General features: G+C 64.3%; 57 protein-coding genes (2 of these 57 running past the window's edge). 25 read left to right on the top strand and 32 right to left on the bottom strand.

The annotated features are described in order from the left end of the window. On the top strand, window positions 1-1,207 hold the 3' portion of the coding sequence (gene purL, locus ABIB66_RS11775) for a phosphoribosylformylglycinamidine synthase subunit PurL (protein WP_354208495.1). Its footprint begins 1,004 nt before the window's first position; 1,207 of the gene's 2,211 nt are visible here — the last part of the coding sequence; its start codon lies off the left edge, out of view; it ends in the stop codon at window positions 1,205-1,207. Between the two features lie 121 nt (window positions 1,208-1,328). On the opposite strand, the gene ABIB66_RS11780 is transcribed toward purL, so the two are convergent. Further along, complete coding sequence (locus ABIB66_RS11780; protein ID WP_354254872.1) at window positions 1,329-2,507, bottom strand: acyltransferase family protein; 1,179 nt, start codon at window positions 2,505-2,507, stop codon at window positions 1,329-1,331. 188 nt (window positions 2,508-2,695) lie between these two features. On the opposite strand from ABIB66_RS11780, the gene ABIB66_RS11785 reads away from it, so the two are divergent. Then, window positions 2,696-2,869: a DUF1328 domain-containing protein gene (locus tag ABIB66_RS11785; protein ID WP_007602280.1), complete on the top strand. Its 174-nt coding sequence runs from the start codon at window positions 2,696-2,698 to the stop codon at window positions 2,867-2,869. Window positions 2,870-3,030: 161 nt separating this feature from the next. Here ABIB66_RS11785 and ABIB66_RS11790 read toward each other — a convergent pair whose 3' ends face one another. Then, entirely contained in the window at window positions 3,031-3,390 is a 360-nt protein-coding gene (locus tag ABIB66_RS11790; RefSeq protein WP_275170074.1) for a DUF427 domain-containing protein, read from the bottom strand. A gap of 210 nt (window positions 3,391-3,600) precedes the next feature. Between ABIB66_RS11790 and ABIB66_RS11795 the strand changes: the two genes are divergently transcribed. Further along, entirely contained in the window at window positions 3,601-3,837 is a 237-nt protein-coding gene (locus ABIB66_RS11795) for a BolA family protein (RefSeq protein ID WP_018316584.1), read from the top strand. Window positions 3,838-3,861: 24 nt separating this feature from the next. After that, complete coding sequence (locus ABIB66_RS11800; protein WP_354208672.1) at window positions 3,862-5,055, top strand: low temperature requirement protein A; 1,194 nt, start codon at window positions 3,862-3,864, stop codon at window positions 5,053-5,055. Window positions 5,056-5,080: 25 nt separating this feature from the next. Here the strand turns inward: ABIB66_RS11800 and egtD are convergent, their stop codons facing one another. Together egtD and egtB are read right to left on the bottom strand one after the other, a co-directional pair. Further along, window positions 5,081-6,052, bottom strand: coding sequence for an L-histidine N(alpha)-methyltransferase (gene egtD / locus ABIB66_RS11805; RefSeq protein WP_354208496.1), 972 nt, complete (start codon window positions 6,050-6,052; stop codon window positions 5,081-5,083). A gap of 52 nt (window positions 6,053-6,104) precedes the next feature. After that, window positions 6,105-7,397: an ergothioneine biosynthesis protein EgtB gene (egtB, locus tag ABIB66_RS11810; RefSeq protein ID WP_354254858.1), complete on the bottom strand. Its 1,293-nt coding sequence runs from the start codon at window positions 7,395-7,397 to the stop codon at window positions 6,105-6,107. A 241-nt stretch (window positions 7,398-7,638) separates the two neighbouring features. Between egtB and grxD the strand changes: the two genes are divergently transcribed. Genes grxD through ABIB66_RS11830 form a run of 4 tightly spaced genes read left to right on the top strand, consistent with a single transcriptional unit; the run spans window position 7,639 to window position 11,117 of the window. Further along, window positions 7,639-7,965, top strand: coding sequence for a Grx4 family monothiol glutaredoxin (gene grxD / locus ABIB66_RS11815; RefSeq protein ID WP_063995769.1), 327 nt, complete (start codon window positions 7,639-7,641; stop codon window positions 7,963-7,965). 3 nt (window positions 7,966-7,968) lie between these two features. After that, window positions 7,969-8,520, top strand: coding sequence for an O-acetyl-ADP-ribose deacetylase (locus ABIB66_RS11820; protein WP_354254859.1), 552 nt, complete (start codon window positions 7,969-7,971; stop codon window positions 8,518-8,520). Window positions 8,521-8,566: 46 nt separating this feature from the next. Further along, the gene (locus ABIB66_RS11825; RefSeq protein WP_354208499.1) at window positions 8,567-9,853 is read left to right on the top strand and encodes a serine hydrolase domain-containing protein; all 1,287 of its coding nucleotides are present in this window, start codon (window positions 8,567-8,569) and stop codon (window positions 9,851-9,853) included. A gap of 1 nt (window position 9,854) precedes the next feature. Then, window positions 9,855-11,117 (top strand): serine hydrolase domain-containing protein, encoded by a 1,263-nt coding sequence (locus tag ABIB66_RS11830; protein ID WP_354208500.1) that lies wholly within the window; start codon window positions 9,855-9,857, stop codon window positions 11,115-11,117. 114 nt (window positions 11,118-11,231) lie between these two features. Here the strand turns inward: ABIB66_RS11830 and ABIB66_RS11835 are convergent, their stop codons facing one another. From ABIB66_RS11835 to murI, 6 genes are all read right to left on the bottom strand, one after another. Further along, complete coding sequence (locus tag ABIB66_RS11835) at window positions 11,232-12,299, bottom strand: threonine aldolase family protein (protein WP_354208501.1); 1,068 nt, start codon at window positions 12,297-12,299, stop codon at window positions 11,232-11,234. Between the two features lie 88 nt (window positions 12,300-12,387). Beyond that, window positions 12,388-13,005, bottom strand: coding sequence for a 30S ribosomal protein S4 (gene rpsD / locus ABIB66_RS11840; protein ID WP_007612106.1), 618 nt, complete (start codon window positions 13,003-13,005; stop codon window positions 12,388-12,390). 196 nt (window positions 13,006-13,201) lie between these two features. Further along, the gene (locus ABIB66_RS11845) at window positions 13,202-13,969 is read right to left on the bottom strand and encodes an acyltransferase (RefSeq protein WP_354058271.1); all 768 of its coding nucleotides are present in this window, start codon (window positions 13,967-13,969) and stop codon (window positions 13,202-13,204) included. Window positions 13,970-14,074: 105 nt separating this feature from the next. Next, window positions 14,075-14,458, bottom strand: a complete 384-nt coding sequence (locus tag ABIB66_RS11850; RefSeq protein ID WP_354208502.1) for a cupin domain-containing protein — start codon at window positions 14,456-14,458, stop codon at window positions 14,075-14,077. A gap of 74 nt (window positions 14,459-14,532) precedes the next feature. Then, complete coding sequence (locus ABIB66_RS11855; protein WP_354208503.1) at window positions 14,533-15,306, bottom strand: HpcH/HpaI aldolase family protein; 774 nt, start codon at window positions 15,304-15,306, stop codon at window positions 14,533-14,535. Window positions 15,307-15,367: 61 nt separating this feature from the next. Beyond that, the gene (gene murI / locus ABIB66_RS11860; RefSeq protein ID WP_354208504.1) at window positions 15,368-16,165 is read right to left on the bottom strand and encodes a glutamate racemase; all 798 of its coding nucleotides are present in this window, start codon (window positions 16,163-16,165) and stop codon (window positions 15,368-15,370) included. 174 nt (window positions 16,166-16,339) lie between these two features. On the opposite strand from murI, the gene ABIB66_RS11865 reads away from it, so the two are divergent. Both ABIB66_RS11865 and ABIB66_RS11870 read left to right on the top strand, forming a co-directional pair. Further along, window positions 16,340-16,888 carry a cytochrome b gene (locus ABIB66_RS11865; RefSeq protein ID WP_354208505.1) on the top strand — a complete coding sequence of 183 codons (549 nt, stop codon included), beginning with the start codon at window positions 16,340-16,342 and terminating at the stop codon, window positions 16,886-16,888. Window positions 16,889-16,954: 66 nt separating this feature from the next. Continuing rightward, window positions 16,955-17,596, top strand: coding sequence for a glutathione S-transferase family protein (locus tag ABIB66_RS11870; protein WP_354208506.1), 642 nt, complete (start codon window positions 16,955-16,957; stop codon window positions 17,594-17,596). An 18-nt stretch (window positions 17,597-17,614) separates the two neighbouring features. Here ABIB66_RS11870 and ABIB66_RS11875 read toward each other — a convergent pair whose 3' ends face one another. Both ABIB66_RS11875 and ABIB66_RS11880 read right to left on the bottom strand, forming a co-directional pair. After that, window positions 17,615-18,421, bottom strand: a complete 807-nt coding sequence (locus ABIB66_RS11875) for a Crp/Fnr family transcriptional regulator (RefSeq protein ID WP_275170088.1) — start codon at window positions 18,419-18,421, stop codon at window positions 17,615-17,617. A gap of 276 nt (window positions 18,422-18,697) precedes the next feature. Then, on the bottom strand, window positions 18,698-19,795 hold the full coding sequence (locus tag ABIB66_RS11880) for a SecDF P1 head subdomain-containing protein (protein WP_354208507.1): 1,098 nt from the start codon (window positions 19,793-19,795) through the stop codon (window positions 18,698-18,700). A gap of 267 nt (window positions 19,796-20,062) precedes the next feature. Between ABIB66_RS11880 and ABIB66_RS11885 the strand changes: the two genes are divergently transcribed. The 4 genes from ABIB66_RS11885 (at window position 20,063) to ABIB66_RS11900 (ending at window position 27,279) form a co-directional block, all read left to right on the top strand. Beyond that, window positions 20,063-21,970, top strand: coding sequence for an acyl-CoA synthetase (locus tag ABIB66_RS11885; RefSeq protein WP_354208508.1), 1,908 nt, complete (start codon window positions 20,063-20,065; stop codon window positions 21,968-21,970). A gap of 165 nt (window positions 21,971-22,135) precedes the next feature. After that, the gene (locus ABIB66_RS11890; protein WP_354254860.1) at window positions 22,136-23,983 is read left to right on the top strand and encodes a caspase family protein; all 1,848 of its coding nucleotides are present in this window, start codon (window positions 22,136-22,138) and stop codon (window positions 23,981-23,983) included. A 39-nt stretch (window positions 23,984-24,022) separates the two neighbouring features. Beyond that, window positions 24,023-25,831 carry a caspase family protein gene (locus ABIB66_RS11895; protein ID WP_354208510.1) on the top strand — a complete coding sequence of 603 codons (1,809 nt, stop codon included), beginning with the start codon at window positions 24,023-24,025 and terminating at the stop codon, window positions 25,829-25,831. A 122-nt stretch (window positions 25,832-25,953) separates the two neighbouring features. After that, window positions 25,954-27,279, top strand: a complete 1,326-nt coding sequence (locus tag ABIB66_RS11900; RefSeq protein WP_354254861.1) for an LVIVD repeat-containing protein — start codon at window positions 25,954-25,956, stop codon at window positions 27,277-27,279. Window positions 27,280-27,414: 135 nt separating this feature from the next. Here ABIB66_RS11900 and ABIB66_RS11905 read toward each other — a convergent pair whose 3' ends face one another. Beyond that, a complete protein-coding gene (locus ABIB66_RS11905; protein ID WP_354208512.1) occupies window positions 27,415-28,587 on the bottom strand; it encodes a M20 aminoacylase family protein in 1,173 nt (390 codons plus the stop codon). 107 nt (window positions 28,588-28,694) lie between these two features. Continuing rightward, window positions 28,695-30,002 (bottom strand): adenylosuccinate lyase, encoded by a 1,308-nt coding sequence (gene purB, locus ABIB66_RS11910; protein ID WP_354208513.1) that lies wholly within the window; start codon window positions 30,000-30,002, stop codon window positions 28,695-28,697. A gap of 565 nt (window positions 30,003-30,567) precedes the next feature. On the opposite strand from purB, the gene ABIB66_RS11915 reads away from it, so the two are divergent. Then, a complete protein-coding gene (locus ABIB66_RS11915; RefSeq protein WP_354208514.1) occupies window positions 30,568-31,152 on the top strand; it encodes a TetR/AcrR family transcriptional regulator in 585 nt (194 codons plus the stop codon). Window positions 31,153-31,210: 58 nt separating this feature from the next. Here ABIB66_RS11915 and ABIB66_RS11920 read toward each other — a convergent pair whose 3' ends face one another. The 3 genes from ABIB66_RS11920 to ABIB66_RS11930 form a co-directional block, all read right to left on the bottom strand. After that, window positions 31,211-31,513, bottom strand: a complete 303-nt coding sequence (locus tag ABIB66_RS11920) for a hypothetical protein (protein WP_275170097.1) — start codon at window positions 31,511-31,513, stop codon at window positions 31,211-31,213. Window positions 31,514-31,655: 142 nt separating this feature from the next. Beyond that, complete coding sequence (locus ABIB66_RS11925) at window positions 31,656-32,306, bottom strand: response regulator (protein ID WP_085351047.1); 651 nt, start codon at window positions 32,304-32,306, stop codon at window positions 31,656-31,658. A gap of 7 nt (window positions 32,307-32,313) precedes the next feature. Further along, the gene (locus ABIB66_RS11930; RefSeq protein ID WP_354208515.1) at window positions 32,314-33,684 is read right to left on the bottom strand and encodes a sensor histidine kinase; all 1,371 of its coding nucleotides are present in this window, start codon (window positions 33,682-33,684) and stop codon (window positions 32,314-32,316) included. Between the two features lie 198 nt (window positions 33,685-33,882). Here ABIB66_RS11930 and ABIB66_RS11935 point away from each other — a divergent pair, with 198 nt between their 5' ends. The 5 genes from ABIB66_RS11935 (at window position 33,883) to ABIB66_RS11955 (ending at window position 38,252) form a co-directional block, all read left to right on the top strand. Next, window positions 33,883-34,683, top strand: coding sequence for a MotA/TolQ/ExbB proton channel family protein (locus ABIB66_RS11935; protein WP_354208516.1), 801 nt, complete (start codon window positions 33,883-33,885; stop codon window positions 34,681-34,683). After that, on the top strand, window positions 34,680-35,366 hold the full coding sequence (locus ABIB66_RS11940; RefSeq protein WP_354208517.1) for a DUF2135 domain-containing protein: 687 nt from the start codon (window positions 34,680-34,682) through the stop codon (window positions 35,364-35,366). The genes ABIB66_RS11935 and ABIB66_RS11940 overlap by 4 nt, the downstream gene beginning before the upstream one ends. Further along, window positions 35,359-35,964: a hypothetical protein gene (locus tag ABIB66_RS11945; protein ID WP_354208518.1), complete on the top strand. Its 606-nt coding sequence runs from the start codon at window positions 35,359-35,361 to the stop codon at window positions 35,962-35,964. Before ABIB66_RS11940 ends, ABIB66_RS11945 begins: the two co-directional genes overlap by 8 nt. A gap of 116 nt (window positions 35,965-36,080) precedes the next feature. After that, a complete protein-coding gene (locus ABIB66_RS11950) occupies window positions 36,081-36,821 on the top strand; it encodes a metallophosphoesterase family protein (protein WP_275170102.1) in 741 nt (246 codons plus the stop codon). A 6-nt stretch (window positions 36,822-36,827) separates the two neighbouring features. Beyond that, on the top strand, window positions 36,828-38,252 hold the full coding sequence (locus tag ABIB66_RS11955) for a protein kinase domain-containing protein (protein WP_354208519.1): 1,425 nt from the start codon (window positions 36,828-36,830) through the stop codon (window positions 38,250-38,252). 25 nt (window positions 38,253-38,277) lie between these two features. On the opposite strand, the gene ABIB66_RS11960 is transcribed toward ABIB66_RS11955, so the two are convergent. The 4 genes from ABIB66_RS11960 to rpe form a co-directional block, all read right to left on the bottom strand. After that, window positions 38,278-38,469 carry a hypothetical protein gene (locus ABIB66_RS11960; RefSeq protein ID WP_007602380.1) on the bottom strand — a complete coding sequence of 64 codons (192 nt, stop codon included), beginning with the start codon at window positions 38,467-38,469 and terminating at the stop codon, window positions 38,278-38,280. 22 nt (window positions 38,470-38,491) lie between these two features. Continuing rightward, on the bottom strand, window positions 38,492-38,668 hold the full coding sequence (locus ABIB66_RS11965) for a hypothetical protein (protein ID WP_354208520.1): 177 nt from the start codon (window positions 38,666-38,668) through the stop codon (window positions 38,492-38,494). Between the two features lie 4 nt (window positions 38,669-38,672). Next, window positions 38,673-38,813, bottom strand: a complete 141-nt coding sequence (locus ABIB66_RS11970; protein ID WP_007602382.1) for a hypothetical protein — start codon at window positions 38,811-38,813, stop codon at window positions 38,673-38,675. A 148-nt stretch (window positions 38,814-38,961) separates the two neighbouring features. Continuing rightward, window positions 38,962-39,663: a ribulose-phosphate 3-epimerase gene (rpe, locus tag ABIB66_RS11975; protein WP_354128092.1), complete on the bottom strand. Its 702-nt coding sequence runs from the start codon at window positions 39,661-39,663 to the stop codon at window positions 38,962-38,964. Between the two features lie 251 nt (window positions 39,664-39,914). On the opposite strand from rpe, the gene ABIB66_RS11980 reads away from it, so the two are divergent. Beyond that, a complete protein-coding gene (locus tag ABIB66_RS11980; protein ID WP_354208521.1) occupies window positions 39,915-40,709 on the top strand; it encodes an EF-hand domain-containing protein in 795 nt (264 codons plus the stop codon). Between the two features lie 12 nt (window positions 40,710-40,721). Here the strand turns inward: ABIB66_RS11980 and ABIB66_RS11985 are convergent, their stop codons facing one another. From ABIB66_RS11985 to ABIB66_RS11995, 3 genes are read right to left on the bottom strand one after another with little or no spacing between them, the layout of a single operon-like run. Beyond that, window positions 40,722-40,934: a KTSC domain-containing protein gene (locus tag ABIB66_RS11985; RefSeq protein WP_354208522.1), complete on the bottom strand. Its 213-nt coding sequence runs from the start codon at window positions 40,932-40,934 to the stop codon at window positions 40,722-40,724. A 50-nt stretch (window positions 40,935-40,984) separates the two neighbouring features. Then, window positions 40,985-41,980, bottom strand: a complete 996-nt coding sequence (locus ABIB66_RS11990) for a P1 family peptidase (protein WP_354208523.1) — start codon at window positions 41,978-41,980, stop codon at window positions 40,985-40,987. Between the two features lie 58 nt (window positions 41,981-42,038). Continuing rightward, window positions 42,039-44,849, bottom strand: a complete 2,811-nt coding sequence (locus ABIB66_RS11995; RefSeq protein WP_354208524.1) for a PAS domain S-box protein — start codon at window positions 44,847-44,849, stop codon at window positions 42,039-42,041. Between the two features lie 240 nt (window positions 44,850-45,089). Between ABIB66_RS11995 and ABIB66_RS12000 the strand changes: the two genes are divergently transcribed. After that, the gene (locus ABIB66_RS12000; RefSeq protein ID WP_354208525.1) at window positions 45,090-45,476 is read left to right on the top strand and encodes a response regulator; all 387 of its coding nucleotides are present in this window, start codon (window positions 45,090-45,092) and stop codon (window positions 45,474-45,476) included. 84 nt (window positions 45,477-45,560) lie between these two features. Here ABIB66_RS12000 and ABIB66_RS12005 read toward each other — a convergent pair whose 3' ends face one another. The 5 genes from ABIB66_RS12005 to ABIB66_RS12025 form a co-directional block, all read right to left on the bottom strand. Then, window positions 45,561-46,679 (bottom strand): branched-chain amino acid ABC transporter substrate-binding protein, encoded by a 1,119-nt coding sequence (locus ABIB66_RS12005; RefSeq protein WP_275170111.1) that lies wholly within the window; start codon window positions 46,677-46,679, stop codon window positions 45,561-45,563. A 159-nt stretch (window positions 46,680-46,838) separates the two neighbouring features. Continuing rightward, window positions 46,839-47,579 (bottom strand): ABC transporter ATP-binding protein, encoded by a 741-nt coding sequence (locus ABIB66_RS12010; RefSeq protein WP_354208526.1) that lies wholly within the window; start codon window positions 47,577-47,579, stop codon window positions 46,839-46,841. Further along, window positions 47,576-48,409 carry an ABC transporter ATP-binding protein gene (locus ABIB66_RS12015; protein ID WP_275170113.1) on the bottom strand — a complete coding sequence of 278 codons (834 nt, stop codon included), beginning with the start codon at window positions 48,407-48,409 and terminating at the stop codon, window positions 47,576-47,578. The genes ABIB66_RS12010 and ABIB66_RS12015 overlap by 4 nt, the downstream gene beginning before the upstream one ends. Continuing rightward, the gene (gene livM, locus ABIB66_RS12020) at window positions 48,406-49,725 is read right to left on the bottom strand and encodes a high-affinity branched-chain amino acid ABC transporter permease LivM (RefSeq protein ID WP_354208527.1); all 1,320 of its coding nucleotides are present in this window, start codon (window positions 49,723-49,725) and stop codon (window positions 48,406-48,408) included. The genes ABIB66_RS12015 and livM overlap by 4 nt, the downstream gene beginning before the upstream one ends. 9 nt (window positions 49,726-49,734) lie before the next feature. Next, window positions 49,735-50,652: an ABC transporter permease subunit gene (locus ABIB66_RS12025; protein ID WP_354208528.1), complete on the bottom strand. Its 918-nt coding sequence runs from the start codon at window positions 50,650-50,652 to the stop codon at window positions 49,735-49,737. Between the two features lie 346 nt (window positions 50,653-50,998). On the opposite strand from ABIB66_RS12025, the gene ABIB66_RS12030 reads away from it, so the two are divergent. Beyond that, complete coding sequence (locus ABIB66_RS12030; protein ID WP_007602413.1) at window positions 50,999-51,535, top strand: hypothetical protein; 537 nt, start codon at window positions 50,999-51,001, stop codon at window positions 51,533-51,535. Here the strand turns inward: ABIB66_RS12030 and ABIB66_RS12035 are convergent. From ABIB66_RS12035 to ABIB66_RS12045, 3 genes are all read right to left on the bottom strand, one after another. Then, on the bottom strand, window positions 51,497-51,889 hold the full coding sequence (locus ABIB66_RS12035) for a carboxymuconolactone decarboxylase family protein (RefSeq protein ID WP_027567707.1): 393 nt from the start codon (window positions 51,887-51,889) through the stop codon (window positions 51,497-51,499). The genes ABIB66_RS12030 and ABIB66_RS12035 overlap by 39 nt on opposite strands. A 130-nt stretch (window positions 51,890-52,019) precedes the next feature. Continuing rightward, window positions 52,020-52,802, bottom strand: coding sequence for a 3-oxoadipate enol-lactonase (gene pcaD, locus ABIB66_RS12040; RefSeq protein ID WP_354208529.1), 783 nt, complete (start codon window positions 52,800-52,802; stop codon window positions 52,020-52,022). Between the two features lie 36 nt (window positions 52,803-52,838). After that, window positions 52,839-54,194, bottom strand: coding sequence for a 3-carboxy-cis,cis-muconate cycloisomerase (locus ABIB66_RS12045; RefSeq protein ID WP_354208530.1), 1,356 nt, complete (start codon window positions 54,192-54,194; stop codon window positions 52,839-52,841). Window positions 54,195-54,377: 183 nt separating this feature from the next. On the opposite strand from ABIB66_RS12045, the gene ABIB66_RS12050 reads away from it, so the two are divergent. Then, complete coding sequence (locus ABIB66_RS12050; protein ID WP_018455582.1) at window positions 54,378-54,824, top strand: SRPBCC family protein; 447 nt, start codon at window positions 54,378-54,380, stop codon at window positions 54,822-54,824. Between the two features lie 164 nt (window positions 54,825-54,988). After that, window positions 54,989-55,353, top strand: partial view of a (2Fe-2S)-binding protein gene (locus ABIB66_RS12055; protein ID WP_007602418.1) — the 5' portion only. The gene runs 121 nt beyond the window's last position; only the first 365 of its 486 coding nucleotides appear in the window; it begins with the start codon at window positions 54,989-54,991; its stop codon lies beyond the right edge, outside the window.

Here is a 55,353-nt window from a genome sequence, read left to right on the forward strand (position 1 = left end):
GGGCCTCGATTTCGCCGTGGTCGGCTACACCACGCCGAGCAAGCGCTTTGTGGTCAAGCATGGCGGTGACGTCATGGCCGATTTGCCGATCAAGGAGCTCGGCGATGAGGCGCCGCTCTATGACCGCCCGCATGTCCCCTCCGCCGCCTTGACGGTCGTGCATGCGCGCGAGGTGCCGGCTCCGATGGGTCTCGGTGCCGCGCTCGAAAAGCTGATCGGCACGCCCGATATGTGCAGCAAGCGCTGGGTCTGGGAGCAGTACGACCACGTCATTCTCGGCAACACCATGCAGCGCCCCGGCGGCGATGCCGCCGTGGTGCGCGTGCAGGACGGTCCGAAGGGCCTGGCGCTGACCGTCGACGTGACGCCGCGCTATTGCGAGGCCGATCCGTATCAGGGTGGCATGCAGGCGGTGGCGGAAGCCTGGCGCAACATCACCGCGGTCGGCGGCAAGCCGCTCGCGATCACCGACAATCTCAATTTCGGCAATCCAGAGCGGCCCGAGATCATGGGCCAGTTCGTCGGCTGCCTGAAGGGCATCTCGGAAGCCTGCCGCACGCTCGACTTCCCGGTCGTGTCCGGCAACGTCTCGCTCTACAACGAGACCAATGGCCGCGCGATCCTGCCGACGCCCTCGATCGGCGGCGTCGGCCTGCTCGACGATTTCACCAAGTCGGCCTCGCTCGCCTTCAAGGCGGAGCGCGAGGCGATCCTCCTGATCGGCGAGACTCACGGCTGGCTCGGCCAGTCGGTTTACTTGCGCGACATCTGCGGTCGCGAGGAGGGTGCGCCCCCGCCGGTCGACCTCGCGGCGGAGAAGCGCAACGGCGATTGCGTCCGCGGCATGATCCATGCGGGCACCGCGACCGCCGTGCACGATCTCTCCGACGGCGGCCTGCTGATCGCGCTTGCCGAGATGGCGATGGCGAGCGGCATCGGCGCAAAACTGCTCGCCGCGCCGACCGCGCTGGTGCCTCAGGCCTATTGGTTCGGCGAGGACCAGGCACGCTATCTCGTCACTGTGCCTGAGACCGAGGCCGGCCGCGTGCTCGCCAAGATGCGCGGCTGCGAGGTGCCCTGCGTGCGGATCGGCACCACCGGCGGCGACGCCGTCGCGATCGCGGGCGAGGCGCCTGTAACGATCGACGCGCTGCGGACCTCCTTCGAGCGCTGGCTGCCGGAGTATATGGGCGGCAAGGCGGCGTAAGGCGCTTCCCCGAACTCCGTCATTGCGAGCGCAGCGAAGCAATCCAGAGCCTCACCGCCGAGGCACTCTGGATTGCTCGTCGCAAGAGCTCCTCGCAATGACGAATGGAAAGAGCTCGGCCTCACAGCACGTGCGAGGCCCCCGGAATCTTCCGCAAGCCCGCCGTCAGTCCCCAGCTCAAGATCACCGTGAGCACGAAGCCGATCGTGGCCTTCACGATCGCCGGCCACCCGTAGTCGTACAGCGCGTACTGGATCCACAACGCGATCGGGTAGTGCACCAGGAAGATGCCGTAGGCATCCGCCTGCATGCGGTCGAGCAGGTTCGGGCCCGGCGACTTCTGGTGCAGGAAGAAGGCGAGGATCGCGAGCAGGATTCCGGCCGAAAACAGCACGAACAACGTGCCGTAGATCGCCTGGTACCAGTGCGGCTGCGGGTCTGGATTGCCCAGAACTTCGCGCTTGATGTAGATCATGCCCCACATCAGGCAGTAGGGGATCAGCGTGGCGAGCACCCACAGCCAGCGCTGTTTCGGCAACTGGCCGCCGGCGCTGAGGATACCGCGATCGAAATTCGCAGCTCCAACACTGACGCCGATGAAGAAATAGGCGAAGTAGAGCAGGACGCGGCTCGCCTGCACCGAAAACGGCCCGAACTCGAACCATTTGCTGCCGCCGAAATAGAGCAGCGCCGGCACGTAGGCGATTGTCGCGACGATCACGAGCAGCAGCCAGAATACGGCCGGCTGGTCGAATCCGCGCAGCGACACGCGGTTGCCGGGATCGACCAGATGCGCGGAGACCCGGTAGAGCAGGCTCGCGGTCAGATCGAACGCCAGCAGCACCCACACGAACCAGATCGGGCCGCTGGGCCACGGGCCGACCGTGATCGTCTTCCACCAGAACGCCGTGAAGCCCAGGCCCGGATCGTGCCGCAGCGCGATTGCGTAATAGGCGAGCGGGATGACCGTGAACGCCGCGATCGCGAACGGCAGCCCGAGCCGTAACAGGCGGTCACGGAGAAAGACCGACGGCGCCTTGCGCGCGATGCCCGGCCAGGTGAACAGTCCTGACAGGAAGAAGAACATGGCCATGAAGAAGCTGTCGGTGGCCAGCACGACGATGTCGAAACCGGCCCAGAAGGCCGGATCGGTGTGACCGAAATAGGTGTAGGGAATGACGGCGTGGTGCAGCAGCACCACCAGCGTGAGGAAGGTGCGGGCACGATCGAGCGACAGGTTGCGCGCCTTGGCCCTCGGCGCCGCGTGCACCTCTGCCCCGATCGTCGCTGAATGTGACATCGTCATCGTGGCCGCCCCGGTCGCGCTTCTATCCCCGCCGGACTTTGCCGCCGGGAACCGGATTCAGCAAGGGTCGTTTGACACGTCTGCAGGTCCCGACACCCTAGGAACCAGTTCCCTGCGACGAAGTTAGCGTTCGCCAAAAGGGCTTGAGGCCGTGGCAAGGCGGTACAATTTCGGAGCTGGCGATGACGATCCTGAAATGGGCGCTGATCTTCTTACTGGTCTCGATCGTGGCCGGCGTGCTCGGCTTCACCGGCATCTCGGCCGCTTCCGCCGACATCGCCCGCTTCCTGTTCTATGTGTTCGTCGCGATTTTCCTGGTGCTGCTGATCCTGGGGCTCACGATCTTCAGGGCGTAGCGGGGCTCGCGTCAGCCATCGCTGCCGTCATGGCCGGGCTCGTCCCGGCCATCCAGGCCATCCGCGCATGACCAAGAACGTGGATGCCCGGGCCTTCGCCTCGCCGAAGCGGCTTTGGCCGCGCAGGCGGGACAAGCCCGGGCATGACGAACTCTCAGCGGCTACCCCACTTCCTCGATCTTCACCTTGTCCGGGTAGAAGGCGAGGTGACCGGAAATCTCCGTCATCGCGGGGAAGGGCGCCTCATAGGTCCAGATCGCGTTGTCCAGCGTCTGGCCGTCGGCCTTGACGCTGTAATAGCTCGCATCCCCCTTGTAGGGGCAATGGGTGACGCGGTCGGTGCGCTCCAGCAGCGCCATGTTAGCGTCCTGTCGCGGCACATATTGCACCGCCGGATATTTCGCCTCTTTCAGCGTCAGCGCCTTGGTGGTCTCGGCGATCACGATATCGCCGGCCGTGACGCGGACGCGTCGGGGATTTGGGGTGATGGTGATGGGGTGGTCGGGCCCTGGAAGCTTCATGATTTCATGCCTTTTCGATCAGTCTGCCGCGCGCGGCACTTTGTCGTGGCTTTATCGCAATGGGATCACGGATATAGTGCCTCAAGGCGTGACGTAGAAGGCCGTTCACGCTAAGTTTGGCCCCGCCGGCAAGATCGGCTTTGCGGATCCGGACCCCGGCAGCGATTCGACGACAAGGCTGATTGCAGCCGAGACAGGAGCACGACCCGAATGCCAATGGACGCCCACGATATCGAGGCGATGATCAAGGCGGCGATCCCCGATGCCGAGGTGACCATCCGTGACCTCGCCGGGGACGGCGATCACTATGCCGCGACCGTGATCTCGGAATCCTTCCGCGGCAAGTCCCGCGTCCAGCAGCACCAGATCGTCTATCAGTCCCTGCGCGGCCAGATGGGCGGCGTGCTGCATGCCCTGGCGCTGCAAACAGGCGTCCCGGGCGCTTGATCTGATCGTGACGGGGGGATGACGATGGCTGCGGACAATCCGCGCGGCGCGATGTTCCGCGTCATCCTGCCGAACCAGCACAGCCGCGTCACCAATGCAGAGCTGTTCTTCGACCTGGTTTTCGTTTTCGCGATCACGCAGGTCTCGCACACGCTGCTGCACCATTTTACGCCGCTCGGTGCGGTGCACGTCGCGGTGCTGTTTCTCGCGGTATGGTGGGTGTGGGTCTACACCGCCTGGGTCACCAACTGGCTCGATCCCGAGCTGACGCCGGTCCGGATCCTGCTCTTCCTGATGATGCTGGGCGGCCTCGTGCTGTCGACGACGATCCCGACCGCGTTCGAGGGCCGGGGCCTGTGGTTTGCGATCGCCTACGCAACGATGCAGGTCGGGCGCACGGCCTTCTGGATGTTTGCAACGCCGCGGCATCGAATGGCGGTCCGGCACAATGCGATCCGCATCCTGACGTGGCTCTCGGTCTCCGCGATCTTCTGGATCCTCGGCGGCCTCGCCCATGACGAGGCGCGGCTATGGTTCTGGATCGGGGCGTTGTCGATCGAATACGTCTCGCCGGCGGTGCGCTTCTGGGTCCCGAAGCTGGGCTTCTCGTCGGTCGAGGCTTGGGCGGTCGAAGGCGGCCACATGGCCGAGCGCTGCTCGCTCTTCGTCATCATCGCGCTTGGCGAGGCCGTCGTCGTCAACGGCGCGACCTTTGCCGAGCTGGACTGGACCGCGGACAACATTTCGGCCTTCGTCTCCGCGCTGGTCGGCGCCATCGCGATGTGGTGGGTCTATTTCCACAAGGGCGCCGAGGCCGGCGCCGAGCGCATCTCGAAATCCGCCGAATCCGGTCGGTTGGCGCGGCTCGCCTATACCTATCTGCACATGCCGATCGTCGCCGGCATCATCCTGACCGCGGTCTCCGACGAGCTGGTGCTGAAGCATCCGGTCGGCCATTCCGATATCAGGACCATCGTCAGCACGATCGGCGGTCCCTTGCTGTTCCTGGTCGGCACCATCCTGTTCAAGCACGCGATCCGTGGCTTCCTCCAGCTCTCGCACGGGATTGGCATCATCCTGCTTCTGGTGCTGTCGTGGTTCGCCGCGGAGCTCTCGCCGCTATGGCTGTCGGTCGCCGCGACAGTGATCATGATCGTTGTCGCGGTATGGGAGTCGGTCTCGCTGGGATCGACGCCGGAAGAGGCCGAAGAGCATTGAGCCGGCGCCAATTGGCCCGGAGCCGTTACTCCGCCGCCTCCAGCGCGTGCACCGAGAACATCTTCGCCGCATCCGTCCAGCTCTCGCGCACTTTCCAGCCGGCGCCTTGCGCCAGCGCGGCAAAACGCTCGAGGCTGTATTTGTAGCTGTTCTCGGTGTGGATGCTCTCGCCCGCGCGGAACGAGAAGCTGGTGCCGAGCAGGCGCACGGTCTGGCTCTTTTTGCTGATCAGGTGCATCTCGATGCGGTGCCGCTCGCGATTGTAGATCGCGCGGTGGGTGAAGGCGGAGAGGTCGAAATTGCCGCCGAGCTCGCGATTGATCCGCACCAGCACATTGAGGTTGAAACGTGCGGTGACGCCGGCGGCATCATTATAGGCGTCGTGGAGCAGGCGCTCCTCCTTCTCGAGGTCGGCGCCGATGATCATCTGCGCACCCCGGCCCAGAATAGCGCGCGCGCTCTTCAGGAAGGCCTGCGCTTCATGCGGCTCGAAATTGCCGATGGTGGAGCCCGGGAAGAATCCGACCTTGGGCATGGTCGCCACTGCCTTGGGAAGCTCAAAGGGCGTGGTGAAGTCGGCCGCCACCGGGTAGATGCCGAGTGATGGAAAATCCCGCTTCAGGCCGTTCGCCTGCGCCTTCAGGAAATCGCCGGAGATGTCGACAGGCACATAGGCCGCGAACTTGCAGTGGTTGAGCAGCAGCCGGACCTTTGTGGTCGCGCCCGCGCCGAACTCCACGAGAGCCGCGTGCTCCGGAATGATTTTCGCGATCTCGCTGCCGCGCTCCTTCAGGATCGCAAGCTCCGTGCGCGTCGGGTAATATTCCGGCAGCCGTGTGATCGCTTCGAACAATTCCGATCCGGCCGCATCGTAGAAATATTTCGGCGACAGTTTTTTCGGCTGCTGCGAGAGGTCCCCGATGGCCTCGCGGGCAAAGGCGGTGGTCTGCTCGTCGGGAAGATGGGCTTCGGCCAAGGCGCTGGCGTGCACATTCATGATACTCTCCTGAACGCGCTGTCCGGCGCGCATTTGTCGTCGGATGAGAATTTTACTCGTAGTCGGCGAGCCGCAGTCCCGTGAATTGCCAGCGGTGGTGCGGATAAAAGAAGTTGCGATAGGTGATACGGCTGTGCCCTTCCGGGGTTGCAAGCGAAGAGCCGCGCAGCACCAGCTGGTTGACCATGAACTTGCCATTGTATTCGCCGAGGGCGCCTTCGATGGCGCGATAGCCGGGGTAGGGCGAATACGAGCTGCGGGTCCACTGCCAGGCGATGCCGAAGGCATCGTTGAGCTGGCCGGCGCGAGCCGCGACCTCCCACTCCATCTCGGTCGGCAGATGTTTTCCCGCCCAGCGCGCGAAGGCGTCGGCCTCGTAATAGCTGACGTGGCAGACCGGCGCGTCGGGATCGACCGGCTTGAGGCCGGCCAGCGTCATCACATGCCATTGGCCGTCGATCTCGCGCCAATGGCCGGGGGCGTCCCAGCCCTCGTTGTTCACGGCCGCAAAACCGTCCATCAGCCACAGCGTTGCGGTCCGGTAGCCGCCGTCGCGCATGAAGGCGAGCCATTCGCCATTGGTGACGAGATTGCGTGCGAGCTTGACCGGGCCGACGAGGGCACGATGGGCCGGCTTCTCGTTGTCGAAATGAAAACTGTCGTCGACATGACCGACGGTGTGGATGCCTTCGTTCAGCCTCAGCCAATCGTCGCCGGCCGGCGCCGCGGTCGGGAAGCGCCAGTCCGGATCATAGGCCGGCGGGATCGGATTCTGCGCGAAGGCGTGCAGGATGTCGGTGACCATCAACTCCTGATGCTGCTGCTCGTGGTTGAGGCCGACCTCGACCAGTGGCGCGATCTCGCGAAGCTTGTCCTCGCCCGCGTCGCCGAAGAATTTCACGACGGCAGCGTCGACATGTTTTCGATAGGCGCCGACCTGATCGGCGCTCGGACGGGTGATATCGCCGCGGTGATTGCGGGAATGGCGCGGGCCGGCGCTGACGTAATAGGAATTGAACAGGAAGGCGAAGTCGGGATGAAAGGGCTGGTAGCCCGCACAGTGCTCGCCGAGCACGAACTGCTCCCAGAACCAGGTGGTGTGCGCCCGGTGCCATTTCGTCGGGCTCGCGTCCGGCATGGACTGGATCTGCTGGTCCTCCGGCGACAGCGGCGCGGCCCGGCGCTCGGTCTCGTCGCGGACGGCGAGAAACGCGTCTTCCAGCCTCTGGGCAAGGCCGCCCAAATCGGCCGACGGTGACGGGGCGGGGGCCGTAGCGGAGCCTTGTTTCGTCACGTTTTTCTCCAGACAGGACAAGAGAACGTTGTTGGCGTTGTCGGGTTCCAAAACGCCGGGTTCGTCCTAGATAGGGGCTCCGTGACGGTATGAAAGTCCTCCCCGGCGATGATATTCGTGCCATCATGCAATGGGCCGCTGCTGCCGAGAGCGGTCCGCCCAGGGGCCGCTCGCCGCCATTTTACTTTGGATGCACAACGGTTTGGGCTACATATATGGGGAGGGATCGGGTTAAATCGGCTGAGCCAGCCCGAAGCAATTGGAGTGGGCTCCGCCCCATAAGGACACGGATATGAGCATCGAGGAATTCATCGCTAACGAAGTGAAGTCGAACGACGTGGTTCTGTTCATGAAGGGTACGCCGCAATTTCCGCAGTGCGGGTTCTCCGGCCAGGTCGTCCAGATCCTCGACCACATCGGCGTCGGTTATAAGGGCCTCAACGTTCTCGAATCCGCCGAACTGCGCAACGGCATCAAGGACTTTTCGAACTGGCCGACCATTCCGCAGCTCTATGTGAAGGGCGAGTTCGTCGGCGGCTGCGACATTGTCCGCGAGATGTTCCAGGCCGGTGAGTTGCAGCAGCTCTTCTCCGAAAAGGGCGTCGCTGTCGCGGCCTGATACGTGACCGGGCTGACGCGCCGGATCGGAGGCGCGGAGCTCAAGGTCATTGTTGCTGACATCACCACGCTGAGCGTTGACGCCATCGTCAACGCGGCCAACACGTCGCTCCTGGGTGGGGGCGGCGTCGATGGTGCGATCCATGACGCTGCCGGTCCCGAGCTTCTAGCCGAGTGCCGGAAGCTTGGAGGATGCCCGACCGGCGATGCCAAGATCACACGGGGCTACCTTCTCCCTGCGCGTCATGTGATCCATGCAGTCGGTCCGGTCTGGCACGGCGGCACTCGTGGTGAGGCTGAGGCGCTGCGCTCCTGCTACCGCCGTGCGCTTGAGCTCTGTGAGGCTAATCAGCTGACCTCCGTGGCGTTCTCCGCGATTTCGACCGGGGTTTACGGCTTTCCGGCCGACCAGGCCGCGACGATTGCGGTCCATGCGACCATTGAAGCCCTGCCGACCGCGCCGCTGGTCGTCGAGGTCATATTTTGTTGTTTCTCGGAAAAGAGCGCGGTTCTGCACGCGGACGCTTTGGCGCGGCACAGCAGCCCTTGTGCCTGATGGCGCTGCCGGTACACTCCGCCGGGCCATGTTCCGGGGAGGGGATATGATTTCACAGTCTGGACTGCGTGCGCTGGTCTGCGCCGCGCTTGTGTCGTTGGGTACGATGTCGTTCGCGCGGGCGGAGGGCACCTACGAGATTCCGGCCGGCGCGCATTTCAACAAGGACAAGCTCGCCAGGATCACCGAGTTATTCAAGAACGAGGTCGCGACCGGCAAGATCGCCGGCGCAAACGTGCTCATCAAGCAACATGGCAAGCCGGTCTACCACGAAGTCTTCGGCGTGCAGGACGTAGTCAGTAAGGCGCCGATCACCGACAAGACGATCTTCCGCCTGTTCTCGATGAGCAAGGCGATCGCTTCCGTGGTCGCAGTGAAGTTGATCGAGGAAGGTACGATCAAGCTCGACGATCCCGTCTCGAAATACATTCCGTCCTTCGCCAACGTGAAAGTCGGCGTCGAGAAGAAGGCCGAGGACGGCACCAAATCGCTCGAGCTCGTGCCGCCGAACCGGCCGATGACGGTGCACGATTTGATGACGCACACCTCGGGCGTCACCTACGGCTTCTACGGCGACAGTCTGGTCCGCAAGGCCTATCGCGAGGCCAACATCTATGCCGGCGATTTCGACCTCGCGGAGTTCGCCGAGCGCATCGCAAGACTGCCGCTGCACAACCAGCCGGGCGCGCTGTGGCAATACGGCCATTCCACCGATATCCTGGCCCGGGTCATGGAAGTCGCGGCCGGCAAGCCGCTCATCGAGATCGAACGGGAGAAGCTGCTCGATCCGCTCGGCATGGTCGATACCGGCTTCTTCGTCACCGATCCCGAGAAGCAGAAGCTGCTGGCGCAGCCGGTGCCGAACGACAGCGATTTCCGGGTCGGACGGATCAACGATCCGACGGTCGCCAAGAAAATCCAGTTTGCCAGCGGCGGTATGGTTACGACCATGGCGGATTATGAGCGCTTTACGCAGATGCTGCTCAACGGCGGCAGCCTCGACGGCAAGACGATTCTCAAGCCCGAGACGTTCAAGCTGATGGCGACCGACCAGATCGGACCCAAGTCGGGTGTCGATCGCGATTATTTCTACTTCCCCGGCGATGGTTTCGGCTTCGGTCTCGGACTTGCGGTCCGCACCGATCCCGGCAACGCAAAACCGCCGCCGCCCGGCGATCTCGGCGAATTGAAATGGGACGGCGCCTCCGGCTGCTATTTCGTGATCGACCCCAAGCAGGACATGTTCTTCGTGCTGCTGGAGCAGACCCCGACCGAGCGCCAGCGCGTGCAGCGAACATTGAAGCAGCTGGTTTATGAAGCGATGGAGAATTGACATGGTCGGGCGCCGCGCATTGATCGCGGCGCTCGTCCTTCTCGCCGGCGGCATCGTTGCAAAGGCAGGCTCGGAGAGACCTGAGGTTCGCACGCTCTCGCCCGCGGGGCTGGCGAAGGTTTCCGACTACATCCGCAACGAGGTCGCCACCGGCAAGATCCCCGGCGCCATCCTGCTGCTTCAGCAGCACGGCAAGCCGGTGTATTACCAGAATTTCGGCGTCCGCGACGTCGCGACCGAACTCTCGATGAGCGCAGACACGATCTTCCGCCTCTACTCGATGTCGAAGCCGATCACCTCCGTGATGGCGATGATGCTGGTCGAGGAGGGCAGGCTTTCGCTCGACGATCCCGCTTCGAAATACATTCCGGCCTTTTCCGGCATAAAGGTCGGTATCGAGAAAAAGGCCGAGGACGGCAAAGTCGCCCTGGCGCTGGAGCCGCTGGAGCGACCAATCACGATCAAGGATCTGCTGCGCCACACCTCAGGGCTGCCTTACGGCTATTACGGCGGCGGTATGGTGCGCGAGCTCTATGCGGACGCCAATCTCTTCAACAGCAATCTGACCAACGCCGAATTCGTCGCCAAGATCGCCACGCTGCCGCTGGTCGAGCAGCCCGGCACGGTGTGGGACTACGGCTATTCCACCGACGTGCTCGGCCGCATCGTCGAAATCATCACGGGAAAGACGCTGCTGCAGTTCGAGAAGGAGCGGCTGCTCGATCCGCTCGGCATGACCGAGACGGCTTTCTTCGTCGCCGATCCCGCCAAATTCCCGCGCATCGCCGAGCCGATACCGGAGGATCGCTACATCAATCCATCGACGCAGCTCCGCGACATCAGGCGGCCGGCGACATGGGAATCGGGCGGCGGCGGCATGGTCGGTACCGTCGGCGACTACGCCCGCTTCGCCCAGATGCTGCTCAACGGCGGCACGTATGAGGGCCGGCGCTATCTCAAGCCAGAGACCATCGCGCTGATGGCCTCGGATCATATCGGGTCGGAGACGAAGATCGCGCGCGACCAGAACTATTATCCGGGCGGATCTTCCGGCTTCGGTCTTGGCTTCGCCGTGCGCACCTCGGTTCCCCCTGGAACGGCGTGGCCGCTCGGCGAATATCGCTGGGACGGCGTCGGCGGCACGTTCTTCTTCATCGATCCCGAGGACGATCTGTTCGGAATCTTCATGGTGCAGACCCCGACGCAGCGCGGCCGGATTCAACTGGCACTGAAGACGCTGATCTACCAGGCGATGGGGCGGTAGCCTTTTCGTCTAGCCCCGCTGTGGTAGCCCGGATGGAGCGAAGCGCAATCCGGACCGCTGCCGATGTCGCCCCGGATTTCGCTGCGCTCCATCCGGGCTACGGGGCTACAGGACTTACGCTCCGCGCGCGATCTCGCGCACGTAGCCGATCGTCTCCTCGATCTGGCTCGCATTGACGTCGAGATGCGTGCAGGCGCGAATGCGGCCGTCCATCATCGCAAGCGTCACGCCGCGCTGGCGCAGTGCCGCGACCATCTTGTCGCCGGGAATGCCGGCTCCATCGGGCTTGAAGAACACCAGGTTGGTCTCGGGCTCCTGCACTTCGACGCCAGGGATCTGCGACAGACCGCGGGCGAGCGCGCGCGCGTTGGCGTGATCGTCGGCGAGCCGGTCGACGTGATGGTCGAGCGCGTAGATGCAGGCCGCCGCGCAAATTCCGGCCTGCCGCATCGAGCCGCCGAGCCGCTGCTTCCACTGCCAGACCGCATCGATGAAGGCGCGCGATCCCGCCAGCACACCGCCGATCGGCGCGCCCAAGCCTTTCGAGAAGTCGATCCAGGCCGAATCCCACCCCGCGGTCATGTCACGCGGGGAGATGCCGCTCGCGACAGTGGCGTTGAGCAGACGCGCGCCGTCCATGTGAGTGACGAGGCCATGTTGTTTCGCGATCGCGACGATCTCGTCGAGCGCGGCTTTCTTCCAGATTGTGCCGCCGCCGATATTGGCGGTCTGCTCGACGCTGACCACCGTCTGCGGCGGCTGATAGCGGGTGCGTGGATGCAGCGCTTTGCGGAACGTCTCCGGCGTGAACTGGCCGTCGGGTCCCTTCAGCTGCGTGACCTGGAAGCCGCCGATCGCAGCATGCGCGCCGCCTTCGCGCGCGATAATGTGGGCGCTCTCATGCGCGAGGATCTCGTCCCCGGGACGGCAATGCACCAGCGTCGCGGTGACGTTGCACATCGTGCCGGAGGGCATGTACACGGCGGCTTCCTTGCCGAGCAACTCGGCGACGCGCTCGCATAGCGCGTTCACGGTCGGATCATCGCCGACCTGCTCGTCGCCGACCTCCGCGCGCGCCATCGCCTCGCGCATCGCAGGTGTCGGCTTTGTCTGCGTGTCCGAGAGCAGATTGATGCGCACCGGCGGCGCCTTGGGGTCGATCGGGGGAGGGGTGTAGAGCATGCGACGCCTCCTGAAGGCAAACGGCCAATGAAGTGTGGCTCTTAAGCAAAAAGGCCCCGGCGAACCGGGGCCTTTCGATATTCAGATCTTAGCGCGAATAGAATTCGACGACCAGATGCGGCTCCATCTGCACCGGGAACGGCACGTCCGAGAGGTGCGGGATGCGAATATATTTGGCGGTCATCTTGCCGTGGTCGACTTCGAGATAGTCGGGGGTGTCACGCTCGGAGAGCTGGCTGGCTTCGAGGACGTGGGCGAGCTGCTTGGAGGCTTCCTTGACCTCGATCACGTCGCCGATCTTGACCAGATAGCTCGAGATGTTGACCTTGCGGCCGTTCACCTTGACGTGGCCGTGGTTGATGAACTGGCGCGCGGCGAAGATCGTCGAGACGAACTTGGCGCGGTACACAACCGCGTCGAGACGGCGCTCGAGCAGGCCGATCAGGTTCTCGCCGGTATCACCCTTGAGGCGGCTGGCCTCGACATAGATGCTGTGGAACTGACGCTCGGAGATGTTGGCGTAATAGCCCTTCAGCTTCTGCTTGGCGCGCAGCTGCACGCCGAAGTCGGAGAGCTTACCCTTGCGGCGCTGGCCGTGCTGGCCGGGGCCGTATTCGCGGCGGTTCACGGGGCTCTTCGGGCGGCCCCAGATGTTCTGGCCCATACGGCGATCGAGCTTGTACTTCGCCTCACTGCGCTTAGTCATCGCGTCCTCTTCAGGTACATGGTTTGAGGAAACGCGCCCTCCTGTGTGACGGGCTAGGCCGGCACTGACAGGTCCGATCCCAAAGCTTGAGGGACAGGACCACGGGTCGCGAAACGCATCGCGGGCCGAAATCGGCCCGCGAGCAAGCGGCTTTTAGGAGGATTTGGGGCTCGCTGTCAATGCGAATGGCCCGGAATCACGTCCCGACTGCCCGGATCGGCTTCGACCCGGCCGCCCGTAATTCGGCAGCAATTTCAGTGTTCAGGACCTGTTCCAGCCGGGTCAGGACCCGGGCGATCGGGGCGGCGTCGGTCACCCGGTGATCCCAGCGAATCACGACATGGATGGTCTGGTCGGGCCCGACCACCCCATAGCTGACGATGAAGGGGCCGGGCGTGATGGGGTGAAGCTCGCCGCCGCCATAGGCTGCCACCGAGCTCACCGCGAAGCTGCCGAACCAATTGCCGCGCTGCCGGCCGAATTTCAGCCCGATAGCCCAGGACAGCCGCCGCAGCGGCAGCGGCAGGCGGGTCACCCGCATGATCTTGCGGAACATGGGAATTTCGTCGATCGGGGCGGTCTTGGCGCGCCGGATCTCGGCGTCGACCGCAGCCAGCGTCATGGCCTCGGGAGCCACGATTCGCTGCGGGATCACGCATTCCTCGCCGCCCTCGACCCGGGCAATGGCCACCGACGCGACGCTCTTCGGCAGCTCGTAGAGCGACGGCCAGGGCCATTTGGCATAGACGGTACGCAGGACCGGCTCGTCCCTGGCGACGAGGGCAAAAGCCTTGACGAACATGGCCGCCCAGCCGGCTGGCGCCATCGCGCCCGCGCGGGCCTCCAGCAGGCGGCCGATATCGAGCGAACGGGACAGGGACACGAAGGGCACGCCCATCGAGGCGTGCATGAGGTCGACAATCAGGCGACGCGGCAGCGAAATGGTCTTGGACGTCCCGCGCATCGCTCTTTGGTTTCCCCTGATTAAAGTTTGTGCAGCGAGCGGAGTTCCCGCCCGCCGCCTGCTCTAGCACGAACCAACCCGCGTGGGGCCGGTCGGTTCGCCGCATCAGGGCGCCGGCGAGGCCAGCGGCTTGGTCTTGTCGACGACGTAAACTCCGAGCACTTTCATAGCCTTGTCGCCGTGGGCTTTGGCGTCATGCACGACACCTGCCGGGATCTGGTAGGAATCGCCGGCCTTCAGCGTCTTTTCCGGCTGCCCGTCGATGAGGAGATTGAGCTCGCCTTCGAGCACGTAGCCGGTCTCGATGCCAGGATGGGTATGGCGACCGGCCGCGCCGCCCGCCGGGACTTCCGCGATGGCCGTGATGGTGTTGTAGCCATCCGGAAATTCGACCTTCTGGAGCGGGGTGCGCTTGATGCCGGGCTGCTGGGCGAAGGCGGCAACGGCAAGGCCGGTGAAGGCAAGAGCGAGCAAAGTCTTTTTGAACATGGTTTTTCCTCCCTGGAACGACCGACCCTAGTAGCGCGGTGGTTCCCGGCAAAACTCCCGGCAAGACTCAATGGCTAGCCCTTGATTCCGTCGAACGCCGCCATGATGCCGCGCTGGAACAACGACCAGTCGAAGCCGAGCGCGATCGCGCGGTAGCCGCGGTCGACCAGAGCGTTGGCCTGGTCTGCGGTACGCGCCACGCCGCCAATCGGCACGCCGCTTCTGAGGATGCCGGCCTCGGCCCGCGCCACCAGCTCCAGCAATTCCGGATCGTCCATCTGGCCGCGCTTGTTGATGGAGGTGGCGAGATCGCCGGGGCCGATCACAGCGACGTCGATGCCGGGCGTCGCCATGATCTCGTCGATGCGGTTGACGGCGTCGACGTGCTCGATCGTGATCATGCAGATCATCTCGTCATCCGCGCTCGCCATATAGTCCGGCATCGACTGGCCCCAGCGGAATGGCGCATGGAACGGACCCCAGAGCCGATCGCCGCGTGGCGGATAGCGCACGCTGCGCACCGCTTTCTCAGCCTCCGCGCGATTGGTGATCATCGGGAAATTGATGCCGAAGGCGCCGATGTCCATCGGTGCCTTCGCAAGCCATGGCTCGTTCGCCGCGATCCGCACCAGCGGCGTGCACGGTGTGCCGGTGGTGGCCGCGATCATCGCATGTGCTTCGGTCAGTCCAATCGGGCCGTGCTCGAGATCGACGATGATCCAGTCGAGCGAGCGCGCCATGATCTGCACGGTCTGCACGCTCGGGATCGTCGCGATCGCACCGAAGGCGGGGCGACCCTCGCGCCAGAGCTGGCGGAGACGGTTGAGCGGCGTTGCGGAGACCGACATGGGAAGAACCTGCAGGAAACGACGACGGCGGAGCCTAGCAGCGCGCCGTCGAGGCGCAAGGTCAGGCTGGAATGCGGCCGCCGAAGAACGGCATCAGCACGGCCGAAAGGCCATGCACGCGGTTCGAGGTGAAGATCATCTCGGCGCCGGATTGCGCGATACCATCGGTGTGCGGGCCGAGCAGATCCGAGACGCGGCGGGCGATCGCGGGCGCCGGATCGATCCAGTCGACCGGCCAGGGGGCCAGCTTTCTCAGCCGGTCGAGCAGCAGCGGGTAATGCGTGCAGGCGAGCACCACGGTGTCGGTGCGTGCGCCTGCGTCGCCGGCATCGCCGACGAAACACGGGGCGAGCTCGGCGAGGATGGCGTCGTCGCTGACGGGAGAGCCGTTGAGCTCTGCTTCGGCCAGCGCCGCCAGCTCGGGCGAACCGACCAGTGTCACCTCGCAGCCTTGCGCGAAATCGCGGATCAGCGCCTTGGTGTATTCGCGCTTCACCGTGCCCTTGGTGCCGAGCACCGACACCCGCCGGCTCCTCGACTGCGCGCAGGCTGGCTTGATCGCCGGCACCGTGCCGACGAAGGGCAGGGAATAAGCGGCGCGCAGATGCGATAGGACCAAGGTGGACGCCGTGTTGCAGGCGATGACGACGAGGTCAGGATCGTGCGTGCCGATCAATTCCCCCATCAGCGGCACCACGCGGGCGATGATCGCGTCCTCGCTGTGGTGGCCGTAGGGGAAGAAGGCGTCATCCGCGACGTAGACGTAATGCGCATCGGAGCGCGCGGCCACGACCTCACGCAGGACCGTGAGCCCGCCAAGGCCGGAATCGAACACCAGAATCGTCGGGGAATTGGTCACGTGATCACTCTAGCCCGACATGGTTACCATTCGGTTTTTGGGGCGGTTTTGCGGCAGGGGCGCTTAAGGCTAATTTGCAGCGATTCGATTTCGCGATTGCCGCATGGGTTCCGGTATCAGCTGCCGTACTGCGGTGCGGATAGGGACAGGCCCGCAAAACTCCGGAGAGCCGACATGATCAGAAATACCAGTCACGGCTGGGGCAGCATCTCCCGATGGCTGCACTGGAGTCTGGCGCTGACCATCATCGGCATGATCGGCTTCGGGTGGTGGATGAACCACATCCCGGCGCGTCCCGACCGCTTCTTCTACCGCTCGATCCACGCCGATATCGGCTATGTGATCCTGCTGCTCACCGTGCTGCGCCTGGTGTGGCGCCTCGTCAACCCGACACCGACCATGCCGGCCGAGACCTCGCGCTGGCAGAAGGTCGCGGCCCATATCAGTCACGGCGCGCTCTACCTCGCCGTCATCGTGGTCACCATGTTCGGCTGGGCACATTCCGGTGCGCACGCACCTGATTATTCGGACTTCTTCGGCCTGTTTCACGTGCCGCAATTCACCGCTCCCGACCGCGCGGCGGCGGGCGCCTATGAAGACCGCCACATTCTCTTTGCCTATGTGCTGCTCGCCTTGATCGCGGTTCACGTGATCGCCGCCCTCTGGCACCATTTCATCCGCCGCGACCGCGTGGTAGCGCGGATGGTGACGGACGAGGCGTAGTCGCAACCGCACCTGTGCGTTCTCGTGGCACATCCTATGTTCTGCTTCATGTCTTCAGGAGGCCTCATGCTCACCGTCCATCATCTAGGCAAGTCGCAGTCCGAGCGAATCGTCTGGCTGTGCGAGGAGCTGGGAATTCCCTACGAGCTGAAGCGCTATACGCGCGATCCCGTCACGATGCTGGCTCCGGCCGAGTACAAGGCGCTGCATCCGGCTGGTACGGCGCCTGTGATCACCGACGGCGAGCTGGTGCTCGCGGAATCCGGCGCTGTCGTCGACTACATCGTTGCAAAATATGGCAACGGAGGACTCGTGCTCGGTCCCACTGATCCCGCCTTCGCGCAATTTCTGTATTGGCTTCATTTCGCCAATGGCACCCTGCAACCCGGCATGGGACGAATGATGATCCTGAGCCGGCTCGATCTCGCCAAGGACAATCCGACCCTGCTCGCGATGAAGGGGCGTCTCGATCGGGCCTACGATCTACTCGACGCAAGGCTTCGCGAGGCTGAATATCTTGCGGGCAGCGCCTTCACGACTGCCGACATCATGACGGTGTTCTCACTCACCACCATGCGCTACTTCCAGCCCTACGATCTCCAGCGCTGTCCGAACGTGGTCGAATATCTCGGCCGCATCAGTGCGCGGACGGCCTATCGACGTGCGATGGAGAAGGGCGATCCGGGCATGGCGTTGCTGCTGAGCTGAGCGGCGACGCGCACTCGATCACGCGATCCTGTTCGTGGTGGCCGCCCGCTCGGACGCCAGCTGATTCTGCAACCGATCGATGTTCTGCAGCAGGCGCTGGCTGGTCAGCACCAGGAAGTAATAGCCGAACTGCGGATCCTGGAAGTAGATCTCGAGCAACCGGTCATAGGTAATCGTCAACACCTGCCCGTCTTCGATGCATTCAATCGTTCCGGTGCGCCGGTTGCCCGGCGTGAGGAAGCCGAGCTCACCCATCAGCGCGCCCGGCATGATCTCGATATTGATCTCCTTGACCAGGAACTTACCGGTGACCGTGAGGAGCATCTCCTTGGCTGGATCGCCGAGTTTGAAGAGCGTGTCGCCGCGGCGATATTTGCGTTCGGTCATGAACGGCTTGAGCCATTCGATCGACATGTCGCCTTCGGCCGCATGGCGCGCCTTCTTGACGAGTTTGAGCATCTGCCGCAGGCGCAAGGCGTTGATGGGTAGCAGCAGGAGATAGAGCAGGAAGGTCGAGACGTTGGCGGAGAGCGCGCCGAAGACGGCGAAGAACGCGCAGCCGATCATGTTGGCGACGCGCAGCGGCACCATCGTCCGCATCAGGAGGGTGGCGACGAAGAAGCCGGCGCCCACCGCGGCGAACATATTGGCCAGCGTGATGTTCTGGACGAAGATCTCCAGCATCCGATTGAAGATCGAATCGTAGGTGACGTTGTTCGGATCGAGGCCCATCTGGACCAGGATCTTCGCGATCCTGAGGTTATCCGTCGCCGCCTCGAGGATGCGGTCGAGGATCGACGAAATGTCTGCGCTGCCGGACGGCATGGTACTATCCCCGCGTAAGGCCTTCAGTCACGGTCGTATTCTCGACACCTATAGCCGAAATCGAACGACGACCGCTTGATGAAGCTTTCGGCCGCCGTGCCGCAAGAGGCAAATTTTAGCCTGATCGGGCGTTTCGGCAATTGCCTGTTTGACGGTGTGTATGGCCGTGGCGCGCCCGCGATTCGGGGTCCACCGGGTACGAGCCTCTGTGTGGTGGATCTCGGCTGCCGACGGGGCGGGGCGGGACCAGGCGTGGGCGTGGGGCGAGCCCCCGCCTTAGGGTTTGGCGGCGGGCTGCACGACCTGCTGCTCGACCAGGCCGAGGTGCCCGGGCAGCGAACCGGCGCGCAGCAGCATGGCGACGCTGTTTGCTTCCTCCAGGGTGAAATTGCCGGAGATCTGGCCCGAGCCGCCGGTGATGGGCTCGCGGATCACGGGGGCGGAGATCACCTTGCCGTCGAGCACGATGGCGAAGGGCTTTGCGATATTCTCCTCGGTGATGTGGGCAAAGCGCCGCGTGCCGCGGCCATTGAAGCGGAACGAGGCGATCGGCTCTTTCGTGGCACTCGCAAACCCAGGGCCCGCATAGCTGATGTCGTCGCCGTCGAGCGCGCTGTCCTTGGCGACCAGATAAAGGCTCTTGTCCTTGAAGCCGGGCAGGACTTCCGTGCCCGCCGGCGGCGTGCCGGATTGCGCATGCTCAGGCTGCATCGAGAGGTCGATCAGGCGGAAGCCGACCTTGACCCTTCGGGCGAAGACTGTGGTGACGCGCTCGGGCTCCATCACCCCGGGCAGGAAGATGCGGATGCGGTCGGTCCCATCGGGCTGGACGCTGGCGAGCTGGACGCCGGCCTCCTTCAGACGCTGCTCGATCATGGCGATGGAATCTTCGACGAGCTCGTGCAGCCGCGCGGCGGATGCTGCATCGGTCGGCGCGAGCCTGACCATTCCGTCGCTGCCGTTGGTCACGGCGAGTGCATGCGACGGCAATCCTTCCGCGGCTGACGCGAGCTTGCGTGCAAGCTGCTCGCGGCCCTTGACGTCGGCGATCTTCAACTCGACGCCGCCGTCGCGGATCGTAAGACCGGAGAAGGCGATCTTGCCCTCGCGCAGGGTCTTGTAGACGTCGTCGCGCAAATCCGTGACGACGCTCTCGCGCAGGCCATCGGTGTCCACCTTGTAGACGATGCGCGATCCGCCGAGCTTCTCCATCTTGTCGCTGATGAAGGCCGAGATCTTGGCGCGCATCTTGTCGATCTGGCCGTCCTCGGCGTGGGCCGCGCGGGGCAGAGCGAACGCCGGTGTCAAGATCGCCGCTGTCACGGCGAACGCGATGAACAGCCGGGTGGCGCAATCCCGCGGGGGCGTAGTCATGATCACCTCAAGTCTTGCGGCAGGACGCTGGCAACGGCTGGCAAGCATGCTGGCATGTGAGTCCGATGCCAGTTCTTGGTCCCCGGATCGGCCGCACAGGTTCAAAGGCTTTGCCGGAGCCCCATCGTCGCCGACGTTAGGTCATGGACGAACGCCAAATCATCGATCATTCTGCCCGTGCTCGGCCGGCCATCGGTCGAGGCCCGCGGGCCCAAAAAGTCAAAAGACAGGGCGTGGGGACATGCATCTGAGGGAGAACGGAATTCCATGGCGGGCATCCATGCGCTCGATCGGTTCATCGGCAACGACTATCCGGAGCTGGCAACGGACGCGGAGGTTCGAGCCTTCGAGCAAGTCCCTTACGCCGATCGCGTCGCGGCCGAGAGCACTTACGACGCCATCAGGCTGGGTGCGGCCCGTAACCCCGACGGGCCGGCGCTCCAGTTCCTGCAAAACGCCGATCCGGCCGACACGCCGGTCGTGGTCACGTACCGCGACTTCATCGCGCGCGTCACGCAGGCCGCCAACATGTTTCACGCGCTTGGTGTCGAGAAGGGCGACGTCGTCAGCTTCATGCTGCCGCTGGTGCCGGACGCCTTTGTAACGCTGTTCGGCGCAGAGGCCGCCGGCATCGCCAATCCCGTCAATCCGCTCCTGGAGCCGCACCAGATCGCGGAGATTCTGGAAGCGGCGAACACAAAAGTCCTGGTGGCGCTCGGGCCGATGCCGGGCACAGACATCTGGCAGAAAGTCGAGCAGATCAAGCCGCAGCTCAAGCATCTCAAGGCGATCGTACAGGTGTTCGGTGGCGGTGACCCGGGGAAGGGAGTCTTTGCCTTCAGCGACCTGATCAAGCAGCAGCCTTCGGACCGCCTTATCAGCGGGCGCAAGATTCTGGGCAACGACATCGCCGCCTATTTCCACACCGGTGGCACCACCGGCACGCCAAAGCTGGTGCGGCACACGCATGCCAACCAAGTCTATCAGGCCTGGGCGCTCAATCTGCTGCTGAAGTCGAAGCCGGGCGCCAACATGCTGTTCGGCATGCCGCTGTTTCACGTCGGGGGCTCGTTGACGCAGGTGCTGACGACGCTGTCGGCCGGCGGTTCGCTGGTAGTGCTGTCGCCGAGCGGATGGCGCAATCCGAGTGCGGTCAAGAACATCTGGCAGCTGGTCGAGCGCTTCAAGCCGGAGGCGCTGTCGAGCGTGCCGACGGTACTCGCCGCAACACTCGCGGTGCCGCCTGGCAACGCCGACATCTCCAGCCTGAAATATGCAGCCGGTGGCGGCTCGGCGATCCCGGTCGCGGTGGGGTCTGCGATCCAGGACAAGCTCAAATTGCCGGTCGTCGAGGTCTACGGCATGACCGAGACCTCGAGCGTGCACACGCTGGCCTATCCGTCACGGCCGATCCGGCTTGGTTCGGTCGGCCTTCCGATGCCTTACGCGCGCGGGCGCATCGTGCAGCTCGATGCCGATGGCCACCTGATCCGCGACTGCGCGCCGGACGAGATCGGCGTCGTCATCATGGCCGGGCCCGGCGTGTTCGGCGGCTATCTCAACGACGAACACAACAAGGGCGCCTTCGTCGACGAGGTCTGGGTCAATTCCGGCGATCTCGGCCGGCTCGATGCCGACGGCTATCTCTGGATTACCGGCCGCGCCAAGGATCTCGTGATCCGCGGCGGCCACAACATCGATCCGGCGCCGATCGAGGAGATCATGTTCCGCCATCCTGCCGTCGGCTTTGCCGCAGTGGTCGGTCAACCCGACGCCTATGCCGGCGAGCTGCCGGTGGGCTACGTGCAGCTGAAGCCGGGGGCGATCGTCGAACCGGGCGAGCTGGAGACATGGGTGCGCGAGCGTACGCCGGAGCGCGCGGCTGTCCCGGTGCAGGTCATCCCGATCGACCCGATGCCGGTGACGGGCGTCGGCAAAGTGTTCAAGCCGCAGCTGCGCTGGGACGCAGCCCAGCGCGTGTTTACGAAGGTGCTGACGCCGCTCGCCGAGCGCGGCATCGACTGCAAGGTCAGGGTCGGCGCTCACGGCAGCCACGGTTCGATCGCCACTGTGACGCTGGCGGGCCTGCCGGCGGATCAGCGCGAGGCGGTTGCGAGCGAGGTGCGCGCACTGCTTGCACCGTTCGTGATGCGCCACGAGGTGGTGCAAATGTAACGGACCCGACGGGCGGCTTTGGCGTCAGCCGAAAGCAGAGCGACGCTTCGCCGCATTATCCATCCCCCCGATAGAGCCCCTTATGTGACAAGTATCACATAGGAAGAATTGGTAATTGAGCGATGGTCCGAATAGTCTCGTGGAATTGCATCCGGGGGGACGCAAGTGATTCCGTTTCGGATATTTGCTTTGTTGATTTTGGCCATTGGCCTCGCCTGCGGACCGGCCCATGCGGACCGGCGGGTTGCGCTTGTCATCGGCAATTCCGCGTACAAGAGCGCGCCCAAGCTCGGCAATCCCGTCAACGACGCCACTCTGGTTGGCGGCATGTTCAAGAAGGCGGGATTTGATTCCGTCGACGTCAGGCTGGATCTCAGTGCCAGCGAGATGCGGCGCATGTTGCGTGAGTTCGCCGGCAGGACCCGCGATGCGGACATGGCGGTGATCTATTACGCCGGCCACGGCATCGAGCTGGAAGGCACCAACTATCTCATTCCGATCGACGCGACGCTGGAGACCGATGGCGACGTGCTCGACGAAACCATCCCGGTCGAGCGCGCGCTGTTCGCGGTCGAGCCGGCCAAGCAGCTGCGCCTGATCATCCTGGACGCCTGCCGCGACAACCCGTTTTCCAAGACCATGAAGCGGACGCTGGCCTCGCGCGCGATCGGACGCGGGCTTGCCAAGGTCGAGCCGACCAGCCCCAACACCATGATTGCGTTCGCGGCAAAGGCCGGTTCGACCGCGTCTGACGGCGATTCCAGGAACAGCCCGTTCGCCGTCGCTTTGGTCGAGCACCTTCCGAAGCCGGGCCTCGACCTGCGCAAGGCGTTCGGCTTCGTGCGCGACGACGTGCTCAAGAGCACCGGCTACAAGCAGGAGCCCTATGTCTATGGCTCCCTCGGCGGCGACGATGTGCCGCTGGTCGCGACCAAGCCTGCCGCGACCGGTCCGCAGGCCAATCCGCAGGATTCTATTCGCAGGGATTACGAACTCGCGCTGCAGCTTGCCACGCGCGACGGCTGGGAGGCCTTCCTGGCGCAATATCCCGAAGGTTTCTACGCCAATCTGGCCAAGGGCCAGATGAACAAGATCGCCGCTGAAGAGACGCGCGCGTCGGCCGAGCAAAAAGCGAATGCGGCCGAGCAGCAGAAGGCAAGGCTCATTGCCGAACGCGCCCAGAAGGCCGAGCAGGACAAGGCGGCCGCGGCCGCCAAGGCTGCCGAAGAGGCCCGGATCGCGGCCGAGAAGCAGAAGCAAATCGAGCAGGCGAAGGCGGACGCAGCGGAGCACCAGCGCAAGCTGGCCGAGGCTGCCGCAGCGAAAGCACAGGCAGAGAAGCAGGCCGCGGAGAGGGCCAAGGCCGAGCTTGCCGCCAAGCAGGCCGCAGAGAAGGCGGAGCAGGCTGCAAAGCCTGTGGCCGATCGGCAGATTCCTGAGGTCGAGCAAAAAGTTGCAGCCCTTTCACCGGCGCCGGCATCCACATTGTCGGCGGCTGATCTGACAAAATCCGTGCAGAGTGAATTGCGCCGCGTTGGCTGTCTGTCCGCCACCGCCGACGGCGACTGGAGCGCCGCCTCGCAGCGCTCGTTGACACTGTTCAACAAATATGCCGGTACACAGTTCGACGCCAAGCTCGCCAGCGTCGACGCGCTCGATGCGCTGAAAGCGAAGCCAGGCCGGGTTTGTCCGCTGGTTTGCAATTTCGGCTTCAAGGCGGATGGTGATCAATGCGCGAAGATCACCTGTCGCGCCGGCTATCGCGTCGGTGACGACAACGAGTGCGAAAAGATTCAGGAGAAGAAGCCGGTCGCCACGCGTGAGGATTCGCGGAGGCGGGATACGGACCGGAAGGACACAGAGTCCACGCCATCGAAGCCGCAAGCATCTGGGCAGATATTTTGCAATGCCGCTGGCTGCCGCCCTGTCGGCAAGGGATGCAGAATAGAACGCGCCAGCACCTCTGATGCGAGCTCAGTGATGTCTGGCCGGACGAAGGAAGTGTGCAATTAGGGTATCTCCTGAGTGGCCGCATAGGTCTGGGCGTTTTTCATGATTGTTCGAAGCCTATCGATATTGATGTGCGGTCTGTGGCTCGGGTGCGGCGCTGCCCTGGCCGACAAGCGCGTTGCGCTCGTCATCGGCAACTCCGCCTATAAAAACGCGCCGCGGCTCGCGAACCCGGTGAATGACGCCGGCCTAGTCGGCGGCATGTTCAGGAATGCGGGTTTCGATACGGTTGAGATCAGGCTGGATCTCAATGCCAGCGAAATGCGGCGATCGCTACGAGAGTTCGCGGCCAGGACGCGCGATGCCGACATGGCGGTGATCTACTATGCAGGCCACGGCATCGAACTGGACGGCAGCAACTATCTCGTTCCGACCGATGCCATGCTGGAAACCGACGGCGATGTCCTCGACGAGACGATCGCGCTTGATCGCGCGCTGTATGCTGTCGAACCAGCCAAACAACTCCGTCTCGTCATCCTCGATGCGTGCCGTGACAATCCCTTCGCCAAGACGATGAAGCGCACACTGGCCTCGCGCGCGATTGGGGGCGGCCTTGCCAAGGTCGAGCCGACCAGTCCGAACACGATGATCGCGTTTGCGGCCAAGGCGGGATCGACGGCGTCGGATGGCGACTCCCGCAACAGCCCGTTCGCGGTCGCGCTGACCGATCATCTGCCGAAGCCCGGGCTCGACTTGCGCAAGGCGTTCGGGTTTGTCCGTGACGACGTCTTGAAGAAGACCGGCAACAAGCAGGAGCCGTATGTCTATGGCTCTCTGGGTGGCAGCGATGTGCCGCTGGTGCCGGTGAGGCCGGCCGCCGTAGCCGGTCCGCAGGCAAATCCGCAGGACAGTGTGCGCAAAGACTACGAGCTTGCCCTTCAGGCCGGCCTGCGTGAAGCTTGGGAGGCATTCCTCCAGACCTATCCGGACGGCTTTTACGCCAACCTCGCCCGCGTGCAGTTGAAGAAGATTGCTGCCGAGGAGGATCGCACGGTGGCGACCGAGAAGGCGCGTCTGGCCGAACAGGAGAAGGCGAGGCTCGCGACCGAACGAGCCCAGAAGGCCGAGCAGGAGAAAGCCGCCGCCGCTGCCAAAGCCGCGGAAGAGGCGCGGATTGCGGCCGAGAAGGCCAAGCAGATCGAGCAGGCCAAGGCGGAGGCGGCCGAACGAGATCGCAAGGCGGCGGAAGCTGCCGCGGCCAAGTCGCTCGCGGAGAAGCGGGCGCTGGAGAAGGCGGCAGCTGAGGCGGCAGCGAAGCAGGTAGCGGACAAGCAGGCGGCTGATTCCGAAGGCAGGAAGGTCGCCGCGCTGTCGCCGCCGCCGCCAAGCGCTCCGCCACCCGGCGACCTCGCGAAATCCGTCCAGAACGAATTGCGCCGGGTCGGCTGTCTTTCGTCCGCCGCTGACGGCGACTGGAACGCTGCAACGCAGCGCTCGCTGACACTGTTCAACAAATATGCCGGCACCCAGTTCGACGCAAAGCTCGCGAGTGTCGACGCGCTCGATGCGCTGAAGGCGAAGCCGGGGCGGGTCTGCCCGCTGGTATGCAATTTCGGCTTCAAGGCCGACGGCGATCAATGCGCGAAGATCACCTGCCGCGCCGGCTATCACGTCGGCGACGACAACGAGTGCGAGAAGATTCAGGAGAAGAAGCCGGTCGCGGCGCGCGAGAATTCGAAGAGGCGCGACAGCGACCGCAGAGATGCTGAGTCTACGGCGCCAAAGTCACAAGCCTCCGGCCAGATGATCTGCAACGGCGCCGGATGCAGACCGGTCGCGAAGGGCTGTCGCCTTGGGCTCGTGCCCAATGCGAACGCCAGCTTAAAAATCACCGGTGAGGTCTGCAACTGAGGTCTAGGCAGCGGTGATGTCCGGCCGGACTAGACACGCCTGCGATTGAGGTGAGGAGACGACACGAGCCTTGCATGCCTCGCCGCAAGCGATCATCATCCCCAAAAAAATGGGGGAAACCGATGCCACAACTCTCTCGCCGCCGCCACCTTCAGCAATTGTCGGCCGTGTTCGGATCCGCGGCGCTGGCCGGGTGGTCAAGGCCGGCATCGGCTTCGGAGGCAGACATTCCTCCCGAGGGCATCGGCAAGGGCATCAAGCACATCTCCTATAGCGACATCGGCGGACGGCCCGACAGCGTGCAGGTGATGTTCAACCGGCAGCACGTCTATGTCGGGCACATGTTCAGCGACGGCGTGACGATCCTGGACGCATCCGATCCGCGTGCGCTGAAGCCGGTCAATTTCTTCACCGCAGGACAATACACCCGCACCCACCATTTGCAGGTGGCGGAAGATTTGCTGCTGCTTGCGAACGGCGCCAACATCGTCGCGCTGCAGTCCTACGACAACATGCGCGGCTATTTCGAGAACACGCTGGTCGACAGCATCACCAAGGCAAAGAAATTCCGCTGTGGGCTGTCGATCCACGACATATCCAAGCCGAACGAGATGCGCGAGATCGCTTTTCTCGAAATGCCCGGCTTCGGCATCAACCGGCTGTGGTGGCCAGGCGGCCGCTATGCTTATGTGTCGGCACATCTCGACGGGTTTACCGATCACATCCTTTGCGTGGTCGATCTCAAGACCATCACGAAACCGGAGATCGTCGCGAAATGGTGGCTGCCGGGCATGAACCGCGCGGCTGGCGAGCCGGCGACGCCAAAGGGCAAGCGCTTTGCGCTCCATCACATGATCACGGCGGGTGATCGCGGCTATGCTGCCTGGCGCGATGGCGGCTTCACCATTCATGACATCAGCGATCCCACCAATCCAAAGCTGCTGTCCCACATCAACTGGTCACCGCCCTTCGCCCGCGGCACGCATACACCGCTGCCGCTGCCCAAGCGACAGCTCGCAATCGTCGCGGACGAAGCCAATGCGGATCAGTGCGCCAAAGGCCTGTTCCATACATTCGTTCTCGACGTGCGGGCGCCTGGAAACCCGGTGCCGATCGCAACCCTGCCGACCCCGCGCGAACGCGATTTCTGCTCGAACGGTACCTTCGGACCGCATAATCTGCACGAGAATCGCCCGGGCTCGTTCCAGAGCGAGGAGACGATCTTCGCGACCTACAACAATGCCGGCGTCAGGGTGTTCGACATCAGGGACGCCTTCGCACCGAAGGAGATCGCGTATTGGGTGCCGCCGCCACCGAAAAAGCTCATCGACCCCCGCCCGAAGGTCGCGCTCGCAGCCAAGACCTGCGACGCCTATGTCCGGCCGGACGGGCTGATGTTCGTCTCCGACTGGAACGCCGGCATGCACGTGCTGCAATATCAGGGATGAGCGGAGAAGTGCGTAGGGTGGGTTAGTCCTGCAGATGCGCAAAGCGCATCTGCTCGGCGTAACCCACCTCTTCTGTTTCCGTGGACAGAGACGGCGGTGGGTTACGCCTTCGGCTAACCCACCCTACGAATCCGACTAACCCGCCGGCATCCGCGTCTCCACCAGACGCGCCCAATACGATGCGCCGTGGCCGAGGATGTTGTCGTTGAAGATGTAGGCCGGGTGGTGGCACTCGTTGCCGTCGCCCATGCCGACCAGGATCATCGCGCCGGGGCGCGCTTCCAGCATGAATGAAAAGTCTTCGGCGCCCATCATGGGAATGAACTTGTCGTTGACGCGCTCGGCACCGACGATGTCGCGGGCGACGTCGGCGGCAAGACCGGCCTCGCGGGCATGGTTCATCGTCACCGGATACATCCGCGTGTATTTGGTCTCCGCCGAACCGCCATAGGCGCGCGCAACGCTGTCGGCGACCTCGCCGATACGGCGCTCGACGAGATCGCGCACTTCAGGGTCGAGCGTGCGCACGGTGCCGCCGAGCTCGGCGATCTCCGGGATGATGTTGAAGGCCGTGCCGGAGTGGAATTGCGTGATCGAGATGACGGCGGATTTCAGCGGATCGACGTTGCGCGCGACGATCGATTGCAGCGCGTTGACGATCTGCGCGCCGATCAGCACGCTGTCGATGGACTTGTGCGGACCCGCGCCGGCATGGCCGCCCTTGCCGTGGACCGTGATCTGAATGTTGTCGGAGGAGGCGAGCATCGCGCCTGGCGTGGTCGCGAAATGCCCTTCTGGCAGGCCCGGCATGTTGTGCATGCCATAGACCTCCTGGATGTTCCAGCGCGTCATCAGCCCGTCCTCGACCATCGCCTTGCCGCCGCCGCCGCCTTCTTCCGCAGGCTGAAAGATCACGACCGCGGTGCCGTCGAAGTTGCGCGTCTCGGCGAGATATTTGGCGGCGCCGAGCAGCATGGCGGTGTGGCCGTCATGGCCGCAGGCGTGCATCTTGCCGGGGACCTTGGAGGCGTAGGCGACGCCCGAGGTCTCCATGATCGGCAGCGCGTCCATGTCGGCGCGCAGGCCAATGGTCTTGCCCGAGGCGGATTTGCGGCCGCGGATCACACCGACGACACCGGTGCGGCCGATGCCCGTCACCACCTCGTCGCAGCCGAACTCGCGCAAGCGGTCGGCAACGATGCCGGCGGTGCGGTGGACGTCGTATTGCAGCTCCGGGTTCTCGTGGAAGTCATGGCGCCAGGCGGCCATTTCGTCGGAGAGGGCGGCAACGCGGTTGACGATGGGCATGGAGGCTCCGTCTCTGTTGTTGTTGCCGGATGAGCGAAGGGCCATCCGGGATCTTTTGTGAGAGAAGTCCCAGGTATCGCTGCGCTCACCCGGGCTACGAATGACGTTCAGCTTTCGCCGAACACGCGCTTGAAGATCGTGTCGACGTGCTTGAAGTGATAGCCGAGGTCGAACTGCTCCTCGATCTCGGCGTCGGTGAGATACTTCTTCACTTCAGCGTCCTTCTTCAGGAGCTGGAGGAAGTCGCCTTCGCCGCGCCAGACCGGCATGGCGTTGCGCTGCACGAGCTTGTAGGCGTCCTCGCGGCTCGCGCCCTTCTGGGTCAGCGCCAGCAGAACACGCTGCGAATGCACGAGGCCGCCGAGGCGGTCGAGGTTCTTCTGCATGTTGGCGGGATACACCAGCAGCTTGTCGATCAGGCCGGCGAGGCGGACCAGCGCAAAGTCGAGCGTCACGGTCGCATCGGGGCCCATCATGCGCTCGGCGGATGAGTGCGAGATGTCGCGCTCGTGCCAGAGCACGACGTTCTCCAGCGCCGGCGTCACATAGGCGCGCACCATGCGCGACAGGCCGGTGAGGTTTTCCGAGAGCACCGGATTGCGCTTGTGCGGCATCGCGGACGAACCCTTCTGCCCTTCGGAGAAGAACTCCTCGGCTTCCAGCACTTCGGTGCGCTGCATGTGGCGGACCTCCACCGCGAAACGCTCGACCGAGGCGGCGATCACGCCGAGCGTCGAGAAATACATCGCGTGGCGGTCGCGGGGGATGACCTGCGTCGAGATCGGCTCGGGGACGAGGCCCATGGCCTTTGCAACATGCTGTTCGACGCGCGGATCGATCTGGGCAAAAGTGCCGACCGCACCGGAGATGGCGCAGGTCGCGACTTCCTTCCGCGCCGCGACCAGGCGCTCCCTAGCGCGCGAGAATTCCGCATAGGCATAGGCGAGCTTGAGGCCGAAGGTCACGGGTTCGGCGTGGATGCCGTGGCTGCGGCCGATGGTCGGCGTCATCTTGTGCTCGAAGGCGCGCTTCTTCAGCGCAGCCAGCACCTTGTCGAGGTCGGCGAGCAGCAGGTCGGCGGCGCGGGTGAGCTGGACGTTGAGGCAGGTGTCGAGCACGTCTGAGGAGGTCATGCCCTGGTGCACGAAACGCGCCTCGGGGCCGACGATCTCGGCGAGGTGGGTGAGGAAGGCGATGACGTCGTGCTTGGTCTCGCGCTCGATCTCGTCGATGCGGGCGACGTCGAAGGTGGCGTTCCTGGCCTTGGCCCAGACCGTTTTGGCGGCGTCCTTGGGGATAGTCCCAAGCTCGGCGAGGGCGTCCGCCGCGTGCGCCTCGATCTCGAACCAGATCTTGAACCGGGTCTGGGGCTCCCAGATCGAGGCCATTTCCGGGCGGGTATAGCGGGGGATCATTGGACTGCTCCAGGAAGGTGGGCGGGCGACCCACGAGGGGCGACCTGCCAGAATGTTTTTTACGCCGTGATTTAGCAGAGGGGAGAGGGCGAAACAAACGGCGGCGACAAGGTAGCGGGGGATGTTGGGCTGGGCGGTGATCGGCCCGGCCACCCCGGGCGATGGGTGGCCCACGCCGAGGGGGGGGCAGATATTAACTGTCAATCACGGACTGACAGATATTGAAATCTGTCAGCGAGACGTGTATATCCGTTCTCAGACGCTCCGATTGGGCGTCTGGCGGCATCCCGGGAGCCCGACGTCCCAGACAGATGGGGATTGAGGGTCGCAATCGAACAACGGGGACCGCCAATTGATTGGAGACTTACGACAATGACGACCGAAATCATCAATTTGACCGGGACGATTGGGCATTGGCTCAATTTACTGGTGGCGCGCCAGATCGCGGCGCAGGCTGCAAAACTGCCTCATTAAGGCGAGAGCTTTCCGAAACGACCGGCACGGGCGCTTCGGAAGCAGCTCCGTCGCCGGGTAACTGAGCCCTCAACGGGAACATGGTGCTGGCATGAACGAAGCCGTTATCTTGACGCCGGAGCGGATCCTCGAAGTGACCGAGGACGTGCTGCGGCGTTACGGACTCGCCAAGGCCACCGTGGTCGACGTGGCCCGTGCGCTCGATGTGAGCCACGGCAGCGTCTACCGCCATTTTCCGAGCAAGGCCTCCCTGCGCGAGGCCGTCGCCAAACGCTGGCTGGACCGCATCGACGCGCCGTTACGCCAGCTGGCCGAAGAGCAGGGCCCGGCTCCGGCGCGGCTCGACCGCTGGCTGCGCACCCTGTTCGCCGCCAAGCGTTCGCGCGTGCTCGACGACCCCGAGATGTTCGACACCTATCTGACTCTGGCGCGCGAGGCGTGTGCAGCCGTCAAGTGTCACAAGGACACCATGATCGACCAGATTGCGGCGATCCTGACCGATGGCGTGAAGCAGGGCGTGTTCGAGGTGGGCGACGTCAAGACCACCGCACGCGCCATCTTCGATGCCACCGTCCGCTTCCACCATCCGGCCCACGCCGACGAATGGAAGGACGCCGATCTCTCGGCGCGTGTCGATGCGACGCTGGCGCTGCTATTGCGCGGGCTGAAGGCGTAGGCCGAACACCTCCACGCCGTCCCAAAGCCGTTCGATAGCCAGCATTGGCGCCGCTTAATTATCCTTCGACCTTGTGGGCGAGCGCACCATCGCGGAGCGAACGCGGATGGTGGGCCTTTTTCCGCCCACGAAGGGCGGTACCCGCCAACGGCACGACCGGCGGGCTTTCCGGATACGCATTGACTTCGATTTCGACCAGGTCCTTCGCCCGCTTTCGAAGCCTGTAGAATGCAAGCTCTTGCTCGAGCATGGGGCAGTGGAATCGAATCGTTGCTGTGTCTGGCAAGCGACAGAGTTCATCGATGAGCTCGCCGACAGTGATGAGCGCGGGATAGGTAGCTTCGCGGATAGCCTTACTCATGGCGGAACTCCTTCACTCCAGTACTAACCAGAGTTCGACGGCCTCCGTTCCAATCCGCATCGCAAGGCGGTCGAAATATCCTTGGATATGCCCGCATACGGAGGAGGGTTCTGGGCTCCTACCTCCAAGGAGGGGCGAGCATCTAGATTTTAGTCAGTCCACAACTGGCCGCCAACCGCACAAGCTGCGCATCCGTGCGCGCGCCGGTCTTGGTCTTGATCAGGTAGTGATAGTTCTGCACTGTCTTGACGCTGAGATTGAGATGCGCAGCGATCTGTTCGGTCGTGGCGCCGCCGGCGAACTGGCGCAGGATCTCGATCTCGCGTTCGCCCAGCTGATCCAGCGCAGAGCCCGCCGACAGGCTGTCCTCGGCCAGGATGTGCGCGATGTCGTCGCTCATGGCGCGTTCGCCGCGCGCAACGCTCCGGATCGCGGACACGACCGCGGACGGCTCGCTGCTCTTGGTGACGAAGCCGCTGGCACCGGCACTGAAAGCTGCCTTCACCAGCACGGCCTCGTTGTGCATGGTGAAAACGAGGATCCGCGCCCGCGGGCTGCGCGCGCGGATGTTGCGGATGGCTTCCAGCCCGCTCGCGCCCGGCATCGAGATATCAAGTACGACGACATCAGGATCGCGCGCCTTGAAGGCGCTGTAGGCATCCGCGGCGTTGTCGGCTTCCGCCACGACATGCAGATCGCCCTGGCTTTCCAGCACGCGCCGATAGCCTTGCCGTACGATCGGATGATCGTCGACCAGCAGCACGGAGATGCCTGTTGCCGTAATCTCGTTCATCCCGTCCTCACGCGGCGAGCGGGATGGTGGCGGCGACGCTGAGTCCGGCATGGGCGGGCAGGATCGACAATGATCCACCGGCCGCCGCGAGCCGTTCGCGGATGCCGGTGAGGCCGAAGCCGGCCGACTGCTCAACGCGTGCCGCGTCGCCGCCGCCATCGTCCTCGATACGGATCAGCAACGCATCGTCGTCGCCCGCGCGTCGCTCGACGCTGAGCGAAATCTCGCGTGCCGCGCCGTGGCGCAACGCGTTGGTCAGGCATTCCTGCGCGACGCGATAGGCGGTGGTCGCGGCCGGGCCGCTGATGTCGGTGAAGTCGCCCTTGAGATCGAGCTGGATCGTCGGCCGCGCGGAGCTCTGCGAGCGCCAGCTATCCACCAGATTCACAAGGCTCGCCTCCAGCCCAAGCTCGGCGGGCAGGGGATTGCGCAGGCGCTTCAGCGCGTCGCGCAGCGAGGCCATCAGATGATGCGTGGCCTGCGAGATCATCCGCGCGTCCTGCACGATGTCGTTGCGCTTGTCTTCTTTCGTGCTCGCCGTCTCGATGGTGTTGGCGAAGGCGAGGATGGCCGAGAGATTTTGTCCGAACTCGTCGTGCAGCTCGCGGGCGAGCGCGCGGCGTTCGTCGTCGCGGATCTCGATCAGGCGCCGCGTCAGCGCCGCGCGCTGCTCGGTCGCTTCCTCCAGCCGCCGGCCGAGCTCGTCGACGGCGCTGCCGATCATCGCCAGCTCCATCGAGCGGAAGCGCGGCAGTTTCGTGCGATACTGACCGCGCGCCATGCGCTGCAAGGCGGTCACGATCGTGCGCGCCGGCGCCAGCGCATGCGCGATCGCGAGCGAAGCCAGCAGCGCGATCGCCGCCGCCATCAAAAGCGCGACGTCGATTACGTTGAGGATGTATTCCCAAGCGAGCGAGATGGCAGCTGCGGCATCCGGCGTCGCGACCACCGTTCCGGCGGTCGCCGCGCGGGGACTGACCGGCCGTATCACCTCCGCATGGCTGCCAAGGAAGGTCGGCACAATTGACGCGAACCAGCGCGGAGGCGTCTTGCCGAGCCCCTCGCTCTGGCCGCAGAGCGGCTTCTCGAATGCGATAGCGGGTTGGAACTCCACGCAGACGCCGGGTGAGATCAGCTTCATCGTCTCCAGCGTGCGCCACTCCGGAACCGGCAGGAGCTGCTCGCGTGTTCTGCTGCTACGCAACAGGAATTCGTGCCAATACAGGGCCTGAAGCGCCTGGGCGACCCGCTGCGCCGAGGCCGCAGTCGCCCGGTCGACGCTGCGATAGGCGTCGAACGTCGCCCAGATGGTCGCCGCGCCAAGGCAGAGGGCGACGATGAGAAACAGACGGGCGACAAGCTGAAGCACAAGGCGCATGCGATCACCCCAAAGTTTGGTAAGGTCAGCCTAACAACGCCGCCGCGCCTTGCCAATTGCGAGGCACGGCAAGATGGCAGCTCGGGCAAATTTCCCAAGCCGGATTGGGCATGGCTCTTTGGACCGGGCGCGGCGGCTTTGATCTAATGGGCAGGAAATCGCGGCAGGCCAATCTTTAGAGGCCAGGAGCAGTGCAGCATGAGTTCGATGACGATTGGGCCGATCGCGGGGCCTGCTGCCGACCCATCCGAGCGCAGCGCGCTCCTGTTCTGGATGATCTTCACCGGGCTTTCGATCTTCGCCGTCGTGCTGCTGTGGCGGTTCGGCCTGATCCGTCTGATGCTGACCTCGGACCGGACCTACATTTCCAGCGTGATCGCACTGCTCTATGTGCTCACCTGCGGCCACTGCTTCCTGCGAACGCGGGCCATTGCCCGTGAGGGCGCGGCGGCCCGGCGCTGCCGGGCGGCGCTCGCGGCACCCGACGGCAGCAAAGTGCTCGATGCGAGCGCGACCGCATTGCCGCGCGGGCTGGTCCGCGACCATATCGACAGCCTTGTGACAAAGGCCGCCGCGCAGGACTACCGTCCGGTGGACCAGACGCTATTGCTGCGGACGCTTGCCGACCGGCTGCGCGGCTCCAATGGCTTCGGGGCCTTCGTCTCGGATACGCTGATGAAGCTCGGCCTGCTCGGCACCATCGTCGGCTTCATCATCATGCTGGCGCCGATCGCGGGGCTGGATGCCGCCGACAAGGTCGCGATGCGATCTTCGATGGGGCTGATGAGCGACGGCATGGCGGTCGCGATGTACACGACACTGGCGGGCCTGGTCGGTTCGATCCTGGTCCGCATCCAGTATTACATGCTGGATGCCGCGACCCAGCGGGTGTTCTCGGATGCGGTGGTGCTGACCGAGACCTATGTGACGCCGGTGCTGGAGCGCAAGGGTTTTGGAATCGAGGGGTCTGGAATCAAGGGCGCCGGAAGCCAGTCATGATGGATGATTTCGGCCTCTATCCGCGCGAGGAGCCGTTCGACCCGCTGGGCGTGATGCTGTTCAAAGCCCTCCAGGTGATCGCTTTCCTGTTCTTCCTCGCACTGCTCGCCGTCTCGCCGGACGCCAAGGACGGCAAGATCGATTCCAAGGCCGAGTTCATGATCACGCTGGACTGGCCGGACAGCCATCCCGACGATCTCGATCTGTTCGTGCAGGATCCCGTGGGCAATATCGCCTGGTATCGCCACCGCGAGGCCGGCTTCCTCACGCTCGACCGCGACGATCGCGGCGGAGCCAACGACTTCATCGTGGTCAACGGCAAGAAGATTGCCTCGCCGATCCGCGAGGAGATCGTCACCGTGCGCGGCATCGTCCCCGGCGAATACACCGTCAACGTCTCACATTTCGTGGCCACGACCGGCGAACCCGTCACGGCCAATGTGAAGGTGCAGAAGCTCAATCCGACGGCGCAAGTGGTCTTCGACAACAAGTTCACCCTCGACCACACCGGCGACGAGAAGACCGCGGTGCGGTTCCGGCTCGATGCCGAAGGCAAGGTCGTCAATGTGGATCAGCGGCCGAAATCGCTGTTGGAGACTTTTCGCAGCAATTGGCGCAACGGCGCCGATCTTGACCCGAACACCGGCGTGAGCAAGAACGCCGTGAGGGTGCGCCGTGACTAGCTTGCAGACGGTCATCCTCACGCTATCGATAGCCTATGCCGTCATCGGCGCGCTGCTGCTGGTCGTGCTGGTCTATGCGCGGCTGCACTGGTCGATCAAGGCCGTCGCGGTGATCGTGACCAGCGCGTTCTATGTCGTCAGCTTCACCGAGATGCGCGGGCTGCTCGGCTGGGCGAGCGCCGATCGGCTGCCGGTGAGCTTCAAGCTGCTGAAGGCCCGTATCGTCGAGCCGCATTCGCTGGAGGGCGATCCCGGCTCGATCTATCTCTGGGTCGAGCAGCTCGACGAGGACAATCGCCCGAGCGGCATACCGCGCGCCTTTCGTGTGCCCTACAATGACCGGCTGGCCGACAAGACCCACGCGGCGGAGAACGAGATCGCGCTGGGACATCCGCAAGGCGGCCGGGCCGCCGATTTCGGCGGCGGCGATGGCAGCCTCATCGACATGGTCCGGGAATATGTGACGCCTAAGACCATCATGGAGACGAGTGGCGGAGACTCCTCGACCGGCGAGTTCAGCGCTCCGCAGGCCGGCGCGCAGGGCGCCGTGTTCACCCCGATTCCGCCGCCCCGGATGCCGCCGAAGGACGAGCAATAGGCTCTTCACCATCGCGACAGGGCAGCGCTGGCAAACCGCGCGCCGCTGGCGCATGTTCTTGACCTCCCTCAATTTGGCCTCATCGGCTCCCAATAAGGTTCGAGGGTGGAGGGTGCGTGCTTCTCGCTGTTTTCTCGGATATCCACGGCAACCGGCAGGCGTTCGAGGCGTGCCTGAAAGTCGCGCGGGCGCGTGGCGCCGAGCGCTTCATCTTGCTTGGCGACTTCGTCGGCTATGGCGCCGATCCGGAATGGGTGGTGGATACCGCGATGGAGCTGGTTGCCCAGGGCGCCGTCGCCGTGCGCGGGAATCATGACCAGGCAGTGAATTCCTCGGCCGAGACCATGAATGCCGAGGCGCAAATCGCGATCGAATGGACCCGCGGCCGGCTCGACACCGCGCAGCGGCGGTTCCTGGCGGAATTGCCGATGCTGGTGGAGGACGGCGATCGCCTGTTCGTGCATTCGGAAGCCTCCAGTCCCCGAAGCTGGCACTATGTCCGATCGACGGCGGACGCCGCCAAAAGCCTGATCGCGACGCCAGCTCATGTCACGTTCTGCGGCCACATCCACCGCCCGGCGATCTACTCGATGTCGGTGACGGCGAAGATGTCGGGACTCGTGCCTAAGACCGACGTCTCCGTGCCTTTGCTGCGCGGGCGGCAATGGCTTGCTGTGCTTGGCTCGGTCGGCCAGCCGCGCGATAACGATCCATCCGCGGCTTTCGCGCTGTTCGACACGGTCTCGTGTCTGATCACCTATTGCCGCGCGCCCTACGATGTCGAGACGGCCGCAAGCCGGATCCGCGAGAACGGCCTGCCGCATTGGCTCGCCGACCGACTGTCGCAGGGACGCTAGAGGCCGATGCCGAAACCCCTCGTCAAATCGGGCGCAGAGATCGACGGCTACACGATCGGCGAATGCGTCCATGCCGGCGGCATGGCGACGCTGTGGACGGTCACCCATCCCGGCATCGACGTGCCGCTGCTGATGAAGATTCCGCGGGTATCGGAGGGCGAGGACCCCGCGGCGATCGTCTCCTTCGAAATGGAGATGATGATCCTGCCGCGGCTGGCCGGGCCGCACGTACCCTCATGTTTCGGCACCGGCGATTTCGCCCACCAGGCCTATGTCGTGATCGAGCGCATCTCCGGGACCACGCTCTACAAGCGGCTGCCCGACCTGCCGCTGCCGTATGACGAGGCGCGGCAGCTCGTCGCCAGGATCGCGACGGGGCTCGCGGATTTGCATCGGCAGAACGTGATCCATCACGACATCAAGCCGAGCAGCATCATGTTCCGCGAGAGCGGCGAGGCGGTGCTGATCGACTACGGCTTGTCGCATCACAACCATCTGCCGGACCTGTTGCAGGAGGAATTCCGCCTGCCTTACGGTACTGCGCCCTATATGGCGCCGGAACGGCTGTCAGGGGTGCGAGACGATCCGCGCAGCGATCTGTTCTCGCTCGGCGTGCTGCTCTATTTCTTCACGACCGGCGAGCGGCCGTTCGGTGAGGGCGAGACTCTGCGTGCGATGCGGCGCCGGCTGTGGCGCGATCCGCACCCGCCGCGCTCGCTTCGCGCCGACTATCCGCCCTGGCTCCAGGAAGTGGTGCTGCGATGCCTCGAGATCGAGCCGGTGCGGCGCTATCCGACGGCGTCCCAGCTCGCCTTCGATCTCACCCACCCGGACCAGGTCAGGCTCACCACACGCTCGGAGCGGATGAAGCGCGATCCGCTAAGCGTCGCTTGGCGGCGCCGCTTCAACCAGGGCGTCATGCAGCCGCGCGCGAAATCGGATGTCGCAGCCCAGATCGCATCAAGCCCGATCCTCGCGGTCGCGCTCGACACCGTGGAAGGCGCCCCCGAGCTGAACGAAGCGTTGCGCGTCACCACCGAGCGCATTCTCGCCACGCTGCCGTCGGCGCGGCTCGCCTGTCTCAACGTGCTGAAGCTCAACCGCATCGCGATCGACAGGACGCTGGATGAGCAGGGCTCCAACAAGCATATCGACCGATTGGTGGCGCTCAGGCACTGGGCCACGCCGCTCAAGCTGGATGAAAGCCGGCTGTCGGCTCATGTGCTGGAAGCCGTCGATCCGGCCGCGGCCATCCTGGAGTTTTGCGAGATCAACCACGTCGACCACATCATTATCGGCGCGCGGCAGGGCTCGTTCAGGCGCACGCTGCTCGGCAGCGTTTCGGCCAAGGTGGCCTCGGAAGCGGCCTGCACCGTCACCGTGGTACGACCGCCGCGAATGGCTGCGGATGCGGGCGAGGTGGCCGGATAGGGCCGCGCTCCAAATCCTGGAAGGTTCAGGCCGCGTGAGCGGTATGGACGGAACGTTTGCGACGGATCGGCCAGGAGAATTGCGGGCCGGGCTCGCCGTGATCCGCGCTGCCGCCGAAGAACTGGATGATCTCGCGGCAGGGCTCGCAATTGAACAGGTTGCGCGACGCGGATGCCTTGGTCATTTCCTTCAGGCAGTTCGGGCAATGCGGCTTCATGAGCTTGGTCCAGAAAAAGAATTCAATGCCGGCGCGGTGACCGGAGCGGGTGATCCGGGTCCGTCTCGGGCCCGGTGTCGTCGCGCATCTCGCCTTCGGTGCGTTCGAGCCGACCGAAGAAAAAATCGAGGTCAGGATGCGGGCGCCGCGGGATGCGGCACCGGCGCTTCGGCTGACGTTTCACGAGCGCGATCTGCATGGGGTCAGGCCCGATACCAGTCGCGACGGGCGATGCGGGTCGAGCGAGCCGAGACCTTCACCGGTCCGGCCGATGGACCAAACACAACAAACGCACAAAAACCAAGCCACAACGCCACGCCAGTCCAAACCAGGGTCGTCGTCATGATGTGCTCCCGCGAAACAGGCAAGAATCACTAGCGGTGATTTGCGCGAATCAGGGAAGCCCGGAGGAGTACGGATTAAGGTTGCAAATTTAGGCATTGCGCGCCGCAACACCCGTAGAAGCCCACGTCTGCGGAGCTGTGCGGGCCCTCAGATCGCCTCGCCGCGTGCACCCGCGGCAGCGTTGCGGATCGCGGCGATGTTGGTCTTGTAGGCGTCCTGCGTGCCGCCCCTGAACACGGACGTGCCGGCGACGAAGGCATTGGCCCCGGCCGCAGCCAGCGGACCTGCGACGTCGGCGCCGACGCCGCCATCGACCTCGATGTCGATCGGGCGGCCCGCTGTCATTGCGCGGATGTCGCGGATCTTGCCGATCGCGGAGGGGATGAAGGCCTGGCCGCCGAAGCCGGGATTGACCGACATCACCAGCACGAGGTCGACCAGGTCCAGGACGTATTCGAGCGCGCTGATCGGCGTGCCCGGATTGAGCGAAACGCCGGCCTTCTTGCCAAGCGCGCGGATCGCCTGGAGCGAGCGGTGCAGATGGGGACCGGCCTCGGCATGCACGGTGATGTGGTCGCAGCCGGCTTTCGCGAAGGCCTCCAGATAGGGGTCGCAGGGCGAGATCATCAGATGCGCGTCGAAGATCTTCTTGGTGTGCGGGCGCATCGCCTTGATGACGTCGGGGCCATACGAGATGTTGGGAACGAAGTGCCCGTCCATGACGTCGAGATGGATCCAGTCGGCTCCCGCGGCGTCCACGGCGCGCACCTCCTCGCCGAGCCTGGAGAAATCCGAGGCCAGGATCGAGGGCGCGATTGCTAGGGGGCGGGGAGCGAAGGCTTGGGTCATGGTGGTTTCCCGTGGCGGCCGTGAAAGATGGACTCGCCTAACATGGGCCTCTCAGCCGGGCAATGCAGGGGCGGCGTGCTTCCTGTGGGCGGAAATTTCTGCCGCGACCGGCACGAATTGCCGGTGTTCCCGGGCCGTGCAAAGCGCGGTGAAAGCGGATTTCATTGAGCTTTTTGCGCTGGCACGGCGCTTGCTGACTTCACCTGAACAGAACATTGGCCGCGGCATGCCGCATCGGTTGGAGTTGTGCAATGTTGTTCGCTCTTGGGGCCGTATCGAGCGCGCTCGACGCGATCCAGTCGCTGACGAATTCGAAATCGTCCTCGTCGACGCAGAAGACGGGGTCCTCGCAAAAGCCGGCGACCAATCCGTTCGCGATCGACAGCGGCAGCAACAGCACGACCGGCGCGACCTCGCCGGTCAATGCGGGCAGAACCCCGCAGATCTCGCCGGAGACGATGAACGCGCTGTTCGCCGCGCAGAGCCAATCCTCGGAGAGTACGAGCAGCACAGCCAGCTCGACCTCGTCGAGCTCGACGTCCTCGTCCTCGACGCGCCGCGACGCCGCCTTGAAGGATCTGTTCTCGCAGATCGATGGGGACGGCGACGGCAAGATCACCAAGTCGGAATTCGAGAATGCGCTCGGCGCCGGCGGCACCAACCTCGCGCAGGCCGACGACGTTTTCTCGAAGCTGGATTCGAATACCGACGGCAGCGTCAGCCTCGATGAGATGTCGAAGGCACTGAAGAGCGGTCATCGCGGCCACCATCACGCGCAAGGTGCGGGCGATGCGTCCGGCAGCGGTTCGGATTCCTCCTCGCGATCCACCGGCGGCTCCACCTCGACCTCGACGACGGGCGCCGACGGCTCGACCACCACCACCGTCACCTACGCCGACGGCTTCAAGATGTCGACGACGGTCCCGGGCGCCTCCAGCTCGCGTAATTCAGCCTACGATCTGTTCGCACAGTTGATGCAGCGGCAAGGCGGGCAGGGACAAGGCGCCTCAGCGACTGTCGGTTCATCGATGTCGATGAGCGTGTAGCCCCGCTCACGGCTAACCGGCATATTCGTGAGTGATGTCACGAAAGACATACCGATCACGGATTTCGTGGTTGAAGAACGTACCCTTTGAGCGCGCATTCCTGAACGCCGCGGCGACCTCGGGCGGAACGTCCTCGTAGACATAGAGGCGTCCGCTGACGAAAGTCACCTTCAGTTCGCGCGTGTCGGGTGCATAGCGGAAAAAGCGGATCACGGAAGACGGCATGGCGGTGCACCTTGGCCCGTCAGGGTAACGCTGTGCCCGCCGTTTCGTTTCTAGCCAAACCGATCCTTCCACGCCGGCATCGCGCCGGCAAACGGCAGGGCCGTCGCATTGTAGACGCCGCGAGCGATCGCGCGTGCGACCACATTGGCTGCGACCGTGCCGAGTTCGGTAAGCCCGACCAGCGGTTCGATCGGCTTTTCGCCCGTTGCGGCGGCGAACAGCACGTCGCCGTCGGTCGGGGCATGCACCGGATAGATCGCACGGGCAAACCCGGTATGCGCGATCATCGCAAGCCGCTTGGCCTGTGCCTTGGTCAGCGTGGCATCGGTGACGACGAGGCCGATCGTGGTGTTCTCACGCGCGCTCGCTGCGGGGCCGCCCTTGATGCGCATCGCCAGCATGTCCGGCGTGAACGCGGACGGCAGACCGCGCCCGCCGAACTCGCCGTTCTCCTCGAATGGCGCGGCCCAGAACCAAGGCCCTTCGCCAACGGTCGTGCTGCCGACCGCGTTGACGACCATGATCGCTGCGACCTTGACGCCGTTGGCCAGGACCGCGGAGGCCGAGCCCAGTCCACCCTTGAAGGTCGCGGTGGTGGCACCAAGGCCGGCGCCGACGCTGCCCAGCGCGAAATCGTCGCTGGCGGCCAATGCTGCGGCGTAGCCGAGATCGCGATAGGGCGCGAAGCGTCCCCAGGCCTTGTCGCCACCGTTGAGCAGGTCGAAAACGATCGCGCCCGGCACGATCGGAATCACAGCCTCGCGAATCCGCAAGCCGCGGCCTTGTTCGGCGAGCCAGGCCTGGATGCCGCCGCCGGCGTCGATTCCAAAGGCGGAGCCGCCGGACAGCGCAATGGCGTCAACGCGATCGACGGTGCTGGCGAGGTCGAGCAACGCATCTTCGCGCGTACCGGGTCCGCCGCCGCGAACATCGATGGCCGCAACCGCGGGGGCGTCGAAGATGATCGCGGTCGTGCCAGTGGCGATTTTCGCATCTTCGGCGTGGCCGACGCGGACGCCGGCGATATCGGTGAGAAGGTTTTTCAAGGCGGCTCCGCGGGCTGAAAGGCGTTCGCTTCAGCGATATCGTAGGGATGCCGCACGCTCAACCCGCGAGCGCGGTCCTCAGCATCTTGGCGAGCTCGGACTTGCGGTAGGGCTTTGCCAGCAGCAGCACGCCGGAATCGAGCCGCCCGTGATGGACGATGGCGTTCTCCGTGTAGCCCGAAGTGAACAGCGTCTTCAAATCGGGGCGGCGGCGAGCCGCCTCATCGGCGAGCTGGCGGCCGTTCATGTTACCCGGCATGATGACGTCCGTGAACAGCAGGTCGATGTCCTTGTCGGCGTCGATGATGACGAGGGCCTCGGCCGCGTTGCCGGCTTCGAGTGCGGCATAGCCGAGGCTCTTGATCTGGGTCACGACATATTGGCGCACCAGCGCGTCGTCCTCGACGATCAGGATCTTCTCGTCGCCGCCGGTGACGGGCGCGTTCTGGAGCGCCTCGAATTCGGTCTCCTGCACGCCGCTCGAGCGCGGCAGGTAGATCTTCACGCTCGTGCCGTGGCCTTCCTCGCTGTAGATCTTGATGTGTCCGCCGGACTGCTTGACGAAGCCGAACACCATGCTGAGCCCGAGGCCGGTGCCCTTGCCGACCTCCTTGGTGGTGAAGAAGGGATCGAACACCCGGTCGATCAACTCCGGCGGGATTCCGGAGCCGGTGTCGCTGACGGCGATCATGACGTAATTGCCGGCCATCACGTCGGGATTCATGCTGGCATAGCCGTCGTCGAGGAAGATGTTGCGGGTTTCCAGCACCAGCGTGCCACCGTCGGGCATCGCATCGCGCGCGTTCAGCGCGAGATTGAGGATCGCGGTGGAAAGCTGGCCCGGGTCAATCAGTGCCGGCCACGCATCCTCGGTGAGTTGCGGCATGATGGTGATCTGCTCGCCGAGCGTGGGATGCAGGAGCTTTGCGGCCTCGAGCGTCAATGCGTTGACGTCGATTTCGCGCGGCTGGAGCGGCTGCTTGCGGGCGAAGGCGAGCAGATGCTTGGTCAGTTGCGCGCCGCGCTCGGCGGCGTCGTCGATCAGCTTGGTGATGGCGGCGAGCTCGGGACGGTCAGCGACGGCGTCCGCCAAAATGCCGATCGTGCCGGTGATGACGGTCAGCACATTGTTGAAGTCGTGCGCGACGCCGCCGGTCAATTGACCGATGGAATCCATCTTCTGGACGTGCCTGAACTGCGCCTCGGCGGCCTGCTTCTCGGTGAGGTCGCGGCCGATGAAGAAATGGCGCTTGACCGGCTCGGACCAGGTGCCCATCCAGTTCAGCGTGACCTCGTGACCGTCGTAGTGGTAGTAGCGCGCCTCGAAGCTGCGCTTGACCGCGCCGCGCCGCGCCGCGCGCATCTCGTCGCGCGTCTTCTGGAGGTCATCGGGATGAATGAACTCGGTCGCGCTGTGTCCGATCATGTCCTCCGGACTCAGGCCGAGAATGGTCTTCACGCTCGGGCTGACCTGGATGAAATTGCCAAAACCGTCGGTAACCAGGATCAGGTCCTGCGAGGTCTCAAAGATCCGCTGCCGCTCCTCGACCTCGCGGCGCAGTTTTTCCCGTGCCTGCTTCTCTTCCGTGATGTCGTGGGCGATCTTGGAAGCGCCGATGATCTGTCCGTTGGCTGATTTGAGCGGAGAAACATTCAGGACGACGTCGACCCGCCGGCCGTCCTTCCGGATCCGGACCGTCTCGTGCTGAGCGATCGTTTCGTTGCCGCCGACCCGGTTCAGGATGCCCCTGACCTCGGCCTTGCGATCCTCAGGCACGATGATGTCGATCGGTTGGCCGACGGCCTCCCCGGCGGCATAGCCGAACAGCTGTTCGGCGGCCTTGTTCCAGCCCGTGATGACACCGTCGAGCGTCTTCGTGATGATGGCATCATTGGCGGATTCGACGACGGCGCCGTACAGGGCAAGGCGCTTGCCATAATAGTCGCGATCCAATGCCGACTGCTGCCGCAGCCTGCCGACGAGACCCAGCGTATGCGCCTGAAGGCGGACATTTTCGATCAAAAGCACCGCGAGCACGAAGGTCGCCGCGCAGAGGCCGTAGAGGCGGCCAGCGTAGAAGCCGAGATCGAAGCGCGCGACGTTGACGATCGCCGACAGCGCGATGTCGAACAGCCATGCGCACATCACCACCATGAGCCAGACATCGATGACCGAATGCGGACGGCGGAACCACAGCGAGACCAGCGCTGCGAAGCTCAAGGACCAGACAAAGGACACCACGCCGATCATGATCTGCGTGTAACGGCCATCGCGCAGCAGGACCGGAAGCAGCCCGTGCTGGGCAGTGACGATCCAGGTCAAGACGATCATGACCGCGACGACGCCGACCACGCTGGCGCAGATCGCCTTGCTTGTCGAGCCCGCGATCCGGGCGCCGCCGTCGGCCTCCTTGAGCCAGGCATAGGCCAGCACGCAGAGCGGGAAGCCGCCGTGCCAGATCATGTAGAGCCAGACCGTGGTCTGCTGGTTTGCCCCCAGCAGCCCGGTCTGCGAAAAAAGTCCGGGGAAGGTGAGGGCATGGACCACGGCCGCGGCGGCGGTGAACAGATAGCCCGTCGCGAGCACGAGCAGCGCGCGGGTCCTGAGCACCGCAAACTGCGACAACAGCAGGACCGCGGTGACGATGTCCGCGACGACGAGGGCGGATTGATAGCTCGCGACGAAGGCTGGCACAGGCAGCAGCGGGATACCTGCAAAGGGCACGGCCACTGCGAACAGGATCGAGGAGACGCCGACGATCGCCAATGCTGCGCTGCGGTCTTTCGGGGTGGCCGGCAACGTCGAAAGGAATGTGTTCCGATCGGTTGTCGCGGACACGTGCAGCTCTCGCAGATCGGTCTTGAGCATTTTTGCCAATCTCATTTGGCCCAATCTATTTCCGCCCATGGTAGCGGGTTCTGGGCACGCATCATGACAAAACCCACTGCGACTCAACCGAAGGTTACAGCTTACTTAATTTTATGGGGAACGCGCACGGGGGATTGGGTAAGATGCGCTTTACTGGACGGTGCCATAATGCTCTCCCGCCGCTACGGGTTCCAGGTTTGAATCAGGCATTTTGATTTCAGGATCCGGGAGTTGTTCCCTATGCCCCGCGTTCTCATCATCGACGACCAGAAGGACGTCCGTGCGATGGTCGCGATCGTGCTGCGCGTCAACCGTTATGACGTCGTTGAGGCCGATAGCGGCGCAGCCGGGGTGAAAGCCTTCACCGAGGCCTGCTTCGACGCGGCAATCGTGGACATTTTCCTCGGCGATACCAACGGCGTCGAGGTCATCGCAACCCTGCGCGAGCTTGCACCGAGCCTCCCGGTCGTTGCCGTGTCGGGGATGACGGCGCTGGATTTCATGGAACAATCACCCCACCTCGCCAACGTGGTCTGCCTGCAAAAGCCGTTTCGGCCGAACGATCTTCTTCAAGCACTACGGAAGGCCCAAGCCGCGGCTGACAGCGCGCTGCCTGCAGCCGTCTGACCCTGCCGCAGGAAGAAACGCCCCGGGGCAAGCCGGGGCGCGATGATGATTGGACGAGGCCTTCAGGCCCCCCGGCACGCGTGCTTAGGTGCCGTTGCCGCTGATCGCGGCGTAGCCGCCCTTGGCGTCCCATTTGTAGACGACGTAGTCGAGCTGCTTGATGTCGCCCTTGGCGTCATACTCGATTGGCCCGATCACGGTGTCCCACTTGCCGGCCTTGATGGCCGCCATGACCTTCTTGGCGTCGGTGGTCCCGGCCTTCTTGGCCGCCTGCGACCAGACCTGCATCGCCGCGTAGGTGTAGAGCGTGTAGCCTTCAGGGTCGATGTTCTTGGCCTTGAAGGCCTCGACGATCTTCTTCGCGGTCGGCTTGTTGCGCGGATCGGGGCCGAAGGTGAACAGCGTACCTTCGCCGGCCGGGCCGGTGATGGAGGCATATTCCTTGTCGGCGAGGGCGTCGCCGGCCATCAGCACGGTCTTGAGGCCCTGGTCGCGCATCTGGCGCAGGATCAGGCCGCTCTCCTGATGGTAGCCTCCGACATAAACGAGATCGATGTTGTCGCGCTTCAGCCGCGAGACGATCGCGTTGAAGTCCTTGTCGCCCTTGTTGTAGGACTCGTACATCTTCTCGGTGACGCCAGCCTTGTTGAGCGCCTTCTTGGTCTCGTCCGCAAGACCCTTGCCGTAGGTGGTCTTGTCGTTGAGGATGGCGATATTCTTGCCCTTGTAGTTCTTCGCGATGTACTGGGCGGCGACCAGGCCCTGCTGGTCGTCGCGGCCGCAGACACGCGCTACGTTCCACAATCCGCTATCGGTGAACTTCGGATTGGTGGAGGCGGGAGTAATCTGGAGCACGTTGCCGTCAGCATAGGCTTCCGACGCGGGGATCGACGACGACGAGCAATAATGCCCGGCCACGAACGGGATTTTCGCGCCGGCGATCTTCTCGGCGATCGAGCGCGCCTGCTTCGGATCGCAGGCGTCGTCTTCGACGGACAGCGCGAGCTTCTTGCCATTGAGGCCGCCGGCGGCGTTGATGTCGGCGACGGCCATCTCGGCGCCGTTCTTCATCTGGCGGCCGAAGGCGGACTCGCCGCCGGTCATCGGACCTGCGACTGCGACGGTGACATCCTGCGCGAATGTCGCGCTCGACAGCGCGATCGATGCGCCGAATGCCAGACCGATGAGCTTCAGTGATTTCATGAGATACCTCGAGGGTGGTCGCCTGTGGAAGTTACCGGGCATGCCCGGTTCAAACCGGCGCCATTCTTGAATGAATTTGAGGAGAAGTCACCGGCAAAATACGGGCATTGGCAGAGATATCTCGCCTCATTCGGCCGCACGGGTTCGCTTTCGGGCGCCTCAACCGTGCCGGCCGCCTTCCAGGTAGGCGGCGCGAATCTCGGGGCGCTGCAACAACTCGGCACCGGTCCCGGCCAACGTGATCAGGCCATTGACCATGACATAACCACGATGGGCGAGTTTGAGCGCATGGTTGGCGTTCTGCTCGACGATCAGCACGGTCAGGCCGTCCTGCCGGTTCAGAGTGCGGATCGCATCGAAAATCTGGCGCGCGATCAGCGGCGCCAGACCGAGCGAGGGTTCGTCGAGCAGGAGCAGCCGAGGACGGCTCATCAAGGCGCGGCCGATGGCCAGCATCTGCTGCTCGCCGCCGGACAGGGTTCCGCCGCGCTGGGCGTAGCGTTCCTTCAGCCGCGGAAACAGCGCGAACACGCGTTCTAGCGTCGCCTCGCGTTCGGCGTCGGTGCATTCGGTGGCGTCCGCGCCCATCTGGAGATTTTCCGCCACGCTCATGCGCGGGAAGATGCGGCGGCCCTCCGGCGATTGCGCGATGCGCAAATGCGCGATCTCGTGGGTGGGCACTTCGGTGATGTCGCGGCCTTCGTACAGGATCTGGCCGGCGCGGGCGCGCGGCTTGCCGAAGATCGTCATCATCAGCGTCGACTTGCCGGCACCGTTGGCACCGATCAGCGCCACGATCTCGCCGGCAGTGATCTCGAGGTCGACGCCTTTCAGCGCTTCGATCTTGCCGTAGGCGGCGCGAAGGCCGCGGATCGCGAGCAGGGCAGTGGGCGACGTCACGACCCGCTCTCCATCACGGCCGCCGCCTCTTCCTCATCTGTGCCGAGATAGGCGGCGATCACCTTTGGATCGTCGCGAACCTCGCGCGGGGAGCCTTCAGAGATCTTCACCCCGTGGTCCATCACCACGATATGGTCGGAGATCTCCATCACGACAGACATGTCGTGCTCGATCAGCAGGATCGAGGTGCCGAGCTCGTTGCGGATCGACAGCAGCAACTCGCTCAGGGCGGCACTCTCGCGCGCATTGAGGCCGGCGGCGGGCTCGTCCAGGCACAAGAGCGCGGGCTCGGTGCACATCGCGCGTGCGATCTCGAGCCGTCGCTGGTCGCCATAGGCAAAATTACCGGCGGCATCGTCGGCGCGATCGAGCAAATTGACCCGCTTGAGCCAGTCGGTGGCGAGATCGATCGCGCGCTTCTCGGCGTCGCGGTAGACGGGCGCGCCAACGAGCCCGAGCAAGGTAAAGCCGGAGGCGCGCATCAGCGCGTTGTGCTGCGCCACCATCAGGTTTTCCAGCGCGGTCATGCCGGGAAACAGGCGGATGTTCTGGAAGGTGCGGGCGACCTTGGCCTGCTTGGCGATGCGGAAATCGTTCAGCCGCTCCAGCGCGATCACCTTGCCATCGTCATGGCTGAGGCGGATGGCGCCGCCGCTCGGCTTGTAGAATCCGGTGATGCAGTTGAACACCGTCGTCTTACCGGCGCCGTTGGGTCCGATCAGCGCGGTGATCTTCTTCCGCTCGGCAGCAAACGACAGGTCCTGCACCGCGACGATGCCGCCGAAGCGCATGGTGAGCCGGTCGACCTCGAGAATCTGGTCGCGGCTCATCCGTGCCCCTCCTTGACGAGTTCGGATGAGATCGCGTGTGCCTTGGTCAGATACACGGTCGGCGCGCGATGGCCGATCAGGCCGCGCGGCCGCCAGATCATGATCAGCACCATGGCCATGCCGAACACCAGCATGCGATAGCTCTCGAGGCTCCGGAATAGCTCGAAACCGCCGATCATGGCGAGCGCTGCGAGCGCGACACCAAGCTGCGAGCCCATGCCGCCGAGTACGACGATGGCGAGTACCAGTGCCGATTCCTGGAAGGTGAAGGATTCCGGGCTGATGAAGCCCTGGCGTGTCGCGAAGAACGCGCCGGCAAAGCCGCCGAACATCGCACCGGTCGCGAATGCCGTGAGCTTGGTCGTCGTGGTGTTGATGCCGAGCGCGCGGCAGGCGACCTCGTCCTCGCGCAGGGCTTCCCAGGCGCGGCCGATCGGCAGGCGGCGCAACCGGATCGTCACCCAGTTGGTGAGCAGCGCGAGCGCCAGGATCAGGTAGAACAGGAAGACGATGCGGTGGGTCGGCGAATATTCGATACCGAGCCTGGCGGCGAGCCCGTTGTCGCTGTTGTCGAGCGGGATGCCGAAGAAGGAGGGGCGGGGAATGCTGGAGACGCCGTTGGGACCGCCGGTCAGATCCTGCCAATTGATGATGACGAGGCGGATGATCTCGCCGAAGGCGAGCGTCACGATGGCGAGGTAATCGCCGCGCAGGCGCAGCACGGGAAAGCCGAGCAGCACGCCCCAGAATGCGGCGAGGACGCCCGCTAGCGGCAGGCAGATCCAGAACGACCAACCGAAATTGGTCGCGAGCAGCGCGTAAGAATAGGCGCCGACTGCATAGAAGGCGACGTAGCCGAGATCGAGCAGGCCGGCGAGGCCAACCACGACGTTCAGCCCCCAGCCCAGCATCACATAGGTGAGCACGAGGATGGCGAGATCGAGGATGTAGCGCTGGTCATAGAAGATCACGGGCACCAGCAGCGTGAAGATCAGGAGCGCCGGTGCGAGGTAGCGGCCGAGGAACGACATTCCGCTCTGCACCGCCGGCGGCACCAGCTTCTCGGCGCCGGTCGGACCGATCCATTGCTTGAGCAGCTCGAGCACGATCGAGCCGCCGAATACCGCGGCGACGAGGGAGGCGACCTCGCCGAAGCGCGTCCAATAGGTGAGCTGGCCGTCTGAACCGGCTTCGGTGCGGACGCCGACCATCAGCGAGAACAGCACCAGCGCGATCAGCGCGTTGAAGCCGGCGGTCTTCAGGAGAGCGGGGATGCCCGATGCAGCTTTGGCCGTATTGATCGAGGGTGTGTTCACGCGCGACCGTCAGACTTTTTCGACTTCGGGACGGCCGAGCAGGCCGGTCGGCATGAAGATCAGCACGACGATCAGGATCGAGAACGCGGCGACGTCCTTGTATTCGACCGAGAAATAGGCCGACCAGAACGTCTCGATCAGACCGATGGCGAGCCCCCCGAGCATGGCGCCGGGCAGCGAGCCGATGCCGCCGAGTACGGCCGCAGTGAACGCCTTGATGCCGGCGACGAAGCCCATGAAGAAATCGACCAGGCCGTAATAGAGCAGGTACATCAGGCCGGCCACTGCGGCGAGCGCAGCGCCGATCACGAAGGTCATGGAGATGGTGCGGTCGACGTTGACGCCGAGCAGCGCCGCCATGGTCTGGTCCTGCTCGCAGGCGCGCATGTCGCGCCCGAGCCGGGTGCGCGACACCAGCCAGGTGAAGATCGCCAGCAACACGATGGTGGTGATGACCACCACGATCTGGATGTTGGAGAGCTGGATGACGAAGCCATCGGCGCTCTCGTGCAGCGTATAGCCGCCGGTGATCACTGGCGGCACTGGCTTCACCCGCGCGCCTTGCGCCACCTGCGAATAGTTGGTCAGCACGAACGACATGCCGATCGCCGACAGCATCGGAGCGAGGCGGAAGGAGTGCCGCAGCGGACGGTAGGCAATGCGCTCGATGGTCCAGCCATACAGCGCTGTGACCGCCATCGAGACCAGGATCACGATCAAAAGGATCACCGGGACCGCAGTCAGGCCGGTCGAGACCAGGAGAAGGAAGGTGATCAGGGCGATGAAGCCGCCGATCATGAAGACATCGCCATGGGCGAAGTTGATCATGCCGACGATGCCGTAGACCATCGTGTAGCCGATCGCGATCAGCCCGTAGATCGAGCCGAGCACGAGGCCGTTGATGAACTGCTGGGCGAAATAATCCATAGGCTGCCGTACCCAAATCTGACGCGGCTCAAAGGGAACTCTTCGAGAGAGAGTGCTGGTTTCTTCTCGGGCTCCGGCAGCCCTTAAGCATTCTCGTTTTGTAACAGGAGGGAACTGGCGGCTGCAACCCGGCCCCGCCGCCGCATCAAGGCTTTTACAGAGATCATTTGCCGCTCCGGTTCCCCCGGGCAATGGGCGGAACCGGTTCCGCCGGCGCCCAATTGGATGCCCGTCGGGAGGCAGTTAAGGTAAACAAAGGGTTTAAATTGCCGCCACAGTCTGATGCGAGTTAGCTCCCGGCAAGGCCTTCCACCGAAGGCGCGGGCCAAGCGAAGCGGGAAGCGGCATGTTCGGAAACTGGCGTATCGGTTCGGTCAACGGCGCACTGCTGGCGGCCTATTTCATCCCGGCCTGGACCCTCGTTGCCTTCAACATCATGGTGGCGCCGGTGCACGGCCTCTATGAGCGGCCGAGCGTCGCAGTCGCTCTTTTCCTCAGCGACCATCTCCAGATGGCGGGCATGGACACGGTGCGCGCCGCCTGGCTGCTGGCCCTGGGGCGACTGACCGTGGTGGCGTTCTTTGCGATCTACCTTGCGCTGCTCTGCATCCCCCGCATCCGCAAGAACGGCGGCAGCGACGAAGCGCTCGGCATTGCGCTTGCGATCGGCAGCCTGATCTCGTTTGCGAGCATGATCATGGCTTCGAAGGTCGGCGAGATGGCCGCGCTGCGGCTGCACGCCACTGAGCTCCTGCTCCTGCTCGGTGCCGCCATCGTGGTGGTGATCGAACGGCCCGAGGCGGCGCCCAAGATCGTTCAGAAGACCGTCGAGGCGACCCCGCCGCTAGGTCTTGAGCAGGCCGAGCTCCTGCACAATCGCTGAGGCTTCCTTGACGGCGTGGTTCGCGGCCGGCACGCCGCAATAGATCGCTTGCTGCAGCAGAATTTCCTTGATGTCGTCGGGCGTGAAGCCGCCCTCGGCGAGCGCCGCGCGCACATGCAGGCGGAATTCGTCCCATTGGCCAAGCGCAACCATGGTGCCGATCACCAGCACCCGCCGCGTTCGCTCGTCGAAATGCGGCCGCGTCCAGATCTCGCCCCAGGCGTAGCGCGTGATCATGTCCTGGAAATCGGTGTTGAATGCATTGCGACCCGCGATCGACTTGTCGACCCAGGCATTGCCCAGCACTTTTCGGCGCACGTTCATGCCGGCATCGCGGCGTTTCTGGTCGTCCATGCTGTTCTCCTCCGGATCAGTCATTCCGGGCCGCCTCGGAGAGGCGAACCCGGAATCTCGAAGTGGGTGAAATGCGGATCGAGATTCCGGGCTCGATGCCTCGCATCGGCCCGGAATGAGGATGGCGCGATCAGCGTTGCGTCAAAAAGCCCACGACCGCGTCGGTGAACGCGTGTGGCTGCTCGACATTGGAAATGTGGGCGGCGTCGATGATGGTCATGCTCGCGCCGGGAATGCTCGAGCGGATCAGTTCGCCCGCCGAAATCGGCGTCGCCATGTCGTGGCGGCCGGCGATCACCAGCGTCGGGCTCTTGATCTTCGGCAGCAGCGCGCGTTGATCGAGCGTCGACAGCGCCTCGCAGCAGGCGAGATAGCCTTCGACCGGCGAGGCCAGCAGCATCGCCTTCATCCTGGCGGTGATGTCGGGTGCGCGCTCGCGGAAATCCTGGGTGAGCCAGCCGGCAATAACGGCATCGGCGACGGCGGCGATGCCGTCCTTCTTCACGGCGTCGATGCGCTCCAGCCATTTGGTCGGCTCGGCATAGTAGCAGGAGGTGTTGGCGAGGATGAGCTTGCCGAAGCGCTCCGGCGCGTTCGCGCCCAGCCATTGCCCGACCATGCCGCCCATCGACAGGCCGCACCAGTGCACTTTCTCGATATTGAGGTCGTCGAGGATGGCCAGCACGTCGCGGCCGAAGCGCTCCATCGTATAGGGGCCGGGCGGAATGTTGGACTTGCCGTGGCCGCGGCGGTCGTAGCGAATGACGCGGAATATCTGCGTCAGCGCCTTCATCTGCGGCTCCCACATCTGCAGCGTGCAGCCGAGCGAGTTCGAGAGCATCAGCGTCGGCCCGCCGTCGCGGCCCTCGACGGAGACGTTGATCAGGCAACCGTCGGCATCGATCATGGGCATGCGGGCGTCTCCGTTTTATTTGCGCTCAGGACTGCTTTATTCGCGTTCGAGGCTGTCGAGCAGGCGGTCGATCAGGGCTTGGGAAGCGCCTTGATAGGCCATCGGCTCGAACAACGCCGCAATTTTTTCCAGCGAAAGATGCGCAGTGACCTGCGAATCGGCTGCGAGCACCTCGCGCAGATGCTTCTTCTCGGCGACCGCGCGCTTGCTCGCGGCCTCGATCAGATGATGCGCATCGCTCTTGCCGATCGTCTCGGCCAGCGCAAAGGTGACCGCTTCCGCCATGATCAGCCCGTGCGTCGCATCGAGATTGCTGCGCATGCGCGCCGCATCGACGTCCAGTCCTTCCGCGACGTCGACGATGGCGGCAAGCGCGCCGGAGGTGACCAGCATCAATTGCGGCAGCGTCGGCCATTCCGCGTGCCAGGGGCCAGCGCTGCGCTCATGGTCCTGCACCTGCGCAGCGAATATCGTCGCGGCGAGCTGCGGCGCCATGGTTGCGCAGCCGAGCGCGCTTGCGGCGGCCACCGGGTTGCGCTTGTGCGGCATGGTCGAGGAGCCGCCGCGGCCTTCGCCGGCAGGCTCGAACGCTTCGCCGACATCGGTCTGCATCATCAGTGAGACGTCGCGGGCGATCTTGCCGCAGCTGCCGGCGAGAATCGCGAAAGCTGATGCGGCTTCCGCGATGCGGTCGCGATGGGTGTGCCAGGGCGCTTCGGGCAGCGGCAGGTTCAGCTCCTGCGCCAGCCGTTCGGAAACCACGAGGCCCTTGTCGCCAAGTGCTGCAAGCGTGCCGGCCGCGCCGCCGAATTGCAGTGCGAGGCCCTCGCGGGAGAGCCGCCTCAAGCGGCAGCGGGCGCGGGCAAGGCTTGCTGCGTATTCGGCAGCCTTCAGCCCGAACGGCATCGGCAGGGCGTGCTGGAGCCAGGTTCGCGCCACCATTGCCGTGTTGCGGTGGGCTCGTGCCAGCGCGGCAAAGCCTTTAATGGCGCGGCCGAGATCGGCGTCCAGCGCAACGATGCCGGCGCGAAGCGTGAGCATGGTCGCGGTGTCGATGACGTCCTGGCTGGTCGCGCCCCAATGCACGTAGCGTGCGGCCTCTGCATCGGTCCTGGCGACATTGGCGGTCAACGTCTTGACCAGGGGGATCGCGAGATTGCCGGATCGCATGGCGGCCTCAGCCAGCGCGGCCATGTCAAAGGTATCGGCCTTGCAAGCGGCTTCGATCGGGCCCACCGCGGACGCGGGAATCACACTTGTGGCCGCCTCGGCTCGGGCCAGCGCTGCCTCGAAATCGAGCATGTTCTGGAGGGTCGACCGGTCGTCGCAGACCGCGCGCATGGCCACGCTCGACAGCATCGGCGCGAGCAGGGGGGAGAGGGATGTGCTCATGTTGTGCGACCTAACCACCATGGCCCGCCTGTGCCAATCCCAAGCCGCCGGCGCAAGCTTTTTGCAGTTGCGAATATGCATTGCACGTGACCGGGGGCCACCCTTTGCTTTTGCCGCCTCGCTGCGGTACTTGAGCTGCATTATAGTTGCGCGATCCGAGTTCGATATCCCGGGAGGCACCCAATGGCCATGACGATGAACGGCGAAGTCCAGCTTGCGGCGCCGCGCGAGGCCGTGTGGGCCAAGCTCAACGATGCCGAGGTGCTGAAGGCCTGCATTCCCGGCTGCGAGGAGCTGGAGAAGACCGACGATGGCGGCTTTCGTGCGACCGCGAAAATGAAGGTCGGCCCGGTGTCGGCGCGCTTCAAGGGCAAGGTCACGCTGTCCGATCTCGACCCGCCGAACGGCTACAAGATCTCCGGCGAAGGCGAGGGCGGGGTGGCCGGCTTCGCCAAGGGTGGTGCCGTGGTCAAGCTTGCGGAGAAGGACGGCGGCACGCTTTTGTCCTACGAGGTCGAGGCGCAGATCGGCGGCAAGTTGGCGCAGCTCGGTCAGCGCCTGATCAACGGCGCCGCCAAGAAACTGGCCGACGAATTTTTCGCGAACTTCGCCAAGGCGGTACAGGGCTGAAGGCCAATACCTCAAGCATGGCGCCTTTCGGCATATCGCGTTTTGTCATGGCGCCTTGCATTCCCGGTGATGTTGCCCCGGGGCATAATGGCCCATATGATGGGTTGGAATAATTATAAGAACCGCTTCGACGGGACCCGTCGGGGCGCTGATAGAGAGTGCTTATGGCAAAAATCTCCCTCATCGTGAACGGCAATCCTGTCACGGCCAATGTCGATCCCCGCACCCTGCTGGTGCAGTTCCTGCGCGAGAATCTGCGGCTCACCGGCACCCATGTTGGCTGCGACACCTCGCAGTGCGGCGCCTGCGTCGTGCATCTGGACGGCAAGGCCGTGAAGTCCTGCACCACGCTCGCGGTGATGGCCGATGGCCACGAGGTCAAGACGATCGAGGGGCTGGCCGCCGACGGCGCGCCGCTGCATCCGATGCAGGAGGCCTTCCGCGAACACCACGGCCTGCAGTGCGGCTTCTGCACGCCCGGCATGATCATGACCGCGATCGACATCGTCCATCGCAAGGGCAACGAGCT

The sequence above is a fragment of the Bradyrhizobium sp. F1.13.3 genome, from assembly GCF_040548265.1.
GTDB lineage: Bacteria > Pseudomonadota > Alphaproteobacteria > Rhizobiales > Xanthobacteraceae > Bradyrhizobium.

Excerpts from the sequence above, each read along its gene's own strand:
- ABIB66_RS11780 (WP_354254872.1), bottom strand. The coding sequence starts at position 2,507 with ATGTCACATTCAGCGACGATCGGGGCAGAGGTGCACGCGGCGCCGAGG.
- ABIB66_RS11785 (WP_007602280.1), top strand. The coding sequence starts at position 2,696 with ATGACGATCCTGAAATGGGCGCTGATCTTCTTACTGGTCTCGATCGTG.
- ABIB66_RS11790 (WP_275170074.1), bottom strand. The coding sequence starts at position 3,390 with ATGAAGCTTCCAGGGCCCGACCACCCCATCACCATCACCCCAAATCCC.
- ABIB66_RS11795 (WP_018316584.1), top strand. The coding sequence starts at position 3,601 with ATGCCAATGGACGCCCACGATATCGAGGCGATGATCAAGGCGGCGATC.
- ABIB66_RS11800 (WP_354208672.1), top strand. The coding sequence starts at position 3,862 with ATGGCTGCGGACAATCCGCGCGGCGCGATGTTCCGCGTCATCCTGCCG.
- egtD (WP_354208496.1), bottom strand. The coding sequence starts at position 6,052 with ATGAATGTGCACGCCAGCGCCTTGGCCGAAGCCCATCTTCCCGACGAG.
- grxD (WP_063995769.1), top strand. The coding sequence starts at position 7,639 with ATGAGCATCGAGGAATTCATCGCTAACGAAGTGAAGTCGAACGACGTG.
- ABIB66_RS11825 (WP_354208499.1), top strand. The coding sequence starts at position 8,567 with ATGATTTCACAGTCTGGACTGCGTGCGCTGGTCTGCGCCGCGCTTGTG.
- ABIB66_RS11830 (WP_354208500.1), top strand. The coding sequence starts at position 9,855 with ATGGTCGGGCGCCGCGCATTGATCGCGGCGCTCGTCCTTCTCGCCGGC.
- ABIB66_RS11835 (WP_354208501.1), bottom strand. The coding sequence starts at position 12,299 with ATGCTCTACACCCCTCCCCCGATCGACCCCAAGGCGCCGCCGGTGCGC.
- rpsD (WP_007612106.1), bottom strand. The coding sequence starts at position 13,005 with ATGACTAAGCGCAGTGAGGCGAAGTACAAGCTCGATCGCCGTATGGGC.
- ABIB66_RS11845 (WP_354058271.1), bottom strand. The coding sequence starts at position 13,969 with ATGCGCGGGACGTCCAAGACCATTTCGCTGCCGCGTCGCCTGATTGTC.
- ABIB66_RS11850 (WP_354208502.1), bottom strand. The coding sequence starts at position 14,458 with ATGTTCAAAAAGACTTTGCTCGCTCTTGCCTTCACCGGCCTTGCCGTT.
- ABIB66_RS11855 (WP_354208503.1), bottom strand. The coding sequence starts at position 15,306 with ATGTCGGTCTCCGCAACGCCGCTCAACCGTCTCCGCCAGCTCTGGCGC.
- ABIB66_RS11865 (WP_354208505.1), top strand. The coding sequence starts at position 16,340 with ATGATCAGAAATACCAGTCACGGCTGGGGCAGCATCTCCCGATGGCTG.
- ABIB66_RS11870 (WP_354208506.1), top strand. The coding sequence starts at position 16,955 with ATGCTCACCGTCCATCATCTAGGCAAGTCGCAGTCCGAGCGAATCGTC.
- ABIB66_RS11875 (WP_275170088.1), bottom strand. The coding sequence starts at position 18,421 with ATGCCGTCCGGCAGCGCAGACATTTCGTCGATCCTCGACCGCATCCTC.
- ABIB66_RS11880 (WP_354208507.1), bottom strand. The coding sequence starts at position 19,795 with ATGACTACGCCCCCGCGGGATTGCGCCACCCGGCTGTTCATCGCGTTC.
- ABIB66_RS11885 (WP_354208508.1), top strand. The coding sequence starts at position 20,063 with ATGGCGGGCATCCATGCGCTCGATCGGTTCATCGGCAACGACTATCCG.
- ABIB66_RS11895 (WP_354208510.1), top strand. The coding sequence starts at position 24,023 with ATGATTGTTCGAAGCCTATCGATATTGATGTGCGGTCTGTGGCTCGGG.
- ABIB66_RS11900 (WP_354254861.1), top strand. The coding sequence starts at position 25,954 with ATGCCACAACTCTCTCGCCGCCGCCACCTTCAGCAATTGTCGGCCGTG.
- ABIB66_RS11905 (WP_354208512.1), bottom strand. The coding sequence starts at position 28,587 with ATGCCCATCGTCAACCGCGTTGCCGCCCTCTCCGACGAAATGGCCGCC.
- purB (WP_354208513.1), bottom strand. The coding sequence starts at position 30,002 with ATGATCCCCCGCTATACCCGCCCGGAAATGGCCTCGATCTGGGAGCCC.
- ABIB66_RS11915 (WP_354208514.1), top strand. The coding sequence starts at position 30,568 with ATGAACGAAGCCGTTATCTTGACGCCGGAGCGGATCCTCGAAGTGACC.
- ABIB66_RS11920 (WP_275170097.1), bottom strand. The coding sequence starts at position 31,513 with ATGAGTAAGGCTATCCGCGAAGCTACCTATCCCGCGCTCATCACTGTC.
- ABIB66_RS11925 (WP_085351047.1), bottom strand. The coding sequence starts at position 32,306 with ATGAACGAGATTACGGCAACAGGCATCTCCGTGCTGCTGGTCGACGAT.
- ABIB66_RS11930 (WP_354208515.1), bottom strand. The coding sequence starts at position 33,684 with ATGCGCCTTGTGCTTCAGCTTGTCGCCCGTCTGTTTCTCATCGTCGCC.
- ABIB66_RS11935 (WP_354208516.1), top strand. The coding sequence starts at position 33,883 with ATGAGTTCGATGACGATTGGGCCGATCGCGGGGCCTGCTGCCGACCCA.
- ABIB66_RS11940 (WP_354208517.1), top strand. The coding sequence starts at position 34,680 with ATGATGGATGATTTCGGCCTCTATCCGCGCGAGGAGCCGTTCGACCCG.
- ABIB66_RS11955 (WP_354208519.1), top strand. The coding sequence starts at position 36,828 with ATGCCGAAACCCCTCGTCAAATCGGGCGCAGAGATCGACGGCTACACG.
- ABIB66_RS11960 (WP_007602380.1), bottom strand. The coding sequence starts at position 38,469 with ATGAAGCCGCATTGCCCGAACTGCCTGAAGGAAATGACCAAGGCATCC.
- ABIB66_RS11965 (WP_354208520.1), bottom strand. The coding sequence starts at position 38,668 with ATGCAGATCGCGCTCGTGAAACGTCAGCCGAAGCGCCGGTGCCGCATC.
- ABIB66_RS11970 (WP_007602382.1), bottom strand. The coding sequence starts at position 38,813 with ATGACGACGACCCTGGTTTGGACTGGCGTGGCGTTGTGGCTTGGTTTT.
- rpe (WP_354128092.1), bottom strand. The coding sequence starts at position 39,663 with ATGACCCAAGCCTTCGCTCCCCGCCCCCTAGCAATCGCGCCCTCGATC.
- ABIB66_RS11980 (WP_354208521.1), top strand. The coding sequence starts at position 39,915 with ATGTTGTTCGCTCTTGGGGCCGTATCGAGCGCGCTCGACGCGATCCAG.
- ABIB66_RS11985 (WP_354208522.1), bottom strand. The coding sequence starts at position 40,934 with ATGCCGTCTTCCGTGATCCGCTTTTTCCGCTATGCACCCGACACGCGC.
- ABIB66_RS11995 (WP_354208524.1), bottom strand. The coding sequence starts at position 44,849 with ATGCTCAAGACCGATCTGCGAGAGCTGCACGTGTCCGCGACAACCGAT.
- ABIB66_RS12000 (WP_354208525.1), top strand. The coding sequence starts at position 45,090 with ATGCCCCGCGTTCTCATCATCGACGACCAGAAGGACGTCCGTGCGATG.
- ABIB66_RS12005 (WP_275170111.1), bottom strand. The coding sequence starts at position 46,679 with ATGAAATCACTGAAGCTCATCGGTCTGGCATTCGGCGCATCGATCGCG.
- ABIB66_RS12015 (WP_275170113.1), bottom strand. The coding sequence starts at position 48,409 with ATGAGCCGCGACCAGATTCTCGAGGTCGACCGGCTCACCATGCGCTTC.
- ABIB66_RS12025 (WP_354208528.1), bottom strand. The coding sequence starts at position 50,652 with ATGGATTATTTCGCCCAGCAGTTCATCAACGGCCTCGTGCTCGGCTCG.
- ABIB66_RS12030 (WP_007602413.1), top strand. The coding sequence starts at position 50,999 with ATGTTCGGAAACTGGCGTATCGGTTCGGTCAACGGCGCACTGCTGGCG.
- ABIB66_RS12035 (WP_027567707.1), bottom strand. The coding sequence starts at position 51,889 with ATGGACGACCAGAAACGCCGCGATGCCGGCATGAACGTGCGCCGAAAA.
- pcaD (WP_354208529.1), bottom strand. The coding sequence starts at position 52,802 with ATGCCCATGATCGATGCCGACGGTTGCCTGATCAACGTCTCCGTCGAG.
- ABIB66_RS12045 (WP_354208530.1), bottom strand. The coding sequence starts at position 54,194 with ATGAGCACATCCCTCTCCCCCCTGCTCGCGCCGATGCTGTCGAGCGTG.
- ABIB66_RS12050 (WP_018455582.1), top strand. The coding sequence starts at position 54,378 with ATGGCCATGACGATGAACGGCGAAGTCCAGCTTGCGGCGCCGCGCGAG.